Raw genomic sequence first — 56,779 nt, forward strand, 5'->3', positions numbered from 1 at the left:
CATCGAGTTTAATGCCGGTGTCTTCCCCAACCTGCAGTTCCAACCACGCTGAGGTGCCGTTAGAAGAAAACCGGTACGTATCTTTAGGCCGGGTATCCCGATAGGCAATGGAATCATCCAGGGTTTTACAAATATCGCGGACTTTGCGCCTGATTTGGCTACGCGTGGGAAAAGCTTGGTTCGGCTTAGAAGGGGTAAAAAAGTCAGCCAGGAGGGTGTCGATAAAATCCAGGGTTTCATCAGTCAAGGCTGTCAGTGCTGACATGGGTTGATCGATAGCAATGAGGGATTCAATGTCGAGCAGGCAGTGGGTGTCTTGTATGGCTTTGACTTTCGGCAGACTTTCTAGCCGGTGGATAGCACGCAGGCCGGATTTGATGTGGCCTTCCGGCAGTGACCAGGCAGCAACTAGGGATAGTGCGGTGGTGTTGATATCGGCGTGCAGGCTGGGCATGGCCCCGACCCAGGTTTTATAGGTGGCCCGGCGGGCTTGAGCACGGGCCATCGCGTGTGGATTATTAGGGTTGGTGGTGGAAAAGAAAAAGGTAGGCGGGCGTGTAGCGGTGGTGGTCATGGTCTCCCCCGAGATCAACATGAGTTAGAAGAAGTGTTCTAACCATGATTCTAGTACCACACACCCCACATAGCCATAGCCAGCACTAAATTCATGTCAAGTTGTCACTATAAACGGGGGTAGTCACCATGGGTTAGCCAGGACATTCGATACCGAATGATTTGAGTGGTGTCGCCTGTGTCCGCAACGAAAGGAAGAAAATGCGTATTAAAGGCAGCCTTTTGAGCCCTGTCTGAAACCTCGCCGGTGTCAGGGATAGACTGGGCACAGTTAACCGCACGAACACGTATGAAGGGATTGTCAATGACTATCAAGGTAGGCGTCTTGGGGGCTAAAGGGCGCGTGGGCCAAGCAATCGTGGAAGGCGTTAATGCGGCAGAGGATTTGGAGCTAGTTGCTTCCATCGACCGCGAGACCCCGTTGGAGAAGCTGGTTGAATCGGGTGCCGAGGTCGCCGTCGACTTCACCCAGCCGGCATCGGTCATGGACAATCTAGAGTTTTGCATCGCACATGGCATCCACGCTGTTGTGGGTACCACGGGGTTCGATGCAGGACGCCTAGCCAAGGTGGAGGAGTGGACTAAGAAAGAGGGCGCCGGCAACGTTCTCATTGCCCCGAACTTCGCTATTTCAGCTGTACTGACCATGGTGTTTGCCGCGCAGGCGGCGAAGTTCTTCGACAGTGCCGAGGTAGTTGAATACCATCACCCGAACAAGCTCGATGCGCCGTCCGGTACCGCGGTTCACACTGCGCAGGGTATTGCGAAGGCTCGCCAGGAGGCAGGCTTGGACGCTATGCCGGACAAGACCGAGCAGTCTCTCGATGGAGCGCGCGGCGCAGACGTCGATGGTGTTCACGTCCACGCAGTCCGTATGCAGGGAATGGTGGCTCATGAAGAAGTTATCTTCGGCACTCAAGGCCAGTCCTTGACCATCCGTCAGGATTCCTATGACCGCTCTTCCTTTACCCCCGGTGTTCTGCTGGGTGTACGAGAAATCGCATCCCACCCAGGCTTGACCGTGGGACTTGAGAAGTACTTGGGGCTGTAATGGCAAAGGTCTCTGAGCTTGATGTCCAGCTCATTGCGGCAACCGCATTCCATGCGCCGCGAGGAGTGGACTGGGAGGTTGATGAGGGGGCGTCGGAAAGCGAGGCTCTAGTCGAATTTGCCGGACGCGCCTGTTATGAGTCCTTCGACAAGCCGAATCCCCGTACCGCCTCAAATCAGGCCTATCTGCACCACATTCTGGAGGTAGGCCACGATGCATTGCTGGAGCATGCTACGGCGACGCTCTATATACGGGGACTATCGCGGTCGGCGTCGCATGAGCTGGTTCGCCACCGTCATTTCTCCTTCTCGCAGCTCTCGCAACGTTTCGTGCATTCCGAGGAGGCGGAGGTAGTCCTGCCCAAATTCATTGCGGAAGATGAACAGCTAACGCGGTTGACCCTCCAGGCGGCCGACGAAGCGAGGTTTGTCTACGAGGAGCTCCTCGACGCTCTCGAGTCCAAGTTGGAAGAGGAGCCAAATGCATTGCTGCGCAAGAAACAGGCTCGACAAGCAGCGCGTGCGGTATTACCTAATCTCACGGAATCCCGCATCGTCGTGACGGGAAACTATCGCGCGTGGCGTCACTTTATTGGCGCGCGGGCGACTGAACAAGCCGATACAGAGATGCGCCAGCTCGCCGTCACGTGCTTGAAGCTGTTGCGGGAGCAATCGCCGGTGCTTTTCGACGACTTCCATATCACCACCCTGGCTGACGGCACCGAAATGGCTTCGAGCCCGTACGCTTAAAGGCTTTGCAGGAGACTCGCGCACGACCCCGATGCGGCCAATAGGGGCGAAAGCAGGTAATCTTGACGCCTATGAGCACAGGTATGACAGCACAGGCAGGCGTCGACACCTTCGGACGCGTAGGCGTAGCTATGGTCACTCCATTTGACCAGGACGGCGCCTTGGACGTGTCCGCTGGTCGTCGCCTAGCAGCTCATTTGGTTGATAACGGCGTTGATTCGCTCATTTTGTCTGGGACCACGGGCGAATCACCGACGACGTCGTTGGATGAGAAACTGGAGCTGTTCGCAGCTGTAAAGGAAGAGGTAGGCGGCCGCGCTAAGTTGTGCGCTGGTGCGGGAACTAATAACACCGCCACCAGTATTGAGGCCGCGCGCGCTTTCGCTGATGCGGGAGCAGACAGCCTTCTGGTCGTGACCCCGTATTACTCCAAGCCTTCCCAGGCTGGTGTGTACGCGCACTTTACTGCTGTGGCTGACGCCGTGGACCTCCCCATTTGTCTGTACGACATCCCTGGCCGCTCGGGCATTCCGATTGAGACGGAGACCCTTCTTCGCCTCGCGGAGGTGCCGAACATCAAGGCTGTTAAGGACGCCAAGGGCGACCTTGTAGCAGCCGCACCGCTTATCCAGGAAACCGGTTTGGCATGGTACTCCGGAGATGACGGACTGAACTTGCCGTGGCTGGCCCTCGGTGCTTCGGGCGTTATTTCCGTGATTGGTCACCTCGCTCCGCGCGCCCTGGCTGATCTCTACGTGGCCTTCGATGAAGGCGATATTGCACGTGCACGAGAGATTAACGCGAAAACTTTGTCCCCGCTCGTCGAGGCGCAAGGCCGCCTCGGAGGAGCAACTCTTGTTAAGGCTGCCCTGCGTCTGCAGGGTATTGAAGTTGGAGAACCTCGTCTCCCAGTTACCGCGGCTGACGCGGAGGAGATCGAGGCTCTCCGCCACGATTTGGAAAAGGCTGGAGTCCTTTAAGAATGACTGAATCCCGTAATCGCTCCCGCAAGGTAACCCGTAAGGCGGGTCCGCCTTCGGAGACTGAGACCGCCTCGAATGAGGCGGCTTCGCCGGTTTTTCAAGCGCCGAACGAATCGGCTGCATCCGGCAATAATTCGAACGAGTCTAATAACTCGAATTCTGAGGACGGCAACCGCCGTTCTCGCTCCCGTGGTTCCCGTGGCGGCCGTGGTCGCGGTCGCGGCGGCAACAACAACCACAACAACGGTGGCCGCAACAACAATCGCAACCGTAATAACAACCGTGGCCGCCGCAACGTTCCCAAGTCCATGCAGGGCGCGGATCTGACGAAGCGTCTGCCGGAGCCGCCGAAGCAGCAGAAGGATTCGCTGCGTATTTATGCCCTGGGCGGTATTTCTGAGATCGGTCGTAACATGACCGTCTTCGAGTACCAGGACGAGATGCTCATCATCGACTGTGGCGTGCTCTTCCCGTCCTCCGGTGAGCCTGGCGTTGACCTGATCCTGCCGGACTTTGGCCCGATCGAGAAGAAGATTCACAAGGTCAAGGCTCTCGTTGTAACCCACGCTCACGAGGACCACATTGGTGCTATCCCGTGGCTGCTGAAGCTGCGCCCGGATATTCCAATCGTGGCATCGCGCTTTACCATCGCGCTGATTGCGGCGAAGTGTAAGGAGCACCGCCAGAAGCCGAAGTTCGTTGAGGTCAACGAGAAGTCGGATGTGAACTACGGTTCGTTCCGCTGCCGTTTTTGGGCAGTTAACCACTCCGTTCCGGATGCACTGGGCATCATGCTGGGCACCCCGGCTGGCAATATCATCCACACCGGTGACATCAAGCTGGACCAGACCCCGCTGGATAACCGTCCGACCGACCTTCCGGCGCTATCTCGCTACGGTGATGAGGGCGTCGACCTGATGCTCTGCGAATCCACCAACGCGAACATCCCGGGCGTTTCCGCATCCGAGGGAGATATCCCGGCTACCTTCCGCCGCCTGGTGTCCAATGCTAAGCAGCGCGTCATCATCGCAACCTTCGCGTCCAACGTGTACCGTGTACAGGCAGCTATCGACGCCGCCGTTTATGCTGGCCGCAAGGTTGCCTTCAACGGCCGCTCGATGATGCGCAACATGGAAATCGCCGAGAAGATGGGCTTCCTGAAGGTTCCGCGCGGAACCATCATCTCGATCGACGAGGCTGCCAAGATGGCACCGCACAAGGTCTTGCTCATCACCACCGGTACCCAGGGCGAGCCAATGGCTGCGTTGTCACGCATGGCACGCCGTGAGCACCGTCAGATCACCGTCCGCGACGGCGACCTCATCATCTTCTCCTCGTCCCTGATTCCGGGCAACGAAGAGGCCGTTTACGGTGTCATGAACATGCTCTCCCAGATTGGTGCTGAAGTTATCACCAACAAGGAAGCCAAGGTTCACGCCTCCGGCCACGGCTACGGCGGCGAGCTGCTCTTCCTGTACAACGCTGCGCGTCCGAAGAACGTTATGCCGGTCCACGGCGAGTGGCGTCACCTGCGTGCAAACAAGGAACTGGCAGTCTCCACTGGCGTTGACCGCGACCGCGTGGTTCTGGCACAGAACGGCGTTGTCGTTGATCTGCGCAACGGCCGTGCAGAGGTTGTTGGCCAGATTACCGTGGGTAACCTCTACGTCGATGGCGTCTCCATGGGTGACGTCGACGCAGATACCCTGGCAGACCGCACCAACCTCGGCTCTGGCGGCGTCGTTTCCATCACCTGTGTGATTGATAACCGCACGTCCCGGCTGCTTGAGCATCCGGCTGTATCCACCACTGGTTTCTCTGACGATGACCGCGGCATCGTGCCGGAGGTGGCCAAGTTGGTTGAGTCCACGATGAACGATCTCGCCGCTGAGGGCGAGAACGATACCTACCGCATGGTGCAGAAGCTGCGCCGCAAGGTATCCAAGCTCATGGATTCCAAGTACAAGCGCGAGCCGGTCATTCTGCCGACCATCGTGCCGACGAACTCGGATGTCCTGATGCCTGACGACGATGAAGTTCACGCCTCCCGTGAATCGCTCTAACGTCTAGGTAGACAGTGCCCCAGCGTTCCTGCTTCTGGTAGGTATGCTGGGGCGCATGTCGTTTTCCTCAGCAGAACGCGCCAAGATGGTGGCGTTATTCCGTGAACTTGGTCCCGATGCTCCAACGTTGTGCGAAGGGTGGACGGCCCGCGACCTCGTGTCGCACCTCTGGATCCGCGAAAACCGGCCCGACGTCGTCATCAGTTCTTTTGTTCCAGCGCTGACTTCCCATGCGGACAGCATCATGGAGGAAGTCCGTGCGCGAGATTTTGAGGAACTGGTGGATGACTGGGGTAGGGGATTGGGAAAGCTCAACCCTCTGCGCTACGTGGATTCAGTGCTCAACACCGCAGAGCATTTTGTGCACCACGAAGACCTACGCCGGGCCAATGCGCACAGCGAACCGCGTGATTTCTCGCTAGCGGTGCAGAAGGAGTTGCTCGCACCGCTAAAGTTTCTCGGGTTAAGGCTGTTGGCGCACTCTCGCCTCCCGGTAGTGCTGGAGCCGGCTGGGTTTGCGCCACTCGTCGCGGCGGATAAACATCGTGTGGCAGCGAAGGGGGACAACGTGGTGCGGGTCCGTGGGGCAGTTTCCGAGTTGCTCCTATGGGCGTTCGGCCGCGAGGCGGCTCGCGTTGAGATTGACGGGGATTCATCCGCCGTCGTTAGGTCAAGTCTGTAGGCTGAACTGTCTAAAATCTTCAGTGCACGCGTGTGGCGCATGTTGTTAATGGTGTGTTTGCTACTAAAGTGGCAGGCATGTCTGTCAAGAACGCTCCGTCTCGCGCCTCCGGCCGAGGTCGCACCGCCAATCGGTCGCGGCCGTCCGGCCGCACAAGCTATTCGCTGACCTCCGCAACCCGCGCTGCCGAGACCTCCGAAGAGAGGACCGGCAGCGCCTTTCGCGCCGTTGGCCGAGGACTGGGAACCGTTTTTGGCGCTACCGCCCGAGGCGTGGGAAGCATGGCGCGAGGGGTCGGGCACGGCCTTGCCGGTCTCAAGCCGGTAGATGCGGGGAGTCGAGATGACGACCTCTATGACTCCGCCTACGATGCTGCTCATGACGAGGGTGCCTACGATGATTACGACGAGTTGAGGGAGCCAGGGGAAATTTCTGGACGCGCGAAGAACAAGAAAAAGAGCAACAAGGCCGATAGCGCTGCTCCGGCAAAGAGCAAGGTAACGCGGGCGCGTGACGTCGAAAGCGAGATGCCGACGACGGTCATGGAGCGCCCAGCTCACACTGAGAAGAGTATCCGCGTCTCCAATCCAGACGCGGTCGCTCTTGTGCTTATCGGCGTGGCCATCATCCTTGCTTGCGCCACGTGGTTCCAGGTGGCCGGCATCATCGGTGAGTACCTCACCAATGCTGTGCGCTATGTGGTTGGCGCGGGCGCCTATGTTCTTCCCGTCGCGCTGATCGCCGTCGCCATTGCGCTCATGATGGACTTGTCCGGTCCGGCGGGCCATTTCAAGCCGCGAGTGGTGGGCGGCACGGCCCTCATCGTGGTGTGCATGCTCAGTCTCATCCACATTTTTGCTGGGCTCCCGAAGCTGACCTGGAATAACAATGCTGCCGGGGAGGCAGGCGGTGCCATCGGCTTTGGAATCGGCGAGCTGCTCGTGGCGGCTTTTTCCAGCTATGTGGCGGTGCCGCTGCTCTTCCTGCTCATTGTGTACGGGGCGCTCAACATCACGGGCATTACCTTGCGCGAAGCTTATGACTTCGTGGCCGCCCAATTCTCCGCGCTCGTCGGCGGCCTGCGTGATCGCAAGAACCGTTCGTCCCAAGATGAGCTGCTTGACGACGCCCCTGCTGACGACTACGACTACGTCAGCGATGACATCGATGCCATTGCCGAGGGGCGTGAGCGTCCTGTGCGCCCGGCATACACTTCGCGACCGCGCCCGAAGCAGACACCGAAGCCGATGCCAAAGCAGATTCTGGATGACAATGCCACCGTCTCTTTCGACTCGGCAGCTCAGCCAGTAAGCCAGGAGCCCGTACAGCACGGCCGCCCGAGCTTTGATAGCCGCGCGGATGATACCGACGAGTTCCCCGTCGTACCGGATCCTGAGCCAGCCCCGCAGCCAACTCCGCAACCGGAGCAGAAAGTCGAACCAAAGCCAGAGCCCAAGCCAACACCGATGAAGCGTCCCCGCGTGGACGTCGGCGGTGCCGCCGGTGCAGCACTGGGAGCGGCGGCTGCCGAGGCGTCGGCAAGCGCAGCGTCGGCTGGCTCAGCGGGAGAGGACGTGGTCTCCGCCGCTCATTCCGAGGCAGTGCGCATGTTCCAGGAACGATCCGGACGTGATGCGCGAACGGGTGCCAAGATTGAGGATGAAGCCCAGAGCGTAGCCGAAGAAGCACCCGCAGCCCCGAGTGGTGCGGAAGACACTGCCCTGGGCGGCGGCTACGATGTGCCGACGACGGACCTGCTCACCGCCGGCAAACCTGCGAAGGCACGCACGGAGGCTAACGATCGCATCATCGAGGCCATCACCGAGGTCTTCGAGGAGTTCAAAGTCGATGCCCAGGTCACCGGTTTTAGCCGTGGTCCGACAGTCACGCGCTATGAGATCGAGCTGGGCCCTGGCGTCAAGGTCTCGAAGATTACGAACCTGCAGTCCAACCTGGCCTACGCCGTCGCGACGGATAACTTGCGCCTGCTCACCCCGATTCCAGGCAAGTCCGCAGTCGGCATTGAGGTGCCCAATGCGGACCGAGAGATGGTGCGTCTGCGCGACGTCCTGGATTCCCCGGCACTGCGTGCCGACCATGACCCCATGCTGATTGGCTTGGGCAAGGATATCGAAGGCGAGTACACCTCCTTCTCCGTGAAGAAGATGCCGCACCTGCTCGTGGCCGGCGCAACCGGTTCGGGTAAATCGGCGTTCGTGAACTCCATGCTGGTCTCGCTGTTGACCCGCGCGACTCCGGAAGACGTCCGCCTCATCCTCGTCGACCCGAAGATGGTGGAGCTCACCCCGTACGAAGGTATCCCGCACCTCATCACCCCCATCATCACGCAGCCGAAGAAGGCTGCGGCGGCCCTGCAGTGGCTGGTGGAGGAGATGGAGCAGCGCTACATGGACATGCAGGCTGCCCGCGTGCGCAAGATCGAGGACTTCAACCGGAAGGTCCGCAGTGGCGAATACCAGGCTCCTGCCGGCTCCCAACGAGAGATGCGCCCGTACCCGTACATCGTGTGCGTCGTGGATGAGCTCGCGGACCTCATGATGACGGCGCCGAAGGAAATTGAGGATTCCATCGTTCGCATTACTCAAAAGGCACGTGCGGCCGGTATCCACTTGGTGCTGGCAACGCAGCGCCCGTCCGTGGACGTTGTGACCGGTCTTATTAAGACCAACGTTCCTTCTCGTCTGGCTTTTGCGACGTCCTCGCTTACGGACTCTCGAGTCATCCTGGATCAGGGTGGAGCCGAGAAGCTCATCGGTATGGGCGATGGCCTCTTCATCCCGCAGGGCGGCCGCCCGGTGCGTATGCAGGGTGCGTTCGTCTCCGACGAGGAGGTGCAGGCGGTTGTCGACGCCGCGAAGGCACAGGGCTCGCCGAACTACACGGAAGGCGTGACGGACGATAAGGCCTCGGAGGCGAAGAAGGAGATCGACGAGGAGATCGGCAAGGATATGGACGATCTCTTGGAGGCCGTCGACCTTGTGGTCACCTCCCAGTTGGGCTCGACGTCGATGCTCCAGCGCAAGCTGCGCATCGGCTTTGCCAAGGCCGGTCGACTCATGGACCTCATGGAGTCGCGCGGTGTTGTCGGGCCTTCCGAAGGCTCCAAGGCACGTGAGGTTCTGGTCAAGCCGGAGGAGCTCGACACTATCATCTGGATGATCAAGGGCGCTGACCCAGCAGAGGCCCCGAAGGAGGTCCAAGACGCCGAAGGTGCCGGCGGGGTAGACGACGCTGAAGCCGATACCCGCACCGTTGAAATCTCCGCTAACCCCTCCACAGGTGCGTTCTAAGTTCCGTGTAGGATAGGACGAGTCTTGGAGGGGAGTACCCCAATCCACGGCGTCGATCGTCAACACGGCAACTGCGGTACAGTTCCCGGTCGCGTCGGCTAGCGAGGCTGTGACATCGGCTTGCTAGCGGGGGAGACCTCCGGTCTTTATTGTCGTGTCGACCGGAGGGATAACTCATTATGCATGTGCCACTATGGGTCTGGGCCATCACCATCGCGGTGATCCTAGGCTTCTTCATCTTCGACTTCTACAGTCATGTTCGTTCACCACATGAGCCGACCATTAAGGAATCCGGCGGCTGGACCCTGTTTTACATGGCGATGGCCGTTGTCTTTGGCGGAGTTGTGTGGGTGCTGTGGGACAGCGAACACGCGGCACAGTTCTACACCGGTTGGGTGACGGAACAGGCTTTGAGCGTGGATAACCTATTCGTGTTCTCGCTCATCATGGGCTCCTTCAAGATTCCCCGCAGGTATCAGCAGAAGGTATTGCTCATCGGTATCGTCCTAGCGCTGGTTTTCCGCCTTGTCTTCATCTTGATGGGCGCGGCCATTATTGCGGCATGGTCGGATGTCTTCTACCTGTTTGCCATCTTCCTTATTTACACCGCAGTCAAGCTGCTCATCGATGAGATCAACGGGACGCCCGAGACCGACCCCAACGACATGCTGGTAGTCAAGTGGCTGCGCAAAGTGATCCATGTGACCCCGCGCTACCACGGTGACAAGCTCACCCACCGTGAGGAATCCGGTGAGAAGAAGGGCAAATTCGCCCTGACGCCGCTTTTCGTTGCTTTGGCGGCTATCGGGCTGATCGACGTCATGTTTGCCTTCGACTCCATCCCAGCTATCTACGGCATTACCTCGGAGCCTTTCCTCGTCTTCACCACCAATGCCTTCGCTCTCATGGGGCTGCGCCAAATGTTCTTCCTCATTGATGGCCTGTTGGACCGCCTGGTCTACCTGCCTTATGGCCTGGGTATCATCTTGCTGTTCATCGGTGTCAAGTTGCTCTTCCACGCTTTGCATGAGAACAACGTGCCCTTCATCAACGGCGGCGAGAATGTCAGTGCGGTACCGGAAATTACGACCATGGTGTCGCTGCTGGTCATCGTTGGCGTCCTCTTCGTGACGGTGTTGTTGTCGGTGTGGAAGGACAAACGCGACCAAGCCCAGGGTGGTGTGGTGATTTCCCACAACCACTACGACTGGGACGATTATGGCAACAAGATCGTTCGCAACAAGGAGGGCGAGCTCGTCGGCAAGGCGGACGAACTTCCCAAGTCCGAGCTGCCTTAAACTCGGGCCGCGGGGATTTAGAAGGAATTAATAACGGGATTCCACTCGCGGAAAGCGCGCCCAGTAACAGCGCCTTCGGTGTAGAAGGGATCCTGGTCCATGAGGGCGATGACATCGGCCACCTTTACGGACTCATCCTCAAATTGCAGGACGATGAGCGCCCCGCCCTTGGAATCGGTGTAGGGGCCAGAGCCACAGATCTGGCCCTTGTCGTGGAGTGCGCCGATGAATTCGCGGTGCTTCGGGCGAACCTCAGCAATAACCGGGTTAGATGGATTGTATTCATAGGAAACTGCGAAATACTTCATACCGACCATGGTAGTGCTCGCTCGAGTGGCAGGGAGGCCACGGTAGGATGAAGAGCGTGAATGATTCTCAGGCTGCGCGCAACCAATCTCGAACCACGGATGTAAACCCCGAGGTCTCCAATTGGAACCTGCCCAACATCCTGACTAGTTTGCGCATCCTCTTTATCCCCCTGTTTGCCTGGCTGGTGCTCGCCGGCCATGAATGGTGGGCTTTCCTCTGCTTCGCGCTCTTGATGCTCACGGATAAGTTGGATGGCGATATTGCACGCGCGCGGGGACTCATCACTAACTTTGGCAAGATTGCGGACCCGATCGCGGATAAAGCCCTGATGACCGCGGCCCTCGTGTGCCTCAATATCACCGGGGCTTTGCCGGTGTGGATCACCGTGCTGATTCTGTTTCGCGAATTCGGCATTACGATTTGGCGCTTCTTCTTGCTGCGTCAAGGGAAGGTGGTGCCGGCTTCCCAAGGCGGAAAGCTCAAGACAGCGTTGCAGACTGTGGCGGTGGCGTTGTATCTCTGTCCGCTGCCGGGGTGGATGGACCTTCCGAGCTTCCTCGTCATGTTGGCTGCCGCCTTCGTTACTGTCCTGACCGGCATCCAGTATCTCATTGATGGCCGTAGGGAGAACCAGTGAGCATCGAGGAGCAATTAGTGTCCAGGCTCCGCGAGCGCGGCGAAACCGTGGCGTTCTGTGAGTCCCTTACTGCCGGTTTAGCCGCTGCCACGGTGGCGAGCGTGCCGGGAGCCTCGGCGGTGTTGCGGGGCGGTCTGGTGACGTATGCGACAGAGGTCAAGGCACATTTCCTCAACACCACCGTGGAAGAGCTTGACGATCAAGGCGTGGTGTCTGCCGCTACTGCCGCGCAGATGGCTGAGGCCTCAGTTGTCGAAACGCGTGCGGATTGGGGGCTAGGGCTGACTGGTGTGGCCGGGCCGGACCTCCAAGAAGGTAAACCTGCGGGAACCGTGTATGTGGGGCTGTGCGGGAGGGGCGACGGGGGCGTCGCCAAGCGAGGCGTCCGCTATGAGCTTTCTGCTGAGGGGCGCAACGCGATTCGTGCCGGTGCAGTTGAGGCAGCATTGAGTCTTCTCCTATCAACTCTTGAAGAAAAATAGTTGATTGTGGGAACAAGGAGGAGTGCTGGGCCGTTGTACGGAGTGATGAACACTTCAGTTGCATTACTTGATAAGCCCACCCAGACCAGCACGCGGTCGACGCGGACCCCTGAGCCGCTGCTGCGTGAGGCACTCGGACTGACGCTTCGCGCCTTCCGTGCGGATAAGGGCGTGACCCTTCGTGAGCTCGCCGGTGTAGCGCGCGTGTCCCCGGGATACCTTTCGGAGTTGGAGCGCGGCCGCAAGGAGGTTTCCTCTGAGCTTCTGGCATCCGTGTGCCATGCGCTTGATGTCAGTGTTTCCGATGTTCTCATCGAGGCCGCTGGCTACATGGCGCTGCCATCGATGGATGAAGAGCTAGCGTCCACCGCACCCGCAGCATCGGAACTGTAGAACCGCGGCGTAGCACTGCTTGCTTCGCTAATATTAGGCAGGCAGAGAATTCTTTTCGAACACTTTTTATAGACACAACGAACTGCTGAGAAAGGCACCTTCTGTTATGGCGAATCCATTCGTAAAGGCCTGGAAGTACTTGATGGCTCTCTTCGATTCGAAGATCGAGGAGAACGCTGATCCGAAGGTACAGATTGAGCAGGCAATCGAGGAAGCTCAGCGCCAGCACCAGGAGCTCTCGCAGCAGGCTGCGGCGGTCATCGGCAACCAGCGCCAGCTGGAGATGCAGCTCAACCGCCGTCTCAGCGAGATCGAAAAGCTGCAGCAGAACACCCGCAACGCTCTGAACTTGGCGGACAAGGCTCGTGCTGAGGGCGATGCGCAGAAGGCTACCGAGTATGAGAACGCAGCAGAAGCCTTCGCCGCCCAGTTGGTAACTGCCGAGGAGTCTGTTGAGGACACCAAGAAGCTGCATGATCAGGCACTGCAGCAGGCGGAGCAGGCTAAGAAGGCCGTCGAGCGCAATGGCATGGCCCTGCGTGAGAAGGTCAACGAGCGCTCGAAGCTGCTGTCCCAGCTTGAGCAGGCCAAGATGCAGGAGAAGGTTTCCGAGTCCCTCAACTCGATGAATGAGCTTTCTGCCAACGGCAACACCCCGTCCCTGGACGCGGTGCGCGACAAGATTGAGCGCCGTTACTCCAAGGCCCTGGGCCAGGCAGAACTCGCGGAGAACTCCGTGTCTAACCGTATGCAGGAGATTGAGCAGGCCGGCGTGCAACTGGCTGGCCACTCCCGTCTCGAGCAGATTCGCGCGGAGATGAATAACCCGAAGGCCGTGGAGGGCAACTCCCAGCAGGCAATCGGCTCGGCAGGAACCCAGGCTCAGCCGAACGTGCAGAACGATGCCGTTCAGGCTCGCCTGCGCGAGCTGCGCGGAGAATAGGCTTAGTCGCCGACGCCGCGCGCTTGAAGCGCCTCACCCATGGCGCGTGCGCGGCGGATAGAGCGAATGATAACCGGGGTGCCAAAAGCGGTTAATGATGCCGTGGCGCCCCGGGCTTTTCGTGCGTCTAGCACCTCGACCACGGTTCCCAGCATGAGGGGAAGCAGTCGAATAGTCAGGGACATCGCCAGCGTGATGTTCTCAACGGGGACCCCGAGGCGCCCCAGCGGGGCAAGGGCGCGATCCAGGGAGTCCATCATCTCCGAGACCTTCGTCGTGAGCGTCAGCAGGACCGCCGCGCTAATCGCCGCGTAAATCGTGAGGAACATGATGGCAGCCGCCGTGAAGTCCTTCTGCCACCACTGAAATGCAGCGAGTGCGACGAGGAGATAGAGCGGCGGCGCGAGCTGGCCGAGCGCGACGCGAAAGGGAACCCGGGCAATGGGAAAGAGGGCAAGGGGGAGAGCGAGGCTTAGCGCTGCCCAGCTAATCGTGTGAACGGCCAGCGAAGTCACGAGGATGAAGCCGATGAGTACGAGGAATTTCACCGCGGCGGGGATGCGGTGGATGATGGTGTCGGCGTCGACATAGAAGCCGAGTGGGATGTTCTTGGGCATGATCGCTAGAGGGGGCGGGATTCCATGAGCTTCGTATAGAAGGGAATGACCTCGTCGGGTGTTCCATCGGCGGCTACGTGGTGGTCGTCAATGCACAGAACGCGGTCAAAGTCGGAGAGGAAGTCCAGGTCGTGGGTAACCACGATCAGCTGCTGCTCCAGGTTGGCGAACTCGCGGCGAATGCGGTCACGGTTGCGCAGGTCCAGCAGGGTTGTCGGCTCGTCGGCGATGATGACGGTCGGTTCCATGACCAGTACCGCAGCCAGCGCGAGGAGCTGTTTCTGCCCGCCGGAGAGCGAGTGTGGGGATTGTTCGGCCAGGGCCTTAAGGCCGAAGCGTTCGAGTGCGGCGTCGACACGCGCGGTGCGTTCCTCCCGAGGCAGCTTGAGGCGCCGCAGGGAGAATTCCACGTCATCGCGTACCTGCGGCATGACGATTTGGTTCTCGGCGTCTGAGAATACGAATCCCACGCGGCGCCGGATTTCTTTGCCGTGCTTGGCGACGTCCATGTTGTCCACCAAGACCTCACCGCGTGAGGGCTCACCGAGACCATTGATGAGCCGGACGAGGGTTGACTTGCCGCCGCCGTTGGCGCCGATGATGCCGATGCGTTGTTCGCTCAAGTTGAGGGAAACGTCGTTAAGCACAGGCGTCTCGTCGAAGGTGACGGACACGTTACGGAATTCAATGAGCGGCACGGGAGCTACTTCGCCTTAGCGGTGCGTCGGCCCATCAGGTCTGGGAACGCTGCATGGACGCCGACCGCAATGACAACCATCACGGCGACCTTGATGAGATCGGGGATGAGGAATGGCCCTTGGGCGATGGTGGCTGCACCGAAGGACATGTCAGAGCGGTACATCAGGCCGAGAATTCCGCAGAAGTACTGAACGGCGAGGCCAACGACGCCGGCGATAGCGAGGATGAGCGTCATTCCGCCCTTGTTGCGCGGGGCGCGGTAGGCGATGAGTCCGGCGATGGCCGGGGCGACCACATAGCCAACGAGGTAGCCAACCGTGGGGCCGGCGAGAGCGCTCAACGCGCTACGTCCGCCGGCGAGGATGGGAAGGCCGACGAGGCCGAGGGCAATGAAGAGCAGGCCCACGAAGAGGCCGCGGCGGCCGCCGAGGACCAGACCCGCGAGGATGATAACCGCGTTTTGAAGAACGATGGGTACGCCCGCGGTGGGAGTAGGAATAGAGACAAAAGCAAAGACTATGATGAGCGCGGTAAAGACCGCGACGTACGCGATGTCAGTCGCGACGGAATTCTTTTTCATGGGCCAAAGTTTATCCAGTGGGATAACTGTGCAGCAAATAGCACCTTTTGAACAGTGTTCAAGCACGAAATTTAGGACGCGCATCCACCCCGAACGGGGTATCTTTGGTGCATGGAAATTGGGCAGAAACAAGCGTGGCTTAAGGGTTTAGGGTGCCTTAGGGCGCGCTATGGGGCAGTAGCACTTCTTTCCGGTGTGGCTATAGGCGGCTTAGCTGGATGTTCGTTGGTGAATTCCGCGAACGTCATCGAAAATATCGATGAGGCCGCTGGGGTCGAGGGAGGGGAGCCGGGAAGCGTAGACATGCCGATCGGTGACATCTTCGATTCGGAGTATGAACGGGTGATCATTATTTGCCCTGGCGCTACCGAAAGGGATGTCCTCGCCGCCAGCGATGGAACCTGGCAGGGAGGTACAGATGAGGATGATGAGTGGGTGCCACCGGCGGCGGGTAGCGTTGAGATCTACCGTGATGCGCAAGGGCCGGGGTATTCCAAGTATATGAGTAGCAGGGCTGACCTCGATGACCTGGATGTCTGCAGCTCGTTAGGGGAGGAGGTGGCCGTTCTTCAGACTGCTGAAAAGGTGACCTTCTCGCGGCACGAGCAGGACGGTCCTTGGGTAGTTCAGTAGTGGAGGCTGTCGCTGGGACACGCGCTTGGGCGAAATGGAAAATCGAACACTTGTGTGTGTATTGTGGGACGTGGTCCGGCGGGCACGTTAGGGTGACTTCGTGGCTTGAGGAGAGGGCGCTAAGGCTGTTTGAGTCGCGCCAGGGAACCTCAGCTGCCACGTGGCAGTCTAATTAGGTGCCACTTTTAATTAACGCGTAAGAACGCACTACAACTGACGCACGATAGTGAGGAAATGAATGGCTACGAAGAAGAAGTCCTCGGCAGCAAGCAAGGGCGATGATCGTCAAAAAGCCCTTGACGCTGCCATGGCGATGATTGAGAAGGATTTTGGTAAGGGCGCCGTTATGCGCCTGGGTGATGATGATCGCCCGCCAATCCAGGCTATTTCCTCCGGTAATACGGCCATCGATATCGCATTGGGCGTCGGCGGCTTCCCGCGTGGCCGCATCGTGGAGATTTATGGTCCGGAATCCTCGGGTAAGACCACCGTTGCCCTGCACGCTATTGCATCGGCGCAGAAGACTGGCGGTATTGCGGCCTTCATCGATGCTGAGCACGCTCTCGATCCGGAGTATGCACGACTGCTTGGCGTTGATACCGATAACCTGCTGGTCTCCCAACCGGATACTGGTGAGCAGGCTTTGGAAATCGCCGATATGCTCGTGCGCTCTGGCGCCATTGACATCATCGTGATTGACTCGGTTGCTGCCCTGACCCCCAAGGCGGAGATCGAAGGTGAGATGGGTGATAGCCATGTTGGCCTCCAGGCTCGTCTCATGTCCCAGGCGCTGCGCAAGATGACGGGTGCTCTGTATAACTCGGGGACCACCGCCATCTTCATCAACCAGCTCCGTGAGAAGATCGGCGTCATGTTTGGATCGCCGGAGACCACGACTGGTGGTAAGGCGCTGAAGTTCTATGCTTCGGTGCGCTGCGATATCCGCCGAATCCAAACCTTGAAGGACGGCCAGGATGCCATCGGTAACCGCACCAAGCTCAAGGTTGTAAAGAACAAGGTCTCCCCGCCGTTCAAGATCGCTGAGTTCGACATCATGTATGGCGAAGGTATTTCGCGCGAGTCTTCCATTATTGACTTGGGCGTCGAACACGGCTTCATCAAGAAGTCTGGTTCCTGGTTTACCTATGAGGGTGACCAGCTGGGCCAAGGCAAGGAGAAGGCTCGTAACTTCCTCAAGGATAATCCGGATCTGGCGGATGAGATTGAGAAGAAGATCTTTGTCAAGCTCGGTGTGGGTGCTGCCGCTGCCGAGAGTGGCGACAACGTGGCCATGGATGTGCCAGGAGCAGATGATCCGCTGACGGATGAGTCTGTGGATCTGGTTCCGAACGTCGATTTCGACGACGACTAAACGGGATCAATGGCACAACCCTCACCGGAGAAGATTGCGAAGCTGCGCCAGGCCCTCGAATCCTATGAATCAGGTGACGCGGGCGGGCAGCTGGTTGATGCAGCAGCCGAGGCAGCGAAGGCTCCCGTGCGTTCTCGTGCGCTGGGTCTGCTGGATCAGAGAGCGCGTTCCCGCAAAGAACTGCGTGACCGCCTCGTTGCTGCGGACTTCGAGCCCGACGTGGTCGAGGAAGTTGTTGATGACCTCGCAGATGTCGGCCTTGTTGATGACGCGAGCTTTGCCAAGGAATGGGTTCGCCAGCGTCATGCGCGGCGCGGCAAGTCGTCCCGAGCCCTCAACGTGGAGCTCAAGGAGAAGGGCGTTGATGCCGCTGATCGGGCCGCAGCCTTAGAGCAGATTACAGAAGAATCTGAAGAGGCTGTCGCCCGCCAGGTCGCGGAGAAGAAGGCACGGACGCTTAAAAAGGTTCCGGCCGACCGGCATGAAAGGGACAAATTCCTGCGCCGCATCGTGGGAACGCTCGCGCGGCGCGGCTACAACCAGGAACTTGTCATGCGCATATCCATCGAGGCTCTTGATGCGCGCATCGCCGAATTAAAGGCATTATGAGTAGCCGGATGGGCCAGTTAGAATGTCCCCCCCGTGAGCTCCCCCGAAATCAATAGCCAGCCCCGCACCTATGAGGTGCGGACTTTCGGCTGCCAAATGAACGTTCATGACTCCGAGCGCATCTCCGGTTTGCTTGAGGAAGCCGGCTACTCGGCGGCACCGGATGGCGCCGAGCCTGACCTCGTAGTCTTTAACACCTGTGCTGTGCGTGAGAACGCCGACAAGCGTTTGTATGGAACCCTAGGTGCGCTGAAGAAAACGAAGGAAAACCACCCCGGCATGCAGATCGCTGTGGGCGGCTGCTTGGCGCAAAAGGATAAGGACACAGTCCTTGACCACGCGCCGTGGGTCGATGCGGTATTCGGCACCCACAACATGGCGGCTTTGCCGACACTTCTCGAACGCGCCCGCCACAATGATGAGGCCCAGGTTGAAATCGTCGACGCGCTTGAGGCTTTTCCCTCCGTGCTGCCGGCCAAGCGCGAGTCCGCCTATGCCGGGTGGGTATCGGTCTCCGTGGGCTGCAATAACACCTGTACTTTCTGCATCGTTCCTTCCCTGCGCGGCAAGGAAGAGGACCGCCGCCCTGGCGACATCCTCGCAGAGGTTCAGGCCTTGGTGGAGCAGGGAGTGTCCGAGGTGACGTTGCTGGGCCAAAACGTCAATGCCTATGGCGTCAATTTCGCTGACCCGGACCTGCCGCGAGACCGCTTCGCCTTTTCCAAGCTGCTGCGGGAAGTGGGCAAGATCGAGGGGCTTGAGCGCCTGCGCTTTACTTCCCCGCACCCGGCAGAGTTCACCTCCGACGTCATCGATGCCATGGCGGAGACTCCGGCTGTGTGCCCGCAGTTGCACATGCCGCTGCAGTCTGGCTCCGACAAGGTCCTCAAAGACATGCGCCGTTCCTACCGCACGAAGAAGTTCCTGGGCATCCTCGACGAAGTGCGCGAGAAAATGCCGCACGCCGCCATCACCACCGATATCATCGTGGGCTTCCCCGGTGAGACGGAGGAGGACTTTGAGGCCACCCTGGATGTGGTGCGTCGCGCCCGCTTCGCCTCCGCGTTTACCTTCCAGTATTCGCCGCGTCCGGGAACCCCGGCTGCGGTCATGGAGAACCAGATCCCGAAGGAGGTAGTGCAGGAGCGCTTCGAGCGCCTTGTAGCGCTGCAAGACTGCATCCAGGCCGAGGAGAATGCGAAGCTCATCGGCACCGATGTGGAGCTCCTGGTCCAGGCGGAAGGCGGCCGCAAGTCCGCCGAGACCCACCGCCTTACCGGTCGTGCTCGCGATGGCCGCCTCGTTCACTTTGCTCCCGTCGATGGTGAGGGCAAGGACATCTCCGCGGAGATTCGCCCTGGCGATGTCGTGCACACCACCGTGACGGATGCGGGCTCTTTCTTCCTCGTGGCCGATTCCGGTGTCAGTGAGCACCGCCGCACCAAGGCCGGCGACATGTCGGCTGCGGGGCAGACCCCCACCACGGCACCGATTGGGGTGGGGTTGGGCCTGCCGGGCGTCGGCAAGCCCAGCGCTCCCGCTGATTCCTGTGGCTGCTAGAAGGGAGTAGGCTCCGATTCTATGAGTGATGACTTGAAGCAGGTGCGCGATGCTGTCGCCGCAGAAAAGCGCGCGGCGAAGACCATCGAACTGGGAAAGCACAAATATGCGCTCATCGTGTCTGTTGTGGCGTGGGTAGCGTATCTGGTTCTGCCTTATGCCGGTGATGCCCGTGGATGGGAAGCACTCTTCGTAGGCGGAACCGCCGAGGGAGTGCGAATTTCACTTATGGAGACCGTTAGCGCCTGGTTAGCGTTGGGTGGCGTGGGAATTCTGACTACCGCTACGATCCTTACGCGGCGGACGTCTGTGGCTCTCGCCGCATGGATGATGGTGACCATCTCCTTTTTCGTTAACTTGTGGGGATTCTGGTACCGCGGCGGTGCCGCTGAGGGGGCATCTATTGGTATGTACGTGGGCGCTGTGTCTACGTTGGTGGCCTTCCTGGTGTACTGCCAAGTGGCGTTGCGCCGCAGCCCTGAGCAGCTAGCCGCCGCTGAGCGTGTCCGTGAAGTCTCGGGGCAGCTTGACCACGTGGGAGTCCTGCAGAACGAAGCCGCGACCGCGCTTCCAGCGGAACAGAACCCGCTGCTTATCGACGACCGCCGCTCGCGCGCCGCCTCACGCCACCGGAGCCAGCAGGGCGAGGAATAAGCGTTCCTAGATTCGTGTTGTGGAGTGCATGGCTACACTCTTTGACTCTTTAGAACTGGGACGACTAACGCTTCCAAACCGCGTGACGATGGCGGCTTTGACCCGGTCGCGCGCAGGGCGCGACGGCGTCCCCACGCAGCTGCATGAGAGGTACTACACGCAACGCGCCTCCATGGGGCTTATCGTGACAGAAGGCGTGTTCCCAGCGGTGACCAGCCGTGCCTTCCCAGGCCAGCCTGGTATCGAGACACCAGAGCAGATAGCTGGGTGGCGTCGCGTGGCGAAGTCCGTTCACGATTCCGGCGGGCGCATCTTCATGCAGGTAATGAATGGCGGGCGTTTGTCTCATGCCAGCCTTCTTGAAGGAGCGGAGCCGGCAGCTCCCTCCGCGCTGGCCTCCGGCACTGCGGTGAGAGATTTCGAATCCCGTAAGGAGTGCCCAGTGCCCCGAGCACTCGATAGTGAAGAGCTGCCACGCATCATCGATGAGTTCCGGCAAGCCGCACGCAACGCCATTGACGCAGGCATGGATGGCGTAGAGATCCACGGTGCCAACGGCTATCTCCTGCATCAATTCCTTTCCCCGAGCTCGAATCACCGCGACGATGCTTATGGCGGAAGCCCGCAGAAGCGCTACCGCCTTGTGGAGGAGATCCTGCGTGCGGTGGCTGAAGAGATTGGCGCGGACCGCCTTGCGCTGCGCCTATCGCCGCAAAACAATATTCAAGGCATTGAGGAAAACGACACTGAGGATGTGCGCGCCACCTACGGTGGGCTGCTTCGCGCCATCGAAGACCTCGGCTTGGCCTATGTTTCTTTCCTTCACGCAGAGCCCACTGGTGAGCTCATCACCGAGCTGAGCACTCATGTTCGCGCCAACGGGAAGACACGCGTCATCCTCAACTCAGGCTTTGGTCGCATCACCCAGCGGGAGGAGGCCGAGCAGCTGGTGCAGCACGGCGATGCCGTGGCGGTGGGGCGGCTGGCTATCTCGAATCCGGACCTAGTCCGCCGCTGGCAGGAGGAATTGCCTGTCACCGCGCCGGATGAGAGCACGTTCTACACGGGAGGGGAGCGCGGCTATACCGACTACCCCGTTTACACGGTGAGCTCGTAGGCGCTGCTGGCGGAGATGACGTGCGCCCCAAGGCGGGCATACAGCGCGTTCATCGCTGGATCGGCCTGGGCCACTGAGCAGTACGCACGGTGAACGGTTGGCCAGTGGTGCGCCACTGCGTACTGAGCATGCTGTTTGGCGCGCGTGGCGAACCCGCGACGTCGGTATTCACGGTCGGTCACTGTGAGCGTCCACTCGCACACCTCGGGGTCTGCATCGCCGTGGCGGGAGAGCTCCGTGAGGGCGACGACATTACCTTGGTCGAGAATACCCACGAGCAGAGTGTGCGCTCCGCGGGAGCGCAGTCGGGCGTGAGCCTCCTTGAGGCGCTGCCGCGTCCACACGATGGGCTCGACGCTCAAGTCACCGTAGACCGCGTCGGTGGAGGCGAGGGTGAGCAAGCGGAGGACGTCGTCAAGCAACGCGTCCGGAATGTCGTAGTCCGGCCAGACGTGCGCGCCGAGGACCGGGGAGGTGGCAGCGATGTCGATGTACATCTGGCGCTCGGCGTGCTTCTGGCGAAAGCCCAGTTCGAGGTAGGCCTGCGACATCGGGTCGTATGAGCGGTCCGCGTCCGGCGGGTACAGCATGCCAACCTGGGCATTCTTGCGGCCTAGCTGGCGGGTAAGGCGGAGGGCTTCGCGGGCCAAGGTCCGCGTGACCTCGAGGGCTTCCGGCTCCAGCTCTTCCCCGGGCAGGGGGAGGAGATCGGCGGCGAGGACGCACTCGATGTCGGCGTTATCTGTCTCTTCCAAAAGCGGAAGCGAGATGTGGATGAAACCGTCGAAGTCAATTTCTGGGCTGGGCTCGGCGGCCGAAATAACCGGCAAGCCCAACTCTCCAGCTGGGCCCAAGACGGAGTCTGTCAGACCAACGAGGTAGGTACGCGACTCCGTAGAACCTTGGAGACGCTGGAGCACGCGACGCGGAGAGCCACTGGCCGCGGGATCACCGCTGGCCTCTTGCGCGGCAAGGTTAGCGTCGAAGACGAAGCTGCGGAGACAGTCAGCCGGCTCAGCGTGGGCCGAGCCCGGCGGGGCGACGATGTGAACGAACACTCAGGCTATGCGGCGCGCTTACTTGCCGTTGACAGCAGCCGCGGCGGCATCCGCGAACTCCTGCCACTGCTTGGCCTGGGCGCGCAGATCCTCTGCCTTCTTGGTATTGCCCTTGGCCTCAGCTGCTTCTGCTTGAGCGGTGAAGTCATCCACCTTGGCCTGGAACTGAGCCACGCGGGCCTGGGCCTCCGGATCCGTCCGGCGCCACTCTGAATCCTCGGCATCGCTCACGCGCTTTTCCAGAGCGGAAATCTTAGCCTCGTACTCGCGCACCTGATTGCGTGGGACGAAACCAATCTCCTCCCACTTTTCTTGCAGCTCTCGCAGCTTGGCCTTCGCCGCGTCGAGCGACTTGGTGGGATCAATCTGGGAGTCATATTCCGCAATGAGTGCGTCCTTGGCGGCGGCGTTCTCTGCGAACTGCTTGTCGCGCTCATCGTTGACGGCGTTGCGGGCATTAAAAAAGTGGTCCTGCGCGGCGCGGAAGCGGGCCCAGAGCTTGTCATCGATCTCGCGCGGCGCGCGGCCAGCAGCCTTCCACTCCGTCATGAGGTCGCGGTAAGCGCGCGCCGTCTCACCCCAGTTGGTGGATTCCTTGATAGCTTCTGCGCGCTCAACCAATTCTTCCTTCTTGGCGCGGGCAGCAGCGCGGTTGCGGTCGAGCTCAGCGAAGTGCGAGCCGCGGCGGCGGTTGAAGGAATCCCGGGCGCGGGAGTAGCGCTTCCACAGGGCATCATCCGTGTGGCGGTCGATGCCGCGGATCTGCTTCCATTCCTCGAGGATGGCGCGGATGCGGTCGCCGGCGGCCTTCCACTCCGTCGAGTTAGCGGCGATGTCCTCGGCCTCTGCGGCGAGCTTCTCCTTCTTTGCGATTGCCTCCTCGCGGCGGCGGGCCTTATCGGCCTGTGCTTGTTCGCCGGCTTCGACGGAATGCTCGATGACGGTGCCCAGGCGCTGATCCAAGGCTGCGATATCACCAATTACCGCCTGCGTGGGCAGGGACTCTCGCAGCTCTGCCGCGGTAGCCTTAATCGATGCTGCATCGCCCGGATGTGCATTCAGGCGGGATTCCAGCAGCTCGATCTCGGTAGACAAATCATCGTAGCGCGCGCCAAAATGCGCTAGGCCTTCTTCGGGAGCGCCCGCCTGCCATTCACCGATCTTGCGTTCGCCCTCGGGTGCTTTGACATACACCGAACCATCAGCATCAACGCGGCCCCACTGAGTGGGATCGTTCTTCACGGGCTGCACCGGGCGAGCTGCCGGGGCGGACGGAGTTGGGCCGGGACGAGAACCCTTGCGGGGCATGGCTCCAGGGGAAGGAATAGCGGACATGGTAGGAAACCACCTTCGGTACTATCGCGCCGCGCGACACGGCTGCCAGAACTTATGTCACACAACACTACCGTTTCAGCCGCGCAGCCGCGTGTTAACCCCGAAAAACTAACCTTATAGGATGGGAGTCGATGCAGAATCTCATGATTATGCCAGCCTCACCGGCCCTGGCGGAAGAACTCTCACCCAGCGATGATGCCTCGCGTGCGCTGCTCAGTGCTGCGTGCGAGTTGGCCCGTGATGCCGCACGCGTGAGCGGCAGCAGCCCCCTCCAAGTGGACATTGTGGGATCGCGCGATGTGCGCTGGCGTACCGAGCACACGGGGAGCTTGAAAGCATGGGGAGCACCGCAGGTCAACGTCGGCGGCGGGAATTTCCTTCCGGAAATCATGGCCCGCTACGTGCTTAGCCGTGCGCTTAATCTCACTTCCGATGAACCGGGCTTCGTGGTGGAGGATTCTCGCGCTGAGCTCGGTGAGGTTCGCCCCGGGCGCTTGACTGTGGTCTGCGTTGACGGTTCGGCCGGCCTGACCGAGCGCGCGCCGCTTGCGCTTGTCGATGGCGCACGGGATGCACACCTGTGGTGCGAAAGCATCCTAGCGGGAGGGGAAGGCCACTGCGACGAAGAGCGCCTCCGTGCTGCCGGTGTGCTCGAGACGAGCCTCTGGGCGCAGCTGGCAAGCGTGCACCCGCGTCACGCGGAACTGCGGGCGGCGGATTCAACCCTGGGGGTAGGACGCTATGTGGCGGGGTGGCAGTGCTAATGCCTGATATTCAAGCACCCGGCCCAACCCCTATCGCGGTGGTGGGCCCGACGGCCTCCGGGAAATCAGCGCTCGGGGTAGCCCTGGCCCACGAGCTCGACGGGGAAGTTGTCAACGTCGACTCGATGCAGCTCTACCGGGGCATGGATATTGGCACAGCCAAGCTGACAATGGAGGAACGCGAAGGCATTCCGCACCATCAGCTCGATGTGTGGGACGTGACGGAAACGGCGTCGGTAGCGCGCTATCAGGCCTCCGCCATCGCGGATATTGACGGCATCCGTGCACGCGGTAAAACCCCGATTCTGGTGGGCGGCTCCATGCTGTATGTCCAATCGCTCGTGGATAACTGGCAATTCCCACCCACTGACCCGCAGGTGCGGGCCCGCTGGGAGGCACGGCGCCAAGAGATTGGTACCGATGCTCTGCACGCGGAGCTGGCCGCTGTGGACCCAGCGGCCGCAGCCATCATCGAGGACAAAGACCCGCGCCGCACCGTGCGCGCGCTGGAGGTCATCGAGCTTACTGGGAAGCCCTTCAAAGCCAGCCAGCCACCGAAGAATGCTCCGCCCCGGTGGGGGACGATAATCCTCGGTCTGCGCACGGAATCCAGCTGGCTGAACCCACGCATTGAGCTGCGCAGCCGCCTCATGTTCGATAAAGGGCTCGTGGAGGAAGTTGAAAACCTCCAAGCCCACGGTCTGAAGGCTGACTCCACAGCAGGCCGGGCGATCGGCTACGCACAGGTGCTGCAAGCCCAGCGCGGCGAGCTGACATGGGAAGAAGCAGTGGAGCGCACCATTACCGGAACCCGCCGCTATGTGCGCCGCCAGCGTTCCTGGTTCAACCGCGACAAGCGGATCCAGTGGCTCGATGCTGCGACCGAGACGACGCCGCAGGCATTGCGCATCGTGGAAGGACAGTAGACTTTAAACCTATGAAGTTTGCAAAAGGCCACGGAACTGAGAACGACTTCGTCATCGTGGAAGGAACAGAAGCGCTGCCGCCGGAAAAGGTAGTGGCACTGTGTGATCGCCGAGCGGGAATCGGTGCGGACGGCGTGCTGCGCGTTATCCGCGCCGGTCAGCTGCTTGCCAATGGGGAGATTGAGGAACTCGCGCCGGGTATCGCTGCGGAGGACTGGTTCATGGATTACCGCAACGCAGATGGCTCGATCGCGGAGATGTGTGGCAACGGCACCCGGGTCTTCGCACACTGGGTCCGCTCACGGGGGTTGGTGGATACCGATACCTTCACCGTGGGCACTCGCGCAGGGGCCAAGCAGGTGACCGTGCACTCCTTTAACGACACAGCGGCCGAAGTCAGCGTGGAGATGGGTCCAGCACAGGTGCTCGGCGTCTCCACAGCGTCGATGGCGGGGGAGAGCTTTGCCGGCCTTGGCGTAGACGTGGGAAATCCCCATTTGGCGGCGGTTATCCCAGGCCTTAGCGCAGAGGAATTGGCTGGAAAGCGCCTCGAGCAACCGGTATTTGATACGGATTTCTTCCCGGCTGGCGTCAACCTTGAGCTGGTCACGCCCTTGCGGGATGGAACGGTTCACATGCGCGTCTTCGAGCGCGGCTCGGGTGAGACTCGTTCGTGCGGCACCGGAACGGTGGCGGCAGCGTGCGCCGCGCTTGCCGACGCCTCCCGCATCACCGGCAGCGTCCGCGTCATCGTCCCCGGCGGCCAGGTCCAGGTAGAAATCACCGAGGACGGTTCCACGCTGACGGGCCCTTCGCGCATCGTGGCAACTGGTGAAACGTCACTATAGAGCTTTCAGGACGGTGTTTAGCGTCCGTCCTCCTTTTCGTAATTGGTTCCCAAGGCCAAGGCGGCGCGGCGGGCGGCGAGCCAGGCTTCTTTGAGCTCGGCGGCGCGTTCATCGGCTACCTTGAGCAGGGATTCAAGCTCACTTGTCTCGGCATTCGGCGAGTTTACTCGAGCGTCGAGGCGGCGTAAGAAGCGTTGCGCGCCATGCATCTCGTAGTGGAACGCTTCGATGGCGGGGTTGGCGCAGTCGGCGTCGACAAGCGCCGGGCGGTGCAACGTGCGGTCGGCGAGGGACTCTGCGTCGTCGCTCGTGGCAAACGTCGCGTAATCCTCAAGCACTCCCGTGATGTCCTCCACCGTGAGCGCAATAGAAGCCCGCAGTGCCGCATGTTCAGAGGCGTTGGGGCGGGCGTCGGCAAAGAGCCACAGCGCTGCGCACACAAACGCGGCGAGGATAACCCCCGGCAGCTTCAGCGTCAGAATCAACACCGCAGCGGTAACCACGGCGAGAAGCAGCGCAAGGCCGCGACGCTGAGATGCGGAAAAACTCATGTGAACTACTCTACGGAAGTTCTAGTGACCGCCGCAGCCGCCGGAGCCGCAGGCGCACCCGCCTTCGCCGCCGCAGCCGCCGGTAGGCAGCGCGATCGAGGCGGTCAGCATTGCCGAACCCGCAAGAACGGAATCCTTTACCGGGAGGTCTCCAAAGCTCTCGGGCAAGCAGAGATCGAAGGGGAACGCACCATCCATGACCAGATGCATGAAGCGTTCACCGGTGAGCTGGTTGTGGCGCCACTCGGATTCCATGACCCGTGCTGCAAAGGTGCAGCCCGGGGTGGGGGTTTCGGCGCCGGAGCCAGCCGCGACAATGTCCGCGCCCGCGGACTCAAACGTGGCCGGGTAGCTTCCTTTCGCTGCTTCGTAGGCATCTGTGCTGTCGAATGCGGAGACGTTGAGACCCATCGCAGTGAGCTCTACTTGCTGCCACTGCTGGGTGTCTTCGTCAGCGAGGAGCGGGCCCTGCGCCAGATTTGCCGTCGCCTGCGCGAGCACGTTGCCGAAAGGATCAATGATCTCCAGGAAAGCCAAGACATCATTAATCATCGACACGTGGGCGAAGCCCTGGGTAACGCCCTCGAAACCAATGAAGGTGGCGAAAGGCTCGACGGCGAGGATATTGAGTTGCGCGCCGGAAGGATCCGCGAACTGGATAAGTTGTCCCCCGCGAACCTCCCCGGTCACTGCCAGTTGATTGGTGGAAATGGCTGCCTCAACGGCGTCCTGCCAGCGCTCGTAGTTAAGGCCGATGGCCTGCATCTCTGGGTGGGAGGTTTCTTTCACGGTCATGCGCACCATTGTATCTGTCGCAGAGGGGACTCAAAAACCATCGCTGATACGTCACCGCGCTGCGGCAGTTCGTGGGAACAGGAAGCGGAGATTCCCAGTTGAGAGCGGCAACGTGCAAGAATAGGGAGCATATGACAAAAGAAACCCATGATGATCTCCTCGCGCAGGCTTTTGGTGAGCCCGCGCCCAAATCACAGGAGCCAACTACCGGTGATCTCGACCTTGCGGAGCGCAACGCCTTCCGGCGAGTAAACCGTGAGACCACCATCCGCGCGGAAGACACCACCGATGGCTACGAGGTGGAGTATCGAAAGCTGCGCCTTGAGCAAGTGGTGCTCGTGGGAGTGTGGACCGAAGGTACCGTGGCCGAGGTCGAGGCTACGATGGCGGAGCTAGCCGCCCTGACGGAAACCGCGGGAGCCGAAGTCGTCGAAGCCTTGTACCAGAAGCGCGATAAACCGGATCCGGGCACCTATATCGGTTCGGGCAAAGTGAACGAGCTCAAGGACATCGTGGCTGCTACTGGCGCGGATACCGTGGTGTGCGATGGCGAGCTAACCCCAGGCCAGCTCTCTGCCTTGGAGCGTGCGCTCAACACCAAGGTCATTGACCGCACCATGCTCATCCTGGATATCTTTGCGCAGCACGCCAAGTCCAAGGAAGGCAAGGCCCAGGTCTCGCTCGCGCAGCTGGAATACCTCTATACCCATACCCGTGGTTGGGGTGGAAACCTCTCGCGCCAGGCGGGCGGCCGCGCCGGCTCCAACGGTGGCGTGGGCCTGCGTGGTCCGGGTGAGACCAAGATTGAGACGGACCGCCGCCGCATCCGCACGCAGATGGCCCTGCTTCGCAAGGAGCTTAAGGCGATGAAAACGGCACGTGAGATTAAGCGTTCGCGCCGTGCGTCATCGACGATCCCTCAGATCGCCATCGCCGGCTACACCAACGCTGGCAAGTCCTCCCTCATTAATGCAATGACGGGTGCCGGCGTGCTGGTGGAGGACGCGCTCTTCGCGACCTTGGATCCCACCACTCGCCGCGCCGAGCTTGCCGATGGCCGCCAGGTCGTCTTCACCGATACCGTTGGGTTCGTGCGCCATCTACCCACGCAGTTGGTGGAAGCCTTCAAGTCCACCTTGGAGGAGGTCCTCGCAGCAGACCTGATGCTGCACGTGGTGGACGGGTCGGATCCCTTCCCGCTGAAGCAGATTGAGGCCGTCAACCAGGTCATTTATGACATCGTGAAGGAGACCGGTGAGGAGGCACCGCCGGAGATCGTCGTGATCAATAAGATTGACCAGGCCGATCCGCTGGTGCTGGCGGAACTGCGTCACGTCCTCGACCGCGACAACGTTGTGTATGTCTCCGCCAAGACGGGGGAGGGCATTGATGAGCTCACCACGCGCGTGGAGCTGTTCCTCAACTCTCAGGATGAACACGTGCGGCTTCTCGTGCCGTTTACCCGCGGGGACGTGATCGATCGCATCCACACCCAAGGCACCGTGCGCGGCGAGGACTACACGGGGGAGGGCACGCTTGTCGACGTCCGCCTGCCAGCTTCCGTCGCCGCCGAGCTCAAAGAATTTCGAGTTTCTGACCAAGACGCTTAGGTTTCGGTGCTCGCGTGAGCCATAATTAAGGCTCGTGAGTAGTTTTGGCTGGGCCGTCCACGGGGACGGAAAGACGATTAAGCCGGGCGCGGTTGTCGCACCCGAAGAACGATTGAGCTGGGGCCGCACCATCGGCATCGGCATGCAGCACGTGGTGGCCATGTTTGGTGCGACGTTGCTCGTGCCCACCCTGACCGGATTCCCGGTCAACACGACGCTGCTGTTTTCGGGTTTGGGAACGATTCTGTTCCTCCTGATTACCCGCAACCGCTTGCCTTCCTACCTGGGCTCCTCATTCGCGTTCATTGCGCCGCTGAGCGCCTCCCAGCAGTACGGCATTGGCGCGCAGGCAGGTTCCGTCCTCGTGACTGGCCTGGTCTTGGTGGCCATTGGTCTCGCGGTGAAGGCGGCGGGCCGAAAGGTCCTCGACGCTGTCATGCCGCCGGCCGTCACCGGTGCCATTGTTGCGCTGATCGGCCTCAACTTGGCTCCCAATGCAGCCACCAACTATTCGAGCCAGCCGCTGGTTGCCACGGTGACGCTGGCGGTCATCATCCTCGCCACTGTCGCTGGGCGGGGCATGGTTTCGCGTCTGTCGATTCTGATTGGTGTCGTCGTCGGCTGGGCTTTCGCGGCCGCCACGGGCAACCTCGGTGAGGGCGCGGTGGAGTCTATCCGCGAGGCGGCTTGGATTGGCTTCCCGCAGTTCCATGCGCCGGAGTTCCACGTTTCAGCCATCGCGGCAGCACTTCCGGTGCTGGTCGTTCTGATTGCTGAAAATGTCGGCCACGTCAAAGCCGTCTCTGAGATGACCAAGCGCGACCTCGATGATCTCGCTGGCGACGCTCTCATCGCGGACGGCCTGGCTACCTCCCTGGCCGGTGGTTTCGGCGGTTCCGGCACCACAACCTACGCGGAGAACATCGGCGTTATGGCCGCCACCCGCGTCTACTCGACGGCCGCCTACTGGGTGGCTGCTGTTACCGCTATCGCGCTGGCCTTCATCCCGAAGTTTGGCGCGCTTATCTTCACCATCCCCACCGGCGTGCTGGGCGGTGCTTGCATCGTCCTCTACGGCCTCATCGGCATGCTTGGCGTGCGCATCTGGATGGACAACAAGGTCAACTTCAACAACCCGGTGAACCTCACTGCGGCGGCAGTGGCGCTCATCGCGGGCATTGGCAACCTCACGCTCGACGTCTTCGGCGTGACGCTCGAAGGTATTGCCTGGGGCTCGGTTGGCATCATCGTGCTCTACCCGGTGATGAAGAAGCTTTACGGCAGCATCGGCGAGGGCCGCGGCGCGAAGTACTAGAGGCGCTTCCGCCGACTAGCGAGGATAAGGGACCGGAGCAAAAGCACCATCTGGACGCGTATTTACGCAAAACCCCAGATGAATGTGTGCAGAAGTCTGCATAAGGTGCTTTTACTTCGGTCCCTCTGCGGTATGAGGCAGCGCATCCACATGGTTCTACTCACATGGTTCGGGTCAGAAGGTTTTCTTGGGGTCAAGTGAACCTTATAGGCACCTCTATATGGTTTCCTTGCCCCCAGCAAAACCGTTTGAGTAGAGCCCGATGACTAGAACCTTTTGCTAGACAACCAAGCAACGAAAAGCTCCCGCCACCCTCAGCGTAAGAGGGAAGCGGGAGCTGCCGTTCTATAAACGGAAAGTGCTTTAGGAAGCGTCGAGGTCCTGCTCGATGAGGCCGGCAATCTTCTCGACAGCCGCCTCGTTCTCGGAGGTCACGGTGACTTCGTCGCCCTGCTCGGCGCCGAGAGCCATGATCATGAGGGAGGAAGCAGCATCGGTCTCATCCTCATCCTCATCGCCAACGAGGGTGAGGAAGATGTCCTCATCGAACTCAGCGGCAGCGTCTGCGATGATGGAGGCCGGACGTGCGTGCAGTCCGACGGAGGAACCAACCTTGACGGTCTTAGAAGCCATGATGATAATCCTTTCGAATTACGGTATTTCGTGCTTACAAGTGTACGCGGGTTAAGGGTTAGGCGGCAGCCTTGGCCATGTCAGCCTTCGCTGCAGCCTCTTCAGCAGCCTTGTTGGGCCAGAATCGCTTCATCGCGATGACCGCGATGGTGGACACGATGACGCCGGCAAGGATGGCCACGAAGTACGCCCACGCAGGTTCGATGGCGAAGATAACGAAGATTCCGCCGTGCGGGGCGCGAGACATGACGTCAAGGGACATCGACAGCGCACCAGTGACCGCGCCACCGAGCATCATCGAAGGGATGACACGCAGCGGGTCGGCAGCGGCGAACGGGATAGCACCCTCGGAGACGAAGGACAGGCCCAGCAGCCACGCGGACTTGCCGTTCTCCTGCTCCGCCGGCGTGAACAGGTTCTTGCGCACAAAGGTCGCGATGGACAGTGCAATCGGCGGAACCATGCCGGAGGCCATGACGGCGGCCATGATCTTCATGGAGGCCTCGTCGCCCGTGGACAGGCCAGCGGTGGCGAAGAGGTAGGCAGCCTTGTTGACCGGGCCACCCAGGTCGGAGCACATCATCAGGCCGAGGATGATGCCCAGAAGGACAGCGGAGGAACCAGACATCGAGGACAGCCAGTTCTGCAGGCCTTCCATGATGGCGGCCAGCGGGGCGCCGAGAAGCAGGTACATGAGCAGGCCAGTAATCATCGTGGCAAGCAGCGGGATGATAACGACAGGCATGAGGGAGCCGATCCAACGCGGTACCTTCCACTTGCCAATCCACATCGCAACAAAGCCAGCAATGAGACCGGTGACGAGACCGCCGATGAAGCCAGCGCCGAGAGTCACGGCAATGGCACCACCCGCGAAGCCCGGCGCGATGCCTGGGCGGCCTGCCAGCGCGAAGGCGATGTAGCCGGAGAGCGCCGCGACGATGAATCCCATCGATGCTTGACCGATGGCGAAGAGCACGGCGCCGATGTACAGGGCGAACCCTGCCTTCTTGAAGGTCATCATTTCGCCGTCGACCATGACGTCATGGCCCGGCAAGTTGGTCAGCGAGTAGTCGGTGGTGATGGCCTGCCACCCATTAGCCATGTCATATCCGCCGAAGAGGAATCCCAGTGCCAGGAGGAGGCCGCCCGCGGCAACAAACGGAACCATGTAAGAAACGCCGGTCATGATGGCTTGCTGAATACGCTTGCCCCAGCCCAGACCCTGGCCATCTTCCTCAGCGCTAGAGGAGGAAGCGCCGGCAGTTCCTGCCACCTTGTGCGCGTTGGGGTTCTTCGAGGCGGCGATGGCCTCATCGATCATCACGCCCGGTTCGTTGATGGCGCGCTTGACGCCAGATTCGATGACCGGCTTGCCGGCGAAGCGCTCACGGTCACGAACGCCCACGTCGGTAGCGAAAATCACGGCGTCGGCAGCCGCAATCGTGTCTGCCGAAACAGAGGTGTTGTTGGAGGACCCCTGGGTCTCCACGGTGAGCTCGACGTCGTCGCGTTCCTCGGCGGTTTGGGTGAGGGCGTCGGCAGCCATGTACGTGTGAGCAATGCCGGTCGGGCATGCGGTGACGGCCACGATGCGCGTCTTCTTCGACTCTGCAGCCTTGCTCGAAGCAGGAGCCGCTGCCGCTGCACTCGCACCTGCAGTGGGTGCTGATTCGGTGGCCGCAGCCTTCTTCTTCGGCTTTTCTGCGTTGACAACGTCGAGGACGAGGGAGACGATCTCTTCTTTGGTCTTCGCAGTTCGAAGGGCTTCCAGGAAGTCCTTCTTCACCAGCGCGCGAGCGAGCTTCGAGAGAATCTTCAGATGGGCCTTGCCGCCGCCTTCCGGAGCGGCGATGAGGAATACCAAGTGGGCGTCCCCGTCGGGGCCCGAGAAGTCGACCCCGCGCGAGAGACGGGCGAAGGCCAGGGTGGGTTCAGACACGGCAGCAGAGCGGCAGTGTGGGATGGCAACGCCGCCGGGGACACCGGTGCCGGCTTTGGCTTCACGAGCGATGGCTGGGCCTGCCAGCTCGTCCACGGAAGTGGCGCGGCCGGTGTCGTGAACAAGCGTGGCCAGATTGGTAATGACTGATTCGATGCTGTCACCGAAGTCGGCGTCGAGCGCCACGAGGTCGGTGGTGATGAGTTGTGATGACATCGGTAGGTACTCCTCAGTACTGCTAAAGGCCGGTGACGGCCGAAACCGTCGTGTGTTCGATATCTAGTTCTTCGGGGGTTGGAATTTGGGTTCCCGGGAGTGCTGCGGCTGCTGAACCGTAGGCCACAGCCTGGCGCAGGGCCTCGGGGTACGAGGCGCCGGAGCGGCGGGCGAGGATATAGCCGGAGAGCGAAGAATCGCCGGCGCCCACGGTGGAGCGCAGGGTAATTGGCGGGGGAGTAGCAGCCCATGCTTCGTTGGCCGTGACCAGCACCGCGCCAGCGCCGCCCAGGGTGACAAGAACCTCGGGGATGCCGCGCTTGACGACGACCCTCGCGGCCTCAACCACTCCGCTGAAGTCGCCGTCTTCGGCGGCGGCCTCAAGGGCCTGACCATCGACACCTGCAAGCTGGCCCAGCTCGAGGCCGTTTGGCTTGATGAGGTCGGGGCTGGCTACTTCGAGGTTGTCACCGAGAGCCACCATGGGCGCATCAGAGGTATCGACGGCTATGCGGAGGTCAGGGTTGGCTTCGCGGGCTACCCGGATGAGCTGCGTGTACCAGTCGGTGGGAACGCCTTGGGGGAGAGAGCCTGCCATGACTAACCACTCGGCGTCGGCGCAGTGTTCTGCGAGTGCCTGTGCAACGGCTTGCTGCACGTCCGCATCGAGCGTGGCGCCGGGGCCGTTGAGTTTGGTCGTGCGGCCATTCGGCTCGGTCAGAGTGGTGTTGGTACGCACCGCGCTGTGAGTGGGCACGGCCTGCACGGGAATCGATGCGTCGGCCGCGAGGGCCAGGAAAGGATCGGAGGCAACGGCGGGGAGCAGCGCCAGGCTGTCGACGTTGGCGAGCGTTACCGCGTGCGTAACGTTGACGCCTTTACCACCGGCAACGCTGGAGACGGATCCTGCGCGGTGAACAGCACCAGGTTCGAGTTCCTCGTTCAAGCGCACGGTGGCGTCGATGCTCGGGTTGGGGGTCAAAGTAAGGATCATCGTGGAGAATGTCCCCTTTCGCGGAGTGCGTATATTGGGGGCAAACGCGCCTCAGCGGCGTGAACAAGAGCTTCGGTGCGGATTGCCCGTTGTCAGCGTGAAATTAATGTTGCTTAATGTTGATTATTGCCCGTATGTGTCCGAATGTCAATGGAATCACTGTGGGTTTCGTTGCATTTTTGGCCGACTTGTGATGATCTGGAAAGAGAAAACATCGTCTCCGTAAGGAAATGTGTCATGGAAAACGCATCCCCATCCATCATTAAAGGCACCGGCGTCGTCGCTGGCGTTGCATACGCTGAGGCGGTGTGGGTCCGCCCACGCCCAGAACTGCCCACGGCTGGAGAAACCGTGGCGGAAGAGCAACGTGATGCCGAATACGATCGCTTCCTCGAAGCGGTAGATATGGTTGCTAGCCGGTTAGAACAGCGCGCAGCTGGGGCCGAAGGCCAAGCGGCTGAAGTTCTTGGCGCAACCGCCGGAATGGTCAAGGATCGAGGCTGGCACAAGGCAGTGCGCAAGGGTATTCGCGGCGGTAAGAACGCCGAGTATGCAGTTGTGGGGGCCACGGACAGGTTTGTCACCATGTTTGAGGCCGCCGGCGGCGTCATGGCTGAGCGCACGACGGACCTCAAGGACGTGCGCGATCGAGTGATTGCTCAGCTGCGCGGTGAGCAAGAGCCGGGCCTACCCATGGTCGAAGGAGAGGCTGTACTGCTGGCTGACGATCTAGCCCCGGCGGATACCGCAACCTTGGACACCACTCACATCAAGGCGCTCGTGACCGAGCTTGGCGGGCCAACCAGCCACACCGCAATTATTGCTCGCCAGCTTGATCTTCCCTGCATCGTGGCAGTGGGCGCTAAGCTGCGAACGATTGAGGCTGGCACCCAGCTCTTCGTCGATGGCTCCGTAGGATCGGTGTCCCTGGGTGCAGATCGTGCCTCCGCGCTGAAGGCCGTGGAGGAATACCGTGAGAAGGCGGCACGAGTTGCCCAGTGGCGGGGACCAGCCCAGACCAAGGATGGTCATCGCGTGCAGTTGCTGGCCAACGTTGCTGACGGAAACGCGGCCCGCATTGCCTCTGACTCGCAGGCAGAAGGCATCGGCCTATACCGCACGGAGCTGTCCTTCCTCTCTGCCAGCGAGGAACCGACCGTCGAGGAGCAAGCGCGCATCTACGGCAAGGTTTTCAACGCTTTCCCGGAGTCCAAGGTCGTTGTACGCACGCTCGACGCCGGTTCGGATAAGCCGATTTCCTATGCCACCTTGGACTCGGAAGAAAACCCCGCATTGGGCGTTCGTGGTTTGCGCATCGCCCGCGACAACGAGGCGCTGTTGACTCGTCAGCTCGACGCTATCGCCCAAGCCGCGGAAAAGCGCGGAGATGGGGCTACGACGTGGGTTATGGCGCCGATGGTGGCTACAGCAGTGGAAGCGAAATGGTTCGCTGGTCTGTGCCGCGAGCGCGGTTTGACTGCCGGTGCGATGATTGAGGTTCCCGCCGCAGCCTTGATGGCGGATACCATCATGCCGCACCTCGATTTCGTGTCCATTGGTACCAATGATCTGACGCAGTACACCATGGCCGCGGACCGTCTGTCGCCGCAGCTGGCCTACTTGACCGATCCGTGGCAGCCTGCTGTCCTTCGCCTGATTCAGCACACCTGCGTGGTGGGGCGCGATAACAACGTTCCGGTTGGCGTCTGTGGCGAAGCCGCAGCTGATCCCATGCTTGCCTGCGTGTTGACTGGCCTAGGTGTGACTTCGCTGTCGGCGGCGTCGACTGCGGTTGCTGGCGTCGGTGCGCAGCTGGCTGAGCTCAGCCTTGAGCAGTGCCAGAAGATGGCAGAGGCGGCTGTCAACGCCGAAAGCCCAGCGGACGCTCGTGCCGCAGTGATTGCGCTGCTGGAGGAATACCAGTCCGCTTAGAGCGCTGAATTGCACAGGAGGTGTGCGCCCTCATCATGCGGGGTGCACACCTCCTGAATTGATCTATGGGTGCTGAATTGATCTATTGGTGAAAGCGCCTACTTGTCCGCGGCGACAATCACCTCGATGCCGTGCTCGCGCAGAGCCTCAACGTAGGAATCGGGGGCGGCAGCGTCGGTAATGACGACATCAATCTCATCGAGTGATGCAAAGCTGACCAAGTAGTCGTTGCCCAACTTCGATGAATCACACAGCACGACAACGCGGTGTGCATTGGTGACGAATGCTGATTTGATAGCCGCCTCTTGCGAATCGGCCGTGGAGAGCCCGTGGTCAATGGTTAGCGCATTGGTTCCGATAAAGGCGACGTCGGCACGCATCAGGGCCATGGTGCGAAGCGCAGTGTCACCGACGACGGCCTGGGTAATCGCGCGCACCGTGCCGCCAAGCAGCTGGACGTCAGATACCCCGTTGCTGGCTAGTGAAAGAGCGATCGGGAGACTATTCGACACAATGCTGAATTGCCCGGCCGAGTAGCGCTGGCCTATGAGATCGGCAAGCGCATTCGTGGTGGTTCCGGCATCGAGAAAGATGCTGCCGCCGTCAGGAAGCTGCTCCAGTGCGGCGCGTGCGATGGCCATCTTGGCGCCTGTGGCCGAACGTTGGCGAGTATCAAGGGTGAATTCGGCGGTCTGGAAGGATTGGGAGGCGACTGCACCGCCATGAACTCGGTGCACAACTCCCTCTCGGTCCAAGACTGCGAGATCGCGGCGAATCGTCTCAGCGGTGACATCGAAGCGCTCGGAGAGCTCGGTGACATTGACTCGTCCTTCTACAGCGGTCAATGACGCAATTTGTCGGCGACGCTCTTCTGCGTACATGGTTCCTCCAAATGAAGTCTGCCTTGTGGTGGTCACTGCGCCCGCCGGTGAAGGAAAAGGGGCTGGGGCGTGTGAACGAAAAGAACAACGGATGTTGTGGCGATACTTCTATTGTCCCACTGAATGCGAACAAAACGGAACTAAACAAAGAAAAGCTCACATCGAATGCGTGCCTTAGTCACTAAAACCTATAGTTGTACTGCAAGTATCCGAATGTGTGATCTCGGACGCTAAAACGGTCGAAATCGGGCATGTACACACACAAGGGGGTAAAAAGAAACAATCCCCCAGTCCGGTTCGCCCGCACCGAGTGGGTGATTGGTGTGGAGCGGGGAAGGCCTGAGGGAGCGCTGAGGTGGATGGTTTCTAGAGTTTGCGGAACACGGATACCACTTTGCCCATGATTTCGGCTTCATCGCCCTTGATGGGTGAGTAGGCGTCGTTGTGGGGGAGGAGCCATACACCGGAGGAATCTCGGTGAAATTCCTTCACGGTCGCTTCTTCACCATCCAAAAGCGCGGCTACGAACTCGCCTTCTTCTGCAACAGACTGCGAGCGAATAATAACCCAATCCCCGTTGAGGATTCCCGCATCCTGCATTGAATCTCCCACGACTTGCAGCATATATAGTTCGCCGCTGCCTAGGATTTCACCCGGCATGGGGAAGTAGGCGTCGATGTTCTCCTCGGCGGTGATGGGGGAACCAGCGGCAATGCGGCCCACAACAGGAATGTAGTTTGGGGTGGCGGCGTCTTCGGGCGCGTCAGGGGTGGAGGTTCCCGATGGTGCGATTGCCTGCCCGGTCTTGCGCCCGGGCTTTTTGGGGTCGTCGGCGCCGGGGAAATGGCGCACATCAACAGCTCGTGGCTTGTTTGGATCGCGGCGAAGGAAGCCCTTCTCTTCCAGCTGCTTTAACTGATAGGCCACGGACGAGGTGGACTGGAGGCCTGTTGCGTCACCGATTTCGCGGATGCTTGGCGGATAGCCGCGCAACATGACGGCGTCATGGATTACTTCCAAGATGCGGCGTTGGCGAGGGGATAGTGAATCGAGGGAAGGGTGGTCGCTTCGCTTCGGATTGCGGGCCATTCTTGCTCCTAGGAACTGTCGGGGTGTGCAGAGATGATGTGCGCGGCTTTGGTGTGCCGGACATAAATGGGGGTGGGCTGCTGGTGATACTTCCGCTTCCCTTTTTAGCACGGAAAGAAAAAATGTTCGACTAACGCCGCCCGAGTGTGGACAAATTTTCGAAGGCCTGCTATAAATCGAACATACGCACCAAATCGAACGGTTGATCGAAGTTGATGTTCGAAGATGTCGGGCTTTGTTCGTACACTTCGGGCATTGTCTTAATGAATAAGGAAGACCTAGAAAGGAACCGTCATGGCTATCGCATTAAACAATGCCTCTGTACTGCGCGGGGTGTCCCTCGAGAAGTCTAGCAATCGGGCTGTGCTAGTGCCGCCAGCGGCGGTTTGGGATCCCGCTCAGTCTCGGTCGATCACGTCTGATGCCCCGCGCAACCTTCCATATGGGCCGTCTCGTGTTCGAACTCTTGCCGTAAACGATAGAACACAGTGCCGTCCGGAAATTCCGGTGAATTCCCAGGTTTCGGCCGCCGGAGCAACATCGGGCAGCCGTCGTAGTCGGTCGAACGTAGGTAACTATGTGCTCGGAGCAGTCTTTGGCGCCGCGGTATTCATCGGCACAGTATGGGGTGGCCTCAGTATCGATAGTGAGGTTGACAGTGCGAGCACCTCTTCGTCCACGACGGTCGTGTCTTCGCGCTAGAATTCCTTGGGCCAGCAGCATGTGCGCATTGGTCGAAAGGAAGGATACGGCACTGTGTATTGCCCGTTCTGTCACAACGAACAATCACGCGTTATTGACTCGCGCGTGATCGACAGCGGAACCTCGATCCGGCGGCGTCGCGAATGCGCCGCGTGCAAAGGTCGATTCACCACCATCGAGAAAGCAGTCTTGTCAGTAGTCAAGCGAAATGGCTTGGCTGAGCCGTTCAGCCGCGACAAGCTGATCCGAGGCGTCAAACGCGCATGCCAGGGGCGCGACGTTAGCGATGATGCTTTGAAGAAGCTCGCTCAAGAAGTTGAAGAGACCGTGCGCAGTCACGGCTCCTCGCAAGTCAACGCCAATGACATCGGCCTTGCCATCCTGGAACCTCTGCGAGATCTCGATGAAGTGGCCTACCTGCGCTTTGCGTCCGTGTATAAGTCTTTTGAAAGCGCCGACGACTTTGAATCAGAAATCCGCCTCATGCGTCGGCGCGACCGCGATAGCTTTTAGCGTAATTTATCCACTGCCTTTTGGATTCTCCTCAAAGACACCGCGTGGGCAGTGCCCAGGCGTTGTGCGAAGAGCGATACGCGCAGTTCCTCAATCATCCAGTAGATGTCTTTAACCTCACGCGTCTTTTCACGGCCAGGAGGCAGGGACCGCAACCGATTGGCCACATAGGCTTTGGCCTCGTCGACGTCTGCCTGCCGGTCAGCATCGCGGTCCGGGTCCACGTTCATTTCCTCAAGTCTGATGCGCGCGGCCTGGATATAGCGCGGTAAATGGCGCAGGTGCTGGATCCCGTGGACGGTGATGGCGTGCGCGGGCAATAGGAAATTGAGCTGGGCCCGAATATCATCGATGGCCGGCCCCTCCCAGTGCTTCAGCTCAGCATTCAGATTGGAATACTCTGCTAGGCCCGGCGCAATTGCAACGACTGCCTGGCGCACTCTGCCCGGGACCTCCGGTTTGACCGCGTTGAGCAATGCATTGAAGTCACCGGGGGTGCGCACCGGGCCGCCCTTTTCCATCATGATGTCGCGTACTGCGGCAACCCGGGCATCGCTGACAAGTCCTTCCGCCCCGCCGTGGGGGTAGGAGTCGACGGCTACCCGCTGCTGTAGAGGAAGCCCTTTGACCATCTGCTGCGTATTCACCGTAATTTCCCGGAGCAGCAAGGTTAGGGTGGCGGTGATCATGGAGGCGTCGGCAGCCGCCTTGGTGGGATGGACCTTGAGCGCCACGCCATCCTTGGTCGCTACGAGCGCGGGGTAGGCGGTGACCTCGTGTCCATCAACGACGGTTACCACCTCCTCATCGATGGCGCCGAGTGTATCCTCCGTCCATTCCTTGACCGCAGTGGATTCGGCGGCGCGGCCAACGCGTGAGACCGAGGAGGAAATGTGGCCGGCTTGGCGTTGGACTAGAGCCTGCAGGTTGCGGTCTGAGTCGATGACCTTGCCCCGCTTGTCCACTGCGGCATAGTTCATGCGCAGATGCGGAGGGAGCTGGTCGGGGCGGAAATCGCCGGCATTGATGCCTTGGCCGCCCATCTCTTGCAAAACCGCAGCGAGTTGCTCGGTGAGTGTGCCCTCATAGGGCAAGAGCTTGGGCAGCGCGCGTTCAGCGAACTCGGGTGCCGGAACCACGGTGCGTCGAAGAGCCTTCGGCAGCGAGCGAATAAGCTCAGTTACGAGCTCTAGACGTAGGCCCGGTACCAGCCAATCGAAGCCTTCTGTGTCCAACCCCGCGAGGAGCGGGACGGGAACCATGAGTGTGACACCGTCGAGCGGGTCTCCCGGCTCGAACTTGTAGGACAAGTCGTAGTCGATGCTTCCCTTCAACCAGCGGTCGGGGAAGGCATCCTCGGTGACATCGTGGTCCTCCTCGAGAAGAGCTTCTGGGTCGAAGTCCAAGGAATGTTTGTTCTTCTGCTTTTTCCACCAGGAATCGAAATGCCGGGCGGTGGTGACAGACGCAGGGATGCGCTGATCGTAGAAATCGAAGAGAGTGTCTTCGTCCACGACGAGTCCGCGCCGGCGGGCCTTCTCCTCATATTCGGAGGCCTCGGCGAGTTTGCGCTTGTTGTCGTGGAAGAAGTGGTGGTGGGTGGTCCAGTCGCCGTCGACTAGCGCGTTACGGATGAACATATCGCGCGCTGCCTCAGGATCCACGCGGTGATAGGGCACGGTCCGGTCGGCGACAACAGTGACGCCATAAAGCGTCGAGCGTTGGGTGACGACCGCAGAGCCGCGCTTTCGCGACCACGTCGGGTCAGAATAGTTGTGCTTCAGCAAATCCTTCGCCAGCTTTTCAACCCATGCTGGGTCGATGGCAGCAACGTCGCGCGCCCACAGGCGCGACGTTTCCACCAACTCAGCCGCCATGACGAACTCGGGCGGTTTCTTTGCCAGTGCCGATCCGGGGAAGACGAGGAAGCGGGTATTGCGTGCACCAATGAACTCCTTAGAGTTGCCATCACGCGCGCCGATATTAGACAACAGTCCAGAAAGCAAGGCCATATGGATGTCATCGGGGCGACGCTCTGTGCTTTCCTGGGCTTTCCACCCGAGCTGCTTGGCGACGTCCCGCAGCTGCCGCACCAGATCGAACCACTCGCGGATGCGCATATAGTGCAGGAAGTCGGCCTTCATCCGTTTGCGGAAAGCATTGCCGCTCATCTCATCGCGAGCTTCCTGGACAAAGTCCCACAGGTTGAGCATGGCCACAAAGTCGGAGGTTTTATCCTTGAAGCGGGCATGTGCCTGGTCGGCTTGAGCTTGCTTGTCGCTCGGCCGCTCGCGCACATCTTGGATCGTCATGGCAGCAACGATGACCATGACGTCGTGGAGACACCCGGAAGTCTTGGCCTCGACCAGCATGCGGGCCATGCGTGGATCTACGGGGATGCGGGCAAGATCGCGTCCTATTCGGGTCAGGACAGGTAGTCCGTCTTTTTCTTTGCCCTCGAGGGCGCCCAGTTCGTGCAGAAGAAGTAGGCCGTCTCGTACGGCCTTCCGCTCAGGGGGTTGGACGAAGGGGAAGTCAGCAATGTCACCAAGGCGCAGCGAAATCATCTGTAGGATGACGCTGGCCAGGTTGGTGCGCAGAATCTCGGGATCCGTAAACTCCGGGCGGGATAGGAAATCCTGCTCGCTGTACAGGCGGATGGCGATGCCATCCGCAACGCGGCCACAGCGGCCCGAGCGCTGGTTGGCGCTTGCCTGGGAGACCGGCTCGATGGGGAGACGCTGCACCTTGGTGCGCGTGGAATAGCGCGATATACGCGCCGTTCCCGTATCCACGACGTAGCGAATGCCCGGCACCGTCAATGAGGTCTCAGCAATGTTGGTGGAGAGCACGATGCGCCGTCCGCGGTGCGAGCGGAAAACGCGATGCTGTTCCTGGTTGGACAGGCGTCCGAAGAGCGGAGTGACCTCCACGTTGCGCCAGTGGCGCCCCTCGATGGCCTCCATGGCGTCGCGGATATCGCGCTCTCCGGGGAAGAAGCACAGAATATCTCCTTCGCCTTCGGCCATGAGCTCCTCGATGGCTTCGCAGAGGGCGTCGAGAGGATCGAGGTCGATGGTCTTTCCACCCGATTCGACCTCGAGCGGGCGGTAGCGGATCTCCACGGGGTAGGTGCGCCCGGAGACCTCGATGATGGGGGCAGGTTTGCCCCCAGCGTCCGCGAAGTGTTCGGCGAAGCGCTCGGGATCAATCGTTGCTGAGGTGATGATGACCTTCAGATCCGGACGCTTGGGAAGCAGCCGCTTGAGGTAGCCCAAGAGGAAGTCGATGTTGAGTGAGCGCTCGTGTGCCTCATCGATAATGATCGTGTCGTAGGCATTGAGGAAACGGTCGCGCTGCATCTCTGCCAGCAGGATGCCGTCGGTCATGAGCTTCACGGCGGTGGTGGAGGAGACTTTGTCATCGAAGCGAATGGCATAGCCGACTGTGTCCCCGATGGACTGATCAAGTTCTTCTGCAATGCGCTCGGCGACGGTACGCGCTGCTAGTCGCCGCGGCTGGGTATGGCCAATGAGCCCCCGCCGGCCGCGGCCGAGTTCCAGGCAGATTTTTGGAATCTGTGTGGTCTTTCCCGAACCGGTTTCACCAGCGATGATGACTACCTGATTCTTTTCGATCGCCTCGGCGATATCGTCGCGGCGTCCGGTGACGGGAAGCTCCTCGGGGTAGGTAATCGGCGGCACGTTGGCATCGATGGTGCTCACCTTGTCTTGGGCGGCTGTGATATCGGCCTGGATCGCAGCCAGGGCCTTGGGAGAACGAGCCTTGCGCAGGCGGCGACGGAATGCGCGCTCATCACTCAAAGAAACTGTTGTGAGAGCGCCGTAAAGATCTTCGCGAGTAGCAGTCATAGTTGACCTAAAAGTCTACTCGGAAGGCTAGTCGCTCACAGGTCCAGGTAGAGAAATTGGTACCCTCGTGGTGACTGTGTGAACAATGATTAAAGAAGGGCACAATCAATGACTAATCCTTTTGGTTCGAATCCGGAGGACAACGGCTCCAACGGAGGGTTCGGAAGCAACCCGCAGAACGGCCCCAGTAATTCCTCCGGGAACACTGGTGGACTTCCAAAGTATGAACCCACCAGCCACCCAGAAGACCAGGCTGGTTTCGGTCAATCCGGCAACTATGGCAACTATGGCGGCGGAGCTTACGGCTCTCAGTCCTATGGTGGGTACGATGCTGGCCAGCCGGGTTATGCCGGTGCGAGCTATGGGAATAGCTCCGGTCAAGAGGGCCTCGGCCCAGGTGCCGGTCCGGCCTATACGGGTCCAGTCAGCGCTATCGAAGCGATCAAATGGGGATTCAAGGCCGCGCTCGGCAACGCACTTTTGTGGGTGTTGGGAGCCGTCGTCGTGCTTGCTATTCAGTTTGTCCCACAAGTTGGAATCAGCGTTGGTGCGCAGAGTGCCGATGGGGCGGAGACCTCCGTCATGTTGGACCTCTTCTCCTTCGCGGTGTCTATCCTGTCCTTTGTCATTTCTCTGGTTGTTTATCGTTTGGCCTACCGTGAAATCGATAAGCCGAGCCCCACATGGGGAACCCTGTTCCAGGGAGTTCGCTGGGTGCCGCCGCTGGTAGTGAATCTTGTCTTGGGCATTCTCGCAGCGATTGCCCTGGTGATCGTCATCGTCGTCCTGTTTATGGTGGTCCTCGGCGGTGTGGAAGGTACGGACCTCCAGAACCCAGAGCAGCTCAGCCAGAGCGATGTTTTCGCGCTCGTTGGCTCCATCTTTGGTGGGCTCCTTGTAGTGATGTTGATTGCGCTGTTTATTCAGCCCTTCTTTACCCTCATGCCCTGGTTGGCAGCCGATACTTCCTCGATCGGCGAGGCTTTCTCCCAGGGACTCAAGCTGGGCAAGGAAAACTACAGCCACCTTTTGCTGTTTATTGTCCTGTCTGGCCTCTTGGGTTTCGCGTCCCTTATTACCTTGGGCTTGGCTCTGATTATTATCGCGCCGGCCCTTCAGCTGGCGACAGCGCACCTGTGCCGCCAGTGCCAGGGTCGTTATGCTCCCGCAGCTTAAGGTCTAAACCAGACCTATAACGCAACGCCGCCTAAGCTTTCCGCTTGTTTAGCCACCGCCTACCGAGGCGGGCCGGGCTACAAGAGGTAAGCCAAGGGCGGCGTTGTAGTTTTTAATGCCATCAGAGTTGGGGGGGCTCGAATTACGAGGTCGGGAAGAGGGCTCGGGAGCGTTCCGCAGCGTCCTGGAAGGCGGCGGTGACCAAAGAGCCAAAGGCGCGAAATTCATCAGCGCGGGCAGCAGACGATCGGAAAACGAGTCCAACCGGGCGCTCCGCTGTTACCGTGGGGGCGAAACGGGCGACCGCAAGCTGCGGGTTTTGGCATTCCGTTGCGAGCGCTGATTCAGGGACAAGGGTAGTGCCTAGATTTCCCATGACGAGCTGCAGGATAGTGGTCAGCGACGATGCTCGGGTGACGGCATTGGTGGCTTCGGAGGGGTTTACCTTGGCGCGACGGCATAGGTCGAGGACTTGGTCGCGGAGGCAGTGGCCGTCGTCAAGCAGCAAAAGGTCAAGGTCTGCAAGCTCTTCGAGTGTGAGATCCTCGCGCCCCGCGAGCGGGTGTCCTGCCGGTGTTACGACGGTAAAGGACTCGCTATAGAGAGGAGTCTCGACCATCCCGGTGGCCTCGGTGGGCAGTGCGGCCACAGCGAGGTCTAAGCTGCCCTCGCGCAGCTTGTCTAACAGGTGTTGAGTCTGTTCCTCGACGAAGCGTGGTTCTAGATCAGGGTAGGTTTCGCTGATGGATTTCAGTAGCCCCGGCAAAATATAGGGCGCGATGGTGGGGATGATTCCGATGGTGAGGGGGCCAGTTAACGTACCGCTTGCACCGTGGGCTTGGCTGAGGAAGGCATCGGACGCTTCGAGCGTTGCCTTGGCGTAGGGGAGGAGCGCCTCGCCGGTGGACGTCACGATGACCTTGCGGGTAGAGCGCTCGATGAGCTGGACGCCCAAGCCTTGTTCGAGGGCGACGAGTGCTTGGGAGAGCGAAGGCTGGGAGATATCGAGTTTGGCGGCCGCGGAGCCAAAGTGTTTGTTCTCCGCAATCGTGACGAAGGTGCGCAACTGGGCGAGGGTTGGGCGATACTCCTTATTGTTCATGCCTATAACTCTAACATCTCTAATTCATCAGGCCTATTGACGTGCGAGGGGGTTCGTGGCATACTTAACAAGCGAGCGGCTGCGTACCAGCTAAAAGGCAAAATGGTGTGCGGTCGTAGAGATTTGCATCACTTTTGTGCATTGTTGTGACTATTGAAGGAGTTGAATCTTCTATGCCTATCTTGACCGTTGGTGAGAAGTTCCCAGAGTTCGAACTGACTGCGCTGAAGGGCGGCGACCTCCACGACGTCAACGCTAACCAGCCGGAGGATTACTTCGAGCAGGTGTCTTTGGACAAGTACCAGGGGATGTGGAAGGTTGTATTCTTCTACCCGAAGGACTTCACCTTTGTGTGCCCGACTGAGATCGCAGCCTTCGGCAAGCTGGATGAGGAATTCCAGGACCGCGATACCCAGATCCTCGGCGGCTCCACCGACAATGAGTTTGCGCACTTCAACTGGCGTGCAACCCACCCGGAGCTGAAGGAAGTCCCGTTCCCGATGTTCTCTGATATCCGCCACGACCTGATCCGCGCCCTCGGTGTGGAGAATGCCGACGGCGTTGCTGACCGCGCAACTTTCATCATTGACCCGGACGGTGTTATCCAGTTCGTGTCCGTGACCCCGGACGCTGTCGGCCGCAACGTTGATGAGGTTCTGCGTGTGCTCGATGCGCTGCAGTCCGAAGAGGTTTGTGCCTGCAACTGGGAGGCTAATGACCCGACGAAGAACATCGACAAGCTCGAGGTCGTTCAGTCCGCACTGTAAGACATCGCTAAGCACAACCGTCCAACCATAAAGGAGTTACTCAGTGTCCATCGACAACCTGAAGTCCGCACTTCCGGCGTATGCCAAGGATCAGAAGCTCAACATCGGTACGCTCACGCGTACGACCGAGCTGAATGAGGAGCAGCTGTGGGGCAGCTTGGTCGCTGCCGCGGCCGCCACCCGTAATGATCTGGTCCTGAAGGAGATTCTTGAGGAAGCCCGCGAGCACCTCAGCGAAGAGGCAGTTGACGCAGCTCTCGGCTCCGCCACGGTGATGGCTATGAATAACGTGGCCTACCGCGCAAAGAGCTGGTTGGGCGATGATTTCGCTCAGGTCAAGTTTGGTCTGCGCATGAACATCATTGCTAAGCCTGGCGTAGACAAGGCAACGTTTGAGCTGTGGAGCACCGTTGTCTCTGCTATCAATGGCTGCGAGCACTGCTTGACTGCACACGCCAATACTCTGTTGGAGGAGGGCGTGACCAAGGAGCAGATTTGGGAAGGCGTCAAGGTCGCAGGCGTTGTTCAGGCTGTGGCGCAGGCGCTGCAGGCTGAGGCTGTGCGTTCCGCTGAGTAGATAAACAGCATGCCTTCTTAGGCGCACGATAGAAAGTCCCACTCCCGTGATTATGTACAGGGGAGTGGGACTTTTTGTGTCTCAAAGGGCTGGGGGCGGTTTGCGGCCTTCTAGCCGATGACCCCGCCGAAGGCAACGCCGATGCCATAGGTAATGGCTAGCCCGAGCGCTCCACCAAAGACGAGGCGGAAGACGGAACGTGCGGCATTCGTACCGGCGAGGCGAGCAGACACGTAGCCCGTAATCGCCAGGGCAATGAGAGTGACCACGGCGACGACTGCTGCGGCCATGCTCATCGGGGCTATGAAGATTGATAGGAGGGGCAGCGCTGCACCGGCAAGGAAAGATACTGCCGACCAGAAAGCGGCGTGCCAAGGGTTCGTCAGGTCCTCACCATCGATTCCCATTTCCAGCCTCAGGTGTGCCTCCAAGAGCCTATCTTTGGCGGCGATCTCATGTGCTGCAGTGTCTGCGGTAGTGGTGTTCATGCCGTAGTCGGCCAACATAGATACGAGTTCGGCGTGTTCTTGTTCAGGAAGCTCTGCCAGCTCGCGGGTCTCCTTGGCTATCATCATCCGTTCGGAGTCACGCTGCGCTGACACCGAGACATATTCTCCCAGCGCCATCGACGCGGCTCCCGATACGGTTGCGGCCAAGCCGGCGATAAGGATGGCGCTTGCCGACGCCCCCGACCCCACGACGCCGAGCAGAAGTGCAGCGACGGAGACGATGCCGTCATTAGCGCCGAGAACTCCCGCCCGAAGGGAATTTAACCGCGCGTTGTGTGAATCGCCATGGGGCTCATTGGCATGGTGTGCCATTTCCAGCTCCTTGAACCCTAGAGAACTGCTCTTACTCCAGTATCGTCGCTGGTCAGAGTCCTGTAAAGCGTGTATAGGCTTCGCTGTGTGTAGGGAGTGAAGGCTTAGGTAATCGTTCCGGTCCACTCACCGCAGGGGATGCCGTCCACTGACAGGCTCATCGTGAAGACTTCTTCTTTTAGATTAAAGTGGGCGGTGGGCAGCGTGATTGCGAGTGCCTCGGGGGAGTAGTTGTATTGATAATCAACTGGGCGGTGGGCGTCCCTCGTGTCTTCTCCGTATGAAGCGATCTCCATCGAGCTGAGGTTGGCTTGCTCGAAGTAGGCGATGAGCTGAAGGTCGAGGGTGTGCAGCTTAAAGACGACGTCACGGTGGTGGGGCATGCCCCCGAGGAGCCAATGCACAGTGACTGAATCCTCGTGTGTCTCAAAACGAACGCCGGCAAGGTGGATGCTGGTGGCTGGGGAGTTTGGGTTAGTCATAGTGGCGCCCACTGTACTCCCCATGTCGCTACTTGAAATCGAGGGAAAAGTATTCAGATTTGGTTAAGTGCAGAACCTTTTCAAAGAGCCAGCAAAAGAGCAGCGCAAGGGCGAGGGGAAGTACGACATAAACGAAGGTAATGATCATCACGTTGCCGGCGCTCCATCCCCACCCTTCGTAATTGAGGGCCGCCAGCGGGCCCATGAGGCCGGATATTCCGAAACCGGCGGAGATTGGTGTGCCTGAGATCCCTAGAGCGCCACCAATGCCGCCCAGGATTGCGGCGGAGCAAATGACGGGAAGGAAGGTGACCGGCTTGGACAACATATTGGCCATCTGTACTTTGGGAGAGCCCAGAACATGCAGGATGGAGGTGGCGAAGCCGTTGACGCGCCAGCCGGCAACGAGGAGCGTGAACCCTGCGGCAACGGCCCCGAGGTTGGCGGTGCCAGAGGCGATGCCGTCGATAAAGATGGCGGTAGCAATGCCGACGGTGGAGACTGGGGAGACGATCATGACTGCAAAAAGAACGGCGAGGACTATGCCCATGAGGACCGGCTGCAAAGTTGTCGCACCGTTCACGAGGTCACCAAGCCACAGCGTAAAGACCTTGACGATGGGGAAGGTGACAACCCATCCGATGCTGCCCGCAACGAGCGTCACGATGGTGGAAAGCAACAAGATGGAGTAGTTCTTGAGCCTATCGCCGATGAAGAGGAGCAAACCAACTGCCATGGCTGCGGTTAATCCAGAGTTGATGACGAGCCCGGTGCCTTTGAGGAAGAAGCCGCCTTCGGGATTGACGGTGGCCACCCCGGAGCCGCAGAAAGAAGCAATGCCCACGGCTGCGGTCTGAATCGGCGTCATCTTGAATTCGATGCCTACGAGGACACCAATCATCACAGGTAAAAGGCTGGCGGCTAGACCCGTCAGCGCTATTACGGTGGACGCGCCGGACCAGAAGGGGAGCAGTGCCTTGGCCAACTCGCCGAGCAAGGCCTGCGGGACGAGCGACACGACGACGGCGATCGAGATGCCGTTGAGAACCTTCATGGTGAAGGATCCGAGGGTGAGATGCTCGGCCGCGGGCGCGGCGCTAGCGTGAGGGATGGGGGAAAGCTGGCGTTCGTCTATCTGCTGTGGCGTGCTCATTCCCCAATCATACGCATAATATGCGGTTGACGGAGAATAATAACAAAGAAAGGGAGTATTTAAATTCCCTAGTATTCCACGCGTAGTTCGGACAGCCGGACTTCACCAGCCTCATCGGAGGCATCCAAATCGACAGTGCCAACGATGTGGTAAGAGTTGTCCCCCTCTGGGTCCTTGAGGATCTGCCGGACGGTCCACGATCGTGAACCCCCAACGCCACGAGCCCCTGCGCCCTTGTCGCCCTTGTCCAGGACAAAGTACTCCGGGCCCCGTGCTGCTGGCCCAGTATCGATGTCATCGTAGTCATCGAAGTAGTCATCGAGAGCTTGGCCAAAGTCGGGGATCTCCTCCAAATAATCCAACAAATCTGCCAAGCGATCTTCCTTCTCCAAGGCAAAGAGCTGCGCGAGCCGGAAGAAGTAGTTGCGCACCATGATGCCAAAGGCACGCTGATTGGCTGTCAAGGCGGTGGGATCCTCAACGCCGAAGGCCAATTCGCGGTCCAAGTCCGCCTGGGAAATGGGGGAGTCCTCGCCGGCCATTTCGGCCCACTCGTCGACGAGCGAAGAATCAACCTGGCGGATAAGCTCTCCGAGCCAGACGATGATGTCCTCGAGCTCCTCGGTAAGGAACTCGGCAGGGATCGACTGCTTGAGCGTGCGCCAAGCATCAGTGAGGTAGCGCAGGATGACGCCTTCAGAGCGGGCGAGTCCGTAGGTGGCGACAAGGTCGGAGAAGGTCATGGCGCTCTCTAGCATGTCGCGAACCACAGACTTAGGACGCAGCTCAAATTCCTTGGCCCAAGGATTGGTTTCGCAAAAAGTGTCGTAGGCCTGCTCCAAGAGCTCTTCGAGTGGCTTCGGCCAGGTGATGTCTTCCACGATGGCCATGCGTTCGGTGTAGTCCACCCCGTCTGCTTTGAGCGCCGCGATCTCCTCGCCACGGCGTTGCTTTTGCTGAGCAATCAGGACTTGGCGAGGATCATCGAGCACCGCCTCGAAGACGGAGATGACGTCGAGGGCATAGGTGTCCGATTCCGGATCCAGCAAGGTGAGCGCCGCCAACGCGAAGGGCCCCAAAGGTTGATTCAAGGCGAAATCGCGCGGCATTTCCCGCACCACGTGGTAAGGGCGGCCATAGATATCGAGACCCTTGGTGGATTTTTGAACCACGCCTGAATTGAGAAGCCCTCGAAACAGGCTCAGCGCTGTCAAAATGTCTTCGTTCTGGCGCGCACGCGTGTTGTGGCTAGTACGCAGCAGGTGTTTAAGGTGTTCGTAGCCGTTGCCGTGGCGGGCGAGCACATTGAGCAGCATGGAATTGGAGACCCGGAATTGGGAAGTGAGCTGCTCCGGTTCGGCGTCGATAAGCCGGGCATAGGTCTGCTCCGACCAAGAGACCTCACCGTCGCGCGCGGACTTCTTCTTCAGTTTCTTTAGGCGCGCCGGGTCATCGCCCACGCGCCGCCGCGCTTTGGCGTTTTCGATCTCGTGCTCCGGCGCCTCTACGACGACCGTGCCTTCCGTGTCATAGCCTGCGCGGCCGGCGCGACCGGCAATCTGGTGAAACTCGCGGGATTTTAGGATCCGCTGACGGGTTCCGTCATACTTGGCCAGGCCCGTCATTAGCACCGTGCGGATCGGAACATTGATGCCAACACCTAAAGTGTCGGTACCGCAGATGATCTTGAGCAGACCCTTTTGGGCCAGCTGCTCCACCAAGCGCCGATACTTCGGCAGCATGCCGGCATGGTGCACACCAATTCCCTTACGAAGCAGCTTAGACAGGTCCCTGCCGAACGTCGTGGTGAATCGGAATCCCGCGAGCTCAGCGGCAATGGACTCCTTCTCCTCTGGGGTGATGATCTTTGACAGCGACGTCAATGCTTGCGCGCGCTCTGAGGCCTCGCGCTGGGAGAAGTGGACCACGTAGACAGGTGCCTTGCCACCAGCGAGCAATTCCTCGATGGTTTCATGGACAGCGGAAAAGACGTAGGAGAAGTCCAACGGGACCGGGCGGGTTGTCCCAGCCACGAGCGTCGTCGTGCGTCCGGTGCGCTCAGTTAAGTCCTTCTCCAGCCACGTCGTATCGCCCAAGGTCGCGGACATGAGCAAGAACTGTGCCTTCGGCAATTCCAGCAGCGGGACCTGCCAGGCCCAGCCGCGATCCGGCTCGGAATAGTAGTGGAATTCATCCATGACCACCTGATCGATGGCGGCTTCCGCGCCATCGCGCAGTGCAATATTGGCGACGATCTCCGCGGTCGCGGCGATGATGGGGGCGGAACCGTTCACCGTGGCATCACCGGTCATCATGCCAACGTTTTCTGGGCCAAAAATCTCACAGAGAGCGAAGAACTTCTCGCTCACCAAGGCCTTGATAGGTGCGGTATAAAAACTGCGCTGCCCTCGCGCTAAAGCTATGAAGTGGGCGGCATTGGCCACCATGGATTTTCCGGACCCGGTAGGCGTGGCCAAGATGACATTATCCTGCGCGAGGATAGCTAAAGAGGCCTCTTCCTGCGCCGGGTACAGCGAGATACCGCGGCCGGAGGTCCACGATAAAAACGTGTCCCAGATGGCCTCATCAACCATCGACTCGGGGACTTCGGCGAGATCGGGCAACATCTGAGAAAGGTTCACCCGTCCCACCTTAGGCGAAAGCCTTAGAGTACAAGTCTCCGCCCTGCGGCTGTGAACGACCGAGACCCCTCGACAGCCGCGGCGTGCTGAGCTTATCTGAGGTTAGACATCATCGTCCATGTCTGAGCCGGGGCCCTCGTCTCGCCCGTAGTTATCCTCGCGGTCGTCGATGTCTTCAGAGAGGATATCTGGGTTGTCATCGAGTCCGGCAAGGAAAGCCTCGAAGTCTGCTCCGATCTCCTCGCCCGTAGGCATGTGCTCTTCACCCGGCATAATGGCCTGCGGATGGCGGGAACGGTAGCGCTCCATATAAGCGTCGTACTGCTCTTCCAACTGGCGGACCACGCCCGCGATCTCTTCAGAATCCGTCACCTGCTCCTCGAGCTGCTGGTTGACGCGAGCCACGTCTGCCTCCAAGCTACCCAAGGGAATGTTGAGGTCGACGGCTGAGGCAACCGAATCCAGAAGGCGGAGCGTGGCCGCTGGATAAGGCGAGGCCGCCAGATAATGCGGCACATGCGCGGTATAGCCGGCCACGCGGCGGCCCTTCTTATCCAAGGCACGCTCAATATACAGGGCGGCTGCGCCGGGGACCATCATGGTGGATTCCATGCGCACCATAGAGTTAAGGAGTTCCGGGGCATTGCCGTGCGCAGTGACCACCGTGGGGCGGGTGTGTGGCACCGGCATGGGCGCGGAGTAGAGCATGATGGTGTTCTTGATATCGAACTTTTCAACCAAGTTCACTACCGCATCCGTAAAGGCCTCCCACCGCAAGTCCGGTTCCGGTCCGGACAGCAGCAAGAAAGGTGTGCCGGAATTATCCCGCAATACCTTGATGCCCAAATCCGTGTTCTCAATTTCCACGGTGCGGTCATGGTCGATAGTGACGGCAGGGCGGCGTGAACGGTAGTCAATGAGTTCGTCGTTATTAAACGAGGCCAGCTGGCGGTTTTCCAACGCGGCTTTGAGGTGATCAGCGCTGGCTTCAACGGCCTGGCCCGCATCGGCGTAGCCATTCATGGCAACGATCATTGTGGGGCCTGCGCCTGGAGTGGAATCATCCTTGACCACTGGAGCGGGGTACTCCAGCTCGTACATGCGGCGCTGTTCTTCCTGCATGGTTGTGACTCCTCCTTCTAGCCGTGTGCTTGTTCTCGAGCGTACGACCTCAATCAGTGTTCTGTGACATGCAACGCTTAAGGCTTACCGCCTATTCCCAGAGGCGACTGGGCGTCCGGGGCGAACGCGAAGCTGGTCTGTACGCGCGGGGGCTCCCGCAGAGAACCAGTGATGATCGTTCAAGCATGCCATATGGAGGCTGGTTGTGCCAGGTTTCCACTTGCTGGGTGTGGAAAACCGGGGCTACTTCCAGTGGACTGCGCACTAGCCCGGACTCGTTATCCACAGATGTGCCGTGGACGGTCTTAGTGCTCTAGCGAATCGAGGTAAGTGTGGTTCAGGCTACAAGGTATGAACACACTCTCAACGCATACAGACCGCACTCCACCGATAACGACCCCAGGTCACCTCCTCGCAAACATCCCTGGCCTCCTAGGCTTCTATCCCACTGAATCGGTGGTTTTCATGGCTATCGATACCACCCCGCGAGGCCCAGCCATGGGCCCGCTTGCTCGCGTCGACATTGCTGATGCCCAAGGGGCAGTAGCGGACATCTCGCCGTTACTGGCCGAGCACGCCCGCGAAGGTGTGTTTGCATTCCTTATTTCGAAGCGTCCCCTCACCGAGCTCAGGGAGGTGGCTCACTGGCTATATGGCCTAGACCGCGCCGAGGACGGGCTGGAGGTCGACGCTGCGTGGCATACCCGGGAAATCACCAAACATGAGGCTTATGTCTTGCTTCATGGAACCGTCAACGCGGATGGAAGCGGGCCAATGAAGAAGTGGGTTGAGGGGACAATACCGGCGCTGACCGACGCCCCCTCGATGCGCTCTTGCGTCGACCACAATGTTGTACCGGAGCTCAATAGGGAGGAGTTCTTTGCTGTCTTTGCCGCAGGGAACCAGTATCTGGATGCTGCCGAAGCCGATGCCTTGGCGCGGCAAGCGCGAGAAACGGCGACGCAGTATCGTGCGCAGGTAGCAGCTGTGCGGGGAAAGAAACGAAAGGACCTCTTGGATCACTTGCTCGACGATGCTCGGTGGGCGCTTCACCAGGTGGCGTCGGTGGAGGAGGCTGAGCAGGACAGTGAGCTGCTGGCAACCTGTGCTGTGTGGCTGTCAACGACGTGGACGCGCGACCTTGTCGTGAACGTGTGCGCGACGTCGGGCGAAAAGGGAGCGCATCTCCTTCTGGCGGCGGCGCGGACATTCGGCGGCGAGTTGCGGGCAAACGCGCTGACTCTCTTTGCGCTGGCGCAGCTGGAACAGGAGTGGGATATCCTCGCGGGTCCTGCATTGCAGCTCGTCGTGGAAGAATTTCCCAGCCACCGCCTAGGCTCACTCCTGTGCCAGGCATACCGTCATGGCCTGCACGAAAAGATTCGGGACTCAATTCATACAGGCGCCCTCAAAGCCTATGAAAACGCTATAGGGGAAGGGGAGGAGCATTCAGAGGATGCGGCTAGCGATGCGCAGAATGTGCCCGCTCGCCGAGCTGCTGGGTGAAGTTCCACGCGTCTGTCACGATGGTGGTCAGATCGGTGCGGCTGGGGTTCCACCCGAGCTCGGATTTGATCTTTTCCGAAGAGGCCACGAGTGTTGCGGGATCCCCAGCGCGGCGAGGTGCAAGCTCAGCCGGGATGGGGTGACCGGTTACTTCGCGGCAGGCCTCAATGACCTGTTTGACGGAGTAGCCATCCCCGGAGCCAAGGTTGTAGATGCGGTGCGTTCCTGCGGCGTTGCTCTCCAGCGCTAGGACGTGGGCCTCTGCCAGGTCTCGGATGTGGATGTAATCCCGGACCGCGGTGCCGTCGGCGGTGTTGTAGTCATCGCCGAAGATGTAAATCTTGTCGCGGTGCCCCAGCGCTACCTGCAGGACGAGGGGAATGAGGTGGGTTTCTACTTCGCGGTTTTCTCCAATGGTGCCGTAGGCTCCGGCGACATTGAAGTAGCGCAAGGAGGTCGCCCCAAGGCCGTAGGCAGTGGCATAGGACGTGATCATGTAGTCAATTGCGAGCTTGGACGCGCCGTAGGGATTCGTTGGCTGCGTAGGCATCGACTCCGTAATTGGCACTTGCGCTGGCTCGCCGTAGGTTGCAGCGGTCGAGGAAAAGACGAGGTTTGTGACCTCGAATTCCCGCATGGCGTTTAGGAGCGTCAGCGTGGTTACGACATTATGTTGCCAATAGTCAGCGGGGGCTTCAACGGATTCACCGACGAGGGAACGCGCCGCAAAGTGCAGCACGCCGTCGAATCCACCTTCAGACAACACCTCACGGGCGACATCAGCGACGTCGCCTTCAACGAGACGTGCCTGCTCTGGGATGGCCTCGCGGTTGCCGGTAGAGAAGTTGTCGATGATGGTGACGTCGTGGCCTTTTTCAACCAAGACTGCCGCGCACACACTGCCGACATATCCGGCACCACCGGTAACTAACAGCTTCATCGTCTTACTTCTCCTTAACTCGGATGGCGTGGGCGAGATCGTCGACAAGCTCGACAGTATGGCCCGACTTCGTCGTCAGCGTAATGGTTCCGCTCTCATTGACCACCGTCACCTGCGAACCGATTTGGATTCCGCAGGAATAAAGATCATCGAAGGTCGAGCTGTCGGCCTGCAACACCTCATTGATTTGCACGATGGTGGCTTCAGTTTCTTGTCCCGTGGGGAGGTCGATGGCGCGGGTTCCCAAGTCGAGCTCCACCGGGGTCGTGCCCAACTGTGCCAAGCCTGGGATGGGGTTGCCGAATGGTGAGCGCGAGGAATCCTCCAATACCGCGACGACGCGCTTTTCTACCTCTTCACTCATGACGTGTTCCCACCGGCAGGCCTCGTCGTGGACCTTGTCGATATCCAGTCCAAGGACGTCTGTGAGCAAACGTTCAGCTAGGCGGTGCTTGCGCATGACGTTGGTTGCCAGTTCGCGGCCCTGTTGGGTGAGGTCGAGGCTGCGATCAGTGCGCACGTGGAGCAGGCCATCGCGCTCCATACGAGCCACGGTCTGGGATACGGTCGGCCCAGACTGCTCTAAACGCTCTGCGATCCGCGCGCGGAGGGGAGTGATGCCTTCCTCCTCGAGCTCGTAGATGGTGCGCAGATACATTTCCGTGGTGTCAACTAGGTCCCTCACGTGGGCTTACCTTTCTGCGTTGTGGGCGGTGCGTAGCCACATAGGTTTAGACGCGGTAATAAGGATGTATTAAGAGAATATCTTAAACAATAGCGCATTCGTCGAAAGTATTGAGCGCGCAGCGCTGTGCCTCCGGCGGGGTTCGACGGGGCACGGCAACCTCGCGGGACCTTGTGGAACGACGAAAGCCACCGAGCACTGACCGCCAAAGCCCACAATGCTGTTTCAGCTGGGCTAGCAGGTAGCTGGCTCGATGGCTCATGCCAGGATTCGAATAAGAGATTTAGAGTGCGTATTCGCGGAGGCGATCGGCGCGGTTTCCTTCGCGCAGCTTGGCCATGACCTCACGTTCAATTTGGCGAACGCGTTCGCGGGAGAGACCGAACTTGCGGCCAATCTGGTCGAGGGTGCGCGGAACCCCATCGTCCAAGCCATAGCGCAAACGGATGACGTCCTGCTCGCGCTCCTCCAAAGAACCAATGACGGAGCGGATATCGGAGTGGCGCATGGAAGCAACC

51 protein-coding genes and 1 pseudogene (1 of these 52 cut by a window edge) are annotated in these 56,779 nt (G+C 60.0%); 28 read left to right on the forward strand and 24 right to left on the reverse strand.

Going from position 1 to position 56,779, the window contains the following annotated elements; translation table 11 throughout:
• Positions 1-574: pseudogene (locus HMPREF2967_RS13265) on the reverse strand (HNH endonuclease); the annotation flags it as partial.
• Between the two features lie 303 nt (positions 575-877).
• Here HMPREF2967_RS13265 and dapB point away from each other — a divergent pair.
• From dapB to HMPREF2967_RS09450, 7 genes are all read left to right on the forward strand, one after another.
• Positions 878-1,624, forward strand: coding sequence for a 4-hydroxy-tetrahydrodipicolinate reductase (dapB, locus tag HMPREF2967_RS09420; protein WP_070513043.1), 747 nt, complete (start codon positions 878-880; stop codon positions 1,622-1,624).
• On the forward strand, positions 1,624-2,373 hold the full coding sequence (gene thyX / locus HMPREF2967_RS09425; RefSeq protein WP_070513046.1) for an FAD-dependent thymidylate synthase: 750 nt from the start codon (positions 1,624-1,626) through the stop codon (positions 2,371-2,373). Before dapB ends, thyX begins: the two co-directional genes overlap by 1 nt.
• A 71-nt stretch (positions 2,374-2,444) precedes the next feature.
• Entirely contained in the window at positions 2,445-3,353 is a 909-nt protein-coding gene (gene dapA, locus HMPREF2967_RS09430; protein WP_049157584.1) for a 4-hydroxy-tetrahydrodipicolinate synthase, read from the forward strand.
• Between the two features lie 2 nt (positions 3,354-3,355).
• Entirely contained in the window at positions 3,356-5,419 is a 2,064-nt protein-coding gene (locus tag HMPREF2967_RS09435; protein WP_083295551.1) for a ribonuclease J, read from the forward strand.
• A gap of 43 nt (positions 5,420-5,462) precedes the next feature.
• Positions 5,463-6,101: a TIGR03085 family metal-binding protein gene (locus HMPREF2967_RS09440; protein ID WP_070516843.1), complete on the forward strand. Its 639-nt coding sequence runs from the start codon at positions 5,463-5,465 to the stop codon at positions 6,099-6,101.
• Between the two features lie 77 nt (positions 6,102-6,178).
• Positions 6,179-9,412, forward strand: a complete 3,234-nt coding sequence (locus HMPREF2967_RS09445; protein ID WP_070513052.1) for a DNA translocase FtsK 4TM domain-containing protein — start codon at positions 6,179-6,181, stop codon at positions 9,410-9,412.
• Between the two features lie 179 nt (positions 9,413-9,591).
• Positions 9,592-10,710 carry a TerC family protein gene (locus tag HMPREF2967_RS09450; protein WP_070513055.1) on the forward strand — a complete coding sequence of 373 codons (1,119 nt, stop codon included), beginning with the start codon at positions 9,592-9,594 and terminating at the stop codon, positions 10,708-10,710.
• 17 nt (positions 10,711-10,727) lie between these two features.
• Here the strand turns inward: HMPREF2967_RS09450 and HMPREF2967_RS09455 are convergent, their stop codons facing one another.
• On the reverse strand, positions 10,728-11,018 hold the full coding sequence (locus HMPREF2967_RS09455) for a YciI family protein (RefSeq protein WP_010190299.1): 291 nt from the start codon (positions 11,016-11,018) through the stop codon (positions 10,728-10,730).
• Positions 11,019-11,065: 47 nt separating this feature from the next.
• Here HMPREF2967_RS09455 and pgsA point away from each other — a divergent pair, with 47 nt between their 5' ends.
• The 4 genes from pgsA (at position 11,066) to HMPREF2967_RS09475 (ending at position 13,474) form a co-directional block, all read left to right on the forward strand.
• The gene (pgsA, locus tag HMPREF2967_RS09460) at positions 11,066-11,656 is read left to right on the forward strand and encodes a CDP-diacylglycerol--glycerol-3-phosphate 3-phosphatidyltransferase (protein ID WP_198531043.1); all 591 of its coding nucleotides are present in this window, start codon (positions 11,066-11,068) and stop codon (positions 11,654-11,656) included.
• Entirely contained in the window at positions 11,653-12,138 is a 486-nt protein-coding gene (locus tag HMPREF2967_RS09465; protein ID WP_070686199.1) for a nicotinamide-nucleotide amidohydrolase family protein, read from the forward strand. The genes pgsA and HMPREF2967_RS09465 overlap by 4 nt, the downstream gene beginning before the upstream one ends.
• A 45-nt stretch (positions 12,139-12,183) precedes the next feature.
• Positions 12,184-12,531 (forward strand): helix-turn-helix domain-containing protein, encoded by a 348-nt coding sequence (locus tag HMPREF2967_RS09470; RefSeq protein WP_070531432.1) that lies wholly within the window; start codon positions 12,184-12,186, stop codon positions 12,529-12,531.
• Positions 12,532-12,637: 106 nt separating this feature from the next.
• The gene (locus HMPREF2967_RS09475) at positions 12,638-13,474 is read left to right on the forward strand and encodes a PspA/IM30 family protein (protein WP_070531429.1); all 837 of its coding nucleotides are present in this window, start codon (positions 12,638-12,640) and stop codon (positions 13,472-13,474) included.
• A gap of 2 nt (positions 13,475-13,476) precedes the next feature.
• Here the strand turns inward: HMPREF2967_RS09475 and HMPREF2967_RS09480 are convergent, their stop codons facing one another.
• From HMPREF2967_RS09480 to HMPREF2967_RS09490, 3 genes are read right to left on the reverse strand one after another with little or no spacing between them, the layout of a single operon-like run.
• On the reverse strand, positions 13,477-14,091 hold the full coding sequence (locus HMPREF2967_RS09480) for an energy-coupling factor transporter transmembrane component T family protein (RefSeq protein ID WP_070686201.1): 615 nt from the start codon (positions 14,089-14,091) through the stop codon (positions 13,477-13,479).
• Positions 14,092-14,096: 5 nt separating this feature from the next.
• On the reverse strand, positions 14,097-14,789 hold the full coding sequence (locus HMPREF2967_RS09485) for an energy-coupling factor ABC transporter ATP-binding protein (protein WP_070562901.1): 693 nt from the start codon (positions 14,787-14,789) through the stop codon (positions 14,097-14,099).
• A 5-nt stretch (positions 14,790-14,794) separates the two neighbouring features.
• Positions 14,795-15,370: a biotin transporter BioY gene (locus HMPREF2967_RS09490; protein ID WP_070524504.1), complete on the reverse strand. Its 576-nt coding sequence runs from the start codon at positions 15,368-15,370 to the stop codon at positions 14,795-14,797.
• A gap of 228 nt (positions 15,371-15,598) precedes the next feature.
• Between HMPREF2967_RS09490 and HMPREF2967_RS09495 the strand changes: the two genes are divergently transcribed.
• The 6 genes from HMPREF2967_RS09495 (at position 15,599) to HMPREF2967_RS09520 (ending at position 21,315) form a co-directional block, all read left to right on the forward strand.
• Complete coding sequence (locus HMPREF2967_RS09495; protein ID WP_158014713.1) at positions 15,599-16,003, forward strand: hypothetical protein; 405 nt, start codon at positions 15,599-15,601, stop codon at positions 16,001-16,003.
• 238 nt (positions 16,004-16,241) lie between these two features.
• On the forward strand, positions 16,242-17,375 hold the full coding sequence (recA, locus tag HMPREF2967_RS09500) for a recombinase RecA (protein WP_070524502.1): 1,134 nt from the start codon (positions 16,242-16,244) through the stop codon (positions 17,373-17,375).
• Between the two features lie 9 nt (positions 17,376-17,384).
• Positions 17,385-17,984 carry a recombination regulator RecX gene (gene recX / locus HMPREF2967_RS09505; protein ID WP_070686205.1) on the forward strand — a complete coding sequence of 200 codons (600 nt, stop codon included), beginning with the start codon at positions 17,385-17,387 and terminating at the stop codon, positions 17,982-17,984.
• A gap of 96 nt (positions 17,985-18,080) precedes the next feature.
• Positions 18,081-19,544 carry a tRNA (N6-isopentenyl adenosine(37)-C2)-methylthiotransferase MiaB gene (gene miaB, locus HMPREF2967_RS09510; RefSeq protein ID WP_070686319.1) on the forward strand — a complete coding sequence of 488 codons (1,464 nt, stop codon included), beginning with the start codon at positions 18,081-18,083 and terminating at the stop codon, positions 19,542-19,544.
• Positions 19,545-19,565: 21 nt separating this feature from the next.
• Positions 19,566-20,198: an Rv2732c family membrane protein gene (locus HMPREF2967_RS09515; RefSeq protein WP_070524499.1), complete on the forward strand. Its 633-nt coding sequence runs from the start codon at positions 19,566-19,568 to the stop codon at positions 20,196-20,198.
• Positions 20,199-20,226: 28 nt separating this feature from the next.
• Positions 20,227-21,315, forward strand: a complete 1,089-nt coding sequence (locus HMPREF2967_RS09520; protein ID WP_083312610.1) for an alkene reductase — start codon at positions 20,227-20,229, stop codon at positions 21,313-21,315.
• On the opposite strand, the gene HMPREF2967_RS09525 is transcribed toward HMPREF2967_RS09520, so the two are convergent.
• Positions 21,297-22,373, reverse strand: coding sequence for a GNAT family N-acetyltransferase (locus HMPREF2967_RS09525; protein WP_070686209.1), 1,077 nt, complete (start codon positions 22,371-22,373; stop codon positions 21,297-21,299). The genes HMPREF2967_RS09520 and HMPREF2967_RS09525 overlap by 19 nt on opposite strands.
• A gap of 18 nt (positions 22,374-22,391) precedes the next feature.
• Positions 22,392-23,708, reverse strand: coding sequence for a DUF349 domain-containing protein (locus tag HMPREF2967_RS09530; RefSeq protein ID WP_070686211.1), 1,317 nt, complete (start codon positions 23,706-23,708; stop codon positions 22,392-22,394).
• A 131-nt stretch (positions 23,709-23,839) separates the two neighbouring features.
• On the opposite strand from HMPREF2967_RS09530, the gene HMPREF2967_RS09535 reads away from it, so the two are divergent.
• From HMPREF2967_RS09535 to dapF, 3 genes are read left to right on the forward strand one after another with little or no spacing between them, the layout of a single operon-like run.
• Positions 23,840-24,472 (forward strand): hypothetical protein, encoded by a 633-nt coding sequence (locus tag HMPREF2967_RS09535; protein ID WP_070562925.1) that lies wholly within the window; start codon positions 23,840-23,842, stop codon positions 24,470-24,472.
• Positions 24,472-25,398 (forward strand): tRNA (adenosine(37)-N6)-dimethylallyltransferase MiaA, encoded by a 927-nt coding sequence (gene miaA, locus HMPREF2967_RS09540; protein ID WP_070562928.1) that lies wholly within the window; start codon positions 24,472-24,474, stop codon positions 25,396-25,398. Before HMPREF2967_RS09535 ends, miaA begins: the two co-directional genes overlap by 1 nt.
• An 11-nt stretch (positions 25,399-25,409) precedes the next feature.
• On the forward strand, positions 25,410-26,246 hold the full coding sequence (dapF, locus tag HMPREF2967_RS09545) for a diaminopimelate epimerase (RefSeq protein WP_070562931.1): 837 nt from the start codon (positions 25,410-25,412) through the stop codon (positions 26,244-26,246).
• 17 nt (positions 26,247-26,263) lie between these two features.
• Here dapF and HMPREF2967_RS09550 read toward each other — a convergent pair whose 3' ends face one another.
• Positions 26,264-26,797, reverse strand: coding sequence for a hypothetical protein (locus HMPREF2967_RS09550; protein WP_070524492.1), 534 nt, complete (start codon positions 26,795-26,797; stop codon positions 26,264-26,266).
• Positions 26,798-26,818: 21 nt separating this feature from the next.
• Positions 26,819-27,601 carry a hypothetical protein gene (locus tag HMPREF2967_RS09555; protein ID WP_070531387.1) on the reverse strand — a complete coding sequence of 261 codons (783 nt, stop codon included), beginning with the start codon at positions 27,599-27,601 and terminating at the stop codon, positions 26,819-26,821.
• A 122-nt stretch (positions 27,602-27,723) separates the two neighbouring features.
• Here HMPREF2967_RS09555 and hflX point away from each other — a divergent pair, with 122 nt between their 5' ends.
• Together hflX and HMPREF2967_RS09565 are read left to right on the forward strand one after the other, a co-directional pair.
• Complete coding sequence (gene hflX, locus HMPREF2967_RS09560; RefSeq protein WP_070686213.1) at positions 27,724-29,202, forward strand: GTPase HflX; 1,479 nt, start codon at positions 27,724-27,726, stop codon at positions 29,200-29,202.
• 34 nt (positions 29,203-29,236) lie between these two features.
• A complete protein-coding gene (locus HMPREF2967_RS09565) occupies positions 29,237-30,517 on the forward strand; it encodes a uracil-xanthine permease family protein (RefSeq protein ID WP_070686215.1) in 1,281 nt (426 codons plus the stop codon).
• 363 nt (positions 30,518-30,880) lie between these two features.
• Here HMPREF2967_RS09565 and HMPREF2967_RS09570 read toward each other — a convergent pair whose 3' ends face one another.
• The 3 genes from HMPREF2967_RS09570 to HMPREF2967_RS09580 are packed head-to-tail and all read right to left on the reverse strand — an operon-like array spanning position 30,881 to position 34,299.
• Positions 30,881-31,150 carry an HPr family phosphocarrier protein gene (locus tag HMPREF2967_RS09570; protein WP_010190265.1) on the reverse strand — a complete coding sequence of 90 codons (270 nt, stop codon included), beginning with the start codon at positions 31,148-31,150 and terminating at the stop codon, positions 30,881-30,883.
• A gap of 58 nt (positions 31,151-31,208) precedes the next feature.
• Positions 31,209-33,305, reverse strand: a complete 2,097-nt coding sequence (locus tag HMPREF2967_RS09575) for a PTS fructose transporter subunit IIABC (RefSeq protein ID WP_070686217.1) — start codon at positions 33,303-33,305, stop codon at positions 31,209-31,211.
• A 22-nt stretch (positions 33,306-33,327) separates the two neighbouring features.
• Positions 33,328-34,299: a 1-phosphofructokinase family hexose kinase gene (locus HMPREF2967_RS09580; protein ID WP_070683412.1), complete on the reverse strand. Its 972-nt coding sequence runs from the start codon at positions 34,297-34,299 to the stop codon at positions 33,328-33,330.
• A 237-nt stretch (positions 34,300-34,536) separates the two neighbouring features.
• Between HMPREF2967_RS09580 and ptsP the strand changes: the two genes are divergently transcribed.
• Complete coding sequence (gene ptsP, locus HMPREF2967_RS09585) at positions 34,537-36,231, forward strand: phosphoenolpyruvate--protein phosphotransferase (protein WP_070524477.1); 1,695 nt, start codon at positions 34,537-34,539, stop codon at positions 36,229-36,231.
• A 98-nt stretch (positions 36,232-36,329) separates the two neighbouring features.
• Here the strand turns inward: ptsP and HMPREF2967_RS09590 are convergent, their stop codons facing one another.
• Both HMPREF2967_RS09590 and lexA read right to left on the reverse strand, forming a co-directional pair.
• Entirely contained in the window at positions 36,330-37,112 is a 783-nt protein-coding gene (locus HMPREF2967_RS09590; protein WP_070524475.1) for a DeoR/GlpR family DNA-binding transcription regulator, read from the reverse strand.
• A gap of 366 nt (positions 37,113-37,478) precedes the next feature.
• Positions 37,479-38,201 (reverse strand): transcriptional repressor LexA, encoded by a 723-nt coding sequence (gene lexA, locus HMPREF2967_RS09595; RefSeq protein WP_070531375.1) that lies wholly within the window; start codon positions 38,199-38,201, stop codon positions 37,479-37,481.
• Positions 38,202-38,957: 756 nt separating this feature from the next.
• Here lexA and nrdR point away from each other — a divergent pair.
• Positions 38,958-39,416 carry a transcriptional regulator NrdR gene (gene nrdR / locus HMPREF2967_RS09600; RefSeq protein WP_010190258.1) on the forward strand — a complete coding sequence of 153 codons (459 nt, stop codon included), beginning with the start codon at positions 38,958-38,960 and terminating at the stop codon, positions 39,414-39,416.
• Here nrdR and hrpA read toward each other — a convergent pair.
• Positions 39,413-43,288, reverse strand: coding sequence for an ATP-dependent RNA helicase HrpA (hrpA, locus tag HMPREF2967_RS09605; protein WP_070563150.1), 3,876 nt, complete (start codon positions 43,286-43,288; stop codon positions 39,413-39,415). The two genes, nrdR and hrpA, sit on opposite strands and share 4 nt — an antisense overlap.
• Positions 43,289-43,396: 108 nt before the next feature.
• Between hrpA and HMPREF2967_RS09610 the strand changes: the two genes are divergently transcribed.
• Positions 43,397-44,464 (forward strand): ABC transporter ATP-binding protein, encoded by a 1,068-nt coding sequence (locus HMPREF2967_RS09610; protein WP_070524469.1) that lies wholly within the window; start codon positions 43,397-43,399, stop codon positions 44,462-44,464.
• Between the two features lie 142 nt (positions 44,465-44,606).
• Here the strand turns inward: HMPREF2967_RS09610 and HMPREF2967_RS09615 are convergent, their stop codons facing one another.
• A complete protein-coding gene (locus tag HMPREF2967_RS09615) occupies positions 44,607-45,566 on the reverse strand; it encodes a hydrogen peroxide-inducible genes activator (RefSeq protein ID WP_070524467.1) in 960 nt (319 codons plus the stop codon).
• Between the two features lie 173 nt (positions 45,567-45,739).
• Between HMPREF2967_RS09615 and HMPREF2967_RS09620 the strand changes: the two genes are divergently transcribed.
• Both HMPREF2967_RS09620 and HMPREF2967_RS09625 read left to right on the forward strand, forming a co-directional pair.
• Positions 45,740-46,333: a peroxiredoxin gene (locus HMPREF2967_RS09620; RefSeq protein WP_070524465.1), complete on the forward strand. Its 594-nt coding sequence runs from the start codon at positions 45,740-45,742 to the stop codon at positions 46,331-46,333.
• 43 nt (positions 46,334-46,376) lie between these two features.
• On the forward strand, positions 46,377-46,910 hold the full coding sequence (locus HMPREF2967_RS09625; RefSeq protein ID WP_070524463.1) for an alkylhydroperoxidase, AhpD family: 534 nt from the start codon (positions 46,377-46,379) through the stop codon (positions 46,908-46,910).
• A gap of 110 nt (positions 46,911-47,020) precedes the next feature.
• Here the strand turns inward: HMPREF2967_RS09625 and HMPREF2967_RS09630 are convergent, their stop codons facing one another.
• From HMPREF2967_RS09630 to HMPREF2967_RS09650, 5 genes are all read right to left on the reverse strand, one after another.
• Entirely contained in the window at positions 47,021-47,731 is a 711-nt protein-coding gene (locus HMPREF2967_RS09630; protein WP_070563157.1) for a VIT1/CCC1 transporter family protein, read from the reverse strand.
• A gap of 104 nt (positions 47,732-47,835) precedes the next feature.
• On the reverse strand, positions 47,836-48,213 hold the full coding sequence (locus tag HMPREF2967_RS09635; RefSeq protein ID WP_070563338.1) for a hypothetical protein: 378 nt from the start codon (positions 48,211-48,213) through the stop codon (positions 47,836-47,838).
• A 28-nt stretch (positions 48,214-48,241) separates the two neighbouring features.
• On the reverse strand, positions 48,242-49,267 hold the full coding sequence (locus HMPREF2967_RS09640; RefSeq protein WP_369816036.1) for a PTS sugar transporter subunit IIC: 1,026 nt from the start codon (positions 49,265-49,267) through the stop codon (positions 48,242-48,244).
• A 167-nt stretch (positions 49,268-49,434) separates the two neighbouring features.
• Complete coding sequence (locus HMPREF2967_RS09645; RefSeq protein WP_070686219.1) at positions 49,435-52,008, reverse strand: DEAD/DEAH box helicase; 2,574 nt, start codon at positions 52,006-52,008, stop codon at positions 49,435-49,437.
• Positions 52,009-52,110: 102 nt separating this feature from the next.
• Complete coding sequence (locus HMPREF2967_RS09650; protein WP_070521987.1) at positions 52,111-53,130, reverse strand: PAC2 family protein; 1,020 nt, start codon at positions 53,128-53,130, stop codon at positions 52,111-52,113.
• Between the two features lie 351 nt (positions 53,131-53,481).
• Between HMPREF2967_RS09650 and HMPREF2967_RS09655 the strand changes: the two genes are divergently transcribed.
• On the forward strand, positions 53,482-54,636 hold the full coding sequence (locus HMPREF2967_RS09655; protein ID WP_070521990.1) for a DUF4192 domain-containing protein: 1,155 nt from the start codon (positions 53,482-53,484) through the stop codon (positions 54,634-54,636).
• Here the strand turns inward: HMPREF2967_RS09655 and galE are convergent.
• The 3 genes from galE to HMPREF2967_RS09670 all read right to left on the reverse strand — a co-directional run.
• Positions 54,593-55,576 carry a UDP-glucose 4-epimerase GalE gene (gene galE / locus HMPREF2967_RS09660; protein WP_070521993.1) on the reverse strand — a complete coding sequence of 328 codons (984 nt, stop codon included), beginning with the start codon at positions 55,574-55,576 and terminating at the stop codon, positions 54,593-54,595. The two genes, HMPREF2967_RS09655 and galE, sit on opposite strands and share 44 nt — an antisense overlap.
• 4 nt (positions 55,577-55,580) lie before the next feature.
• Positions 55,581-56,261 (reverse strand): metal-dependent transcriptional regulator, encoded by a 681-nt coding sequence (locus HMPREF2967_RS09665; protein ID WP_070521996.1) that lies wholly within the window; start codon positions 56,259-56,261, stop codon positions 55,581-55,583.
• A gap of 283 nt (positions 56,262-56,544) precedes the next feature.
• A protein-coding gene (locus HMPREF2967_RS09670) for a sigma-70 family RNA polymerase sigma factor (RefSeq protein WP_010190233.1) crosses the window boundary here: on the reverse strand, positions 56,545-56,779 show its 3' portion. 761 nt of this gene lie beyond the right edge of the window; only the last 235 of its 996 coding nucleotides appear in the window; its start codon lies off the right edge, out of view — the gene reads right to left on this strand; the stop codon is at positions 56,545-56,547.

It is taken from the genome of Corynebacterium sp. HMSC059E07, assembly GCF_001814395.1.
In the GTDB taxonomy this organism is placed as follows: Bacteria; Actinomycetota; Actinomycetes; order Mycobacteriales; family Mycobacteriaceae; genus Corynebacterium; species Corynebacterium hesseae.

Coding starts and splice junctions, on each gene's coding strand:
- recX (WP_070686205.1), top strand. CDS start 17,385: ATGGCACAACCCTCACCGGAGAAGATTGCGAAGCTGCGCCAGGCCCTC.
- thyX (WP_070513046.1), top strand. CDS start 1,624: ATGGCAAAGGTCTCTGAGCTTGATGTCCAGCTCATTGCGGCAACCGCA.
- galE (WP_070521993.1), bottom strand. CDS start 55,576: ATGAAGCTGTTAGTTACCGGTGGTGCCGGATATGTCGGCAGTGTGTGC.
- lexA (WP_070531375.1), bottom strand. CDS start 38,201: ATGGCCCGCAATCCGAAGCGAAGCGACCACCCTTCCCTCGATTCACTA.
- miaA (WP_070562928.1), top strand. CDS start 24,472: ATGCCTGATATTCAAGCACCCGGCCCAACCCCTATCGCGGTGGTGGGC.
- HMPREF2967_RS09635 (WP_070563338.1), bottom strand. CDS start 48,213: ATGACTAACCCAAACTCCCCAGCCACCAGCATCCACCTTGCCGGCGTT.
- dapF (WP_070562931.1), top strand. CDS start 25,410: ATGAAGTTTGCAAAAGGCCACGGAACTGAGAACGACTTCGTCATCGTG.
- HMPREF2967_RS09580 (WP_070683412.1), bottom strand. CDS start 34,299: ATGATCCTTACTTTGACCCCCAACCCGAGCATCGACGCCACCGTGCGC.
- recA (WP_070524502.1), top strand. CDS start 16,242: ATGGCTACGAAGAAGAAGTCCTCGGCAGCAAGCAAGGGCGATGATCGT.
- HMPREF2967_RS09435 (WP_083295551.1), top strand. CDS start 3,356: ATGACTGAATCCCGTAATCGCTCCCGCAAGGTAACCCGTAAGGCGGGT.
- HMPREF2967_RS09610 (WP_070524469.1), top strand. CDS start 43,397: ATGACTAATCCTTTTGGTTCGAATCCGGAGGACAACGGCTCCAACGGA.
- HMPREF2967_RS09470 (WP_070531432.1), top strand. CDS start 12,184: ATGAACACTTCAGTTGCATTACTTGATAAGCCCACCCAGACCAGCACG.
- HMPREF2967_RS09535 (WP_070562925.1), top strand. CDS start 23,840: ATGCAGAATCTCATGATTATGCCAGCCTCACCGGCCCTGGCGGAAGAA.
- HMPREF2967_RS09620 (WP_070524465.1), top strand. CDS start 45,740: ATGCCTATCTTGACCGTTGGTGAGAAGTTCCCAGAGTTCGAACTGACT.
- HMPREF2967_RS09550 (WP_070524492.1), bottom strand. CDS start 26,797: ATGAGTTTTTCCGCATCTCAGCGTCGCGGCCTTGCGCTGCTTCTCGCC.
- HMPREF2967_RS09440 (WP_070516843.1), top strand. CDS start 5,463: ATGCTGGGGCGCATGTCGTTTTCCTCAGCAGAACGCGCCAAGATGGTG.
- dapA (WP_049157584.1), top strand. CDS start 2,445: ATGAGCACAGGTATGACAGCACAGGCAGGCGTCGACACCTTCGGACGC.
- HMPREF2967_RS09480 (WP_070686201.1), bottom strand. CDS start 14,091: ATGCCCAAGAACATCCCACTCGGCTTCTATGTCGACGCCGACACCATC.
- miaB (WP_070686319.1), top strand. CDS start 18,081: ATGAACGTTCATGACTCCGAGCGCATCTCCGGTTTGCTTGAGGAAGCC.
- HMPREF2967_RS09490 (WP_070524504.1), bottom strand. CDS start 15,370: ATGAAAAAGAATTCCGTCGCGACTGACATCGCGTACGTCGCGGTCTTT.
- HMPREF2967_RS09615 (WP_070524467.1), bottom strand. CDS start 45,566: ATGAACAATAAGGAGTATCGCCCAACCCTCGCCCAGTTGCGCACCTTC.
- HMPREF2967_RS09570 (WP_010190265.1), bottom strand. CDS start 31,150: ATGGCTTCTAAGACCGTCAAGGTTGGTTCCTCCGTCGGACTGCACGCA.
- HMPREF2967_RS09515 (WP_070524499.1), top strand. CDS start 19,566: ATGAGTGATGACTTGAAGCAGGTGCGCGATGCTGTCGCCGCAGAAAAG.
- dapB (WP_070513043.1), top strand. CDS start 878: ATGACTATCAAGGTAGGCGTCTTGGGGGCTAAAGGGCGCGTGGGCCAA.
- HMPREF2967_RS09590 (WP_070524475.1), bottom strand. CDS start 37,112: ATGTACGCAGAAGAGCGTCGCCGACAAATTGCGTCATTGACCGCTGTA.
- HMPREF2967_RS09520 (WP_083312610.1), top strand. CDS start 20,227: ATGGCTACACTCTTTGACTCTTTAGAACTGGGACGACTAACGCTTCCA.
- HMPREF2967_RS09630 (WP_070563157.1), bottom strand. CDS start 47,731: ATGGCACACCATGCCAATGAGCCCCATGGCGATTCACACAACGCGCGG.
- pgsA (WP_198531043.1), top strand. CDS start 11,066: ATGAAGAGCGTGAATGATTCTCAGGCTGCGCGCAACCAATCTCGAACC.
- hrpA (WP_070563150.1), bottom strand. CDS start 43,288: ATGACTGCTACTCGCGAAGATCTTTACGGCGCTCTCACAACAGTTTCT.
- hflX (WP_070686213.1), top strand. CDS start 27,724: ATGACAAAAGAAACCCATGATGATCTCCTCGCGCAGGCTTTTGGTGAG.
- HMPREF2967_RS09450 (WP_070513055.1), top strand. CDS start 9,592: ATGCATGTGCCACTATGGGTCTGGGCCATCACCATCGCGGTGATCCTA.
- HMPREF2967_RS09640 (WP_369816036.1), bottom strand. CDS start 49,267: ATGAAGGTTCTCAACGGCATCTCGATCGCCGTCGTCGTGTCGCTCGTC.
- HMPREF2967_RS09455 (WP_010190299.1), bottom strand. CDS start 11,018: ATGAAGTATTTCGCAGTTTCCTATGAATACAATCCATCTAACCCGGTT.
- ptsP (WP_070524477.1), top strand. CDS start 34,537: ATGGAAAACGCATCCCCATCCATCATTAAAGGCACCGGCGTCGTCGCT.
- HMPREF2967_RS09575 (WP_070686217.1), bottom strand. CDS start 33,305: ATGTCATCACAACTCATCACCACCGACCTCGTGGCGCTCGACGCCGAC.
- HMPREF2967_RS09650 (WP_070521987.1), bottom strand. CDS start 53,130: ATGCAGGAAGAACAGCGCCGCATGTACGAGCTGGAGTACCCCGCTCCA.
- HMPREF2967_RS09530 (WP_070686211.1), bottom strand. CDS start 23,708: ATGTCCGCTATTCCTTCCCCTGGAGCCATGCCCCGCAAGGGTTCTCGT.
- HMPREF2967_RS09655 (WP_070521990.1), top strand. CDS start 53,482: ATGAACACACTCTCAACGCATACAGACCGCACTCCACCGATAACGACC.
- HMPREF2967_RS09475 (WP_070531429.1), top strand. CDS start 12,638: ATGGCGAATCCATTCGTAAAGGCCTGGAAGTACTTGATGGCTCTCTTC.
- HMPREF2967_RS09555 (WP_070531387.1), bottom strand. CDS start 27,601: ATGGTGCGCATGACCGTGAAAGAAACCTCCCACCCAGAGATGCAGGCC.
- HMPREF2967_RS09445 (WP_070513052.1), top strand. CDS start 6,179: ATGTCTGTCAAGAACGCTCCGTCTCGCGCCTCCGGCCGAGGTCGCACC.